The following is a 57,671-nucleotide window of genomic DNA, read 5'->3' on the forward strand; positions in this document are numbered from 1 at the left end:
AAAGAATTGCTGGTTTACTTTAACTATATTCTGTTCAATTTTCAAAGACCATTTCTCTGTCGCACCGAAGCGACTTCCTTATCTTATCATTCCTCTCGATTACTGTCAACATATTTTTTAAAAATTTGTTTTATTTAATCGAAATTTGAATTTAAGAATCTCTGTCAGTGACTTTTTAATATTTATTGTCTTGCTGACAACGAAACTTATCTTACCATTTATTTTTTATCTTAATCCTCGTTTTTATTGATTTATTTCAATTTATATTTATATTTCTTTAATTATTTATGTTTTTCTCTATTATTCCACTATTGATACACCTGGATAAGTTTTATTATAAAAGCAAAAGCTACCACATATTATTTTAAAACTGTGGTAGCTTATCTATATTTTAATTTTTATCTTTCTTAATATTAAAAATCAATAAAGCTTTATTTAATAAGTTCTTTTCTTAAAAATGAATTTTTTTCAAGCTTAAATGGAACTTTAACTTTACACATCATTCCTGGGTGTGGACATCCTTCTATAGCTTCACCCTCTTCACTATAAAGCTCTTCTACAATAAAGCTTTCACAAAACTCACCAGGAGTTAATATTTCAACCCTATCTCCTTTTACAAATTTATTTCTTTGTTTGCATAATGCAATTTGACTTTTCTCATCATATTCATGAACAATAGCAACTACATCATATTCTCTAACATGGTCATTTGTATGATAAATTATTGCATCACTCTTAGGTTCATTAAAGAAAAAACCGGTATTGTATTCTCTATGGCTTACCTTATACATTTCATCTCTTAAAACCTTAGGTAACTTATACCCTTCCGGATTTTCATAATACAAATCTATTGCTTTTCTATAAGCATTAACAACTATAGCAACATAATATTCACTTTTATTTCTACCTTCAATTTTTAAAGATGAAATTCCAGACTCTAAAAGCTCTGGTAAGTATTCTATCATACATAAATCTTTTGAATTCATTATATATGTGCCATGTTGATCTTCTTCTATTGGGAAATACTGATTTGGTCTTTTTTCTTCCACTAAAGAATACTTCCATCTACAACTTTGCGCACAAGCGCCTCTATTTGAATCTCTTCCTGTCATATAGCTTGAAAGTAAACATCTTCCTGAATATGACATACACATTGCTCCATGAACAAAGACTTCTAGCTCTAACTCCTCTGGTATATGTTTTCTAATTTCTCTTATTTCCTTTAGTGAACACTCTCTAGCTAAAACTACACGTTCTGCACCTAAATCATGCCACATATTACAGCCTTCATAATTTACAGTATTAGCTTGTGTACTAATATGTATTGGTAAATTTGTATGTTTTTGAACTGTTCTAAATACTCCAAGATCTGATACTAAAACTGCATCTACTTTAGCCTCTTCAAGACCTTTTAGAAATTCTGGCAATTTTTCTATTCCTTCATTTCTTGGCATTACGTTTACTGTACAATATATCTTTTTTCCTAAACTATGAGCAAGTTCTGCTCCTTCTTTTATTTCTTCAAAGGAAAAGTTTTGGGCTGCTGCTCTTAAAGAAAATGCTTCCCCTCCAAAATAAACTGCATCTGCTCCATATTGAAAAGCAATTTTCAATTTTTCTAAACTCCCAGCTGGAGCTAATAATTCTGGCTTTTTGTATTTTATTGTCATAAGATTCATCCTTTTTGATTAAGTTTATAATTTATGTTTTTATTATATACTACTATTTATTTAATTCAATCTAAAAACTAATACAATACTACCAAATTAAATACGTAAAAATATCATAGTACCACTACTGTTAAAATTTATATTAATAGTGGTACTTATCATTTTTAAATATTTTTATTACAATAATAGTAAGAGATAAAAATTGAGGTGTAATTATGGAGAAGATAATGAGACCCGTATGGGCTGAAATAGACTTAGATATACTTGCAAATAATATGAGAAATATAAAAAACTTAACTGACGATAAAGAAGTTATAGCTGTGGTAAAAGCTGATTCATATGGTCATGGTGCTTTAGATGTAGCTCCTTGCCTTTTAGAAAATGGAGCTTCAAGATTAGCTGTTGCAATGCTTACTGAAGCTATAGAACTTAGAAAAAACGATATTACAGCTCCTATAATGATACTTGGATATACACCCTTATATTTAGGTGAAGATTTAATTAATTATGATATAGAACAAACAATTTATGACTTAGACTATGCAAAAGAATTATCTAATATAGCAAAAAATCTTAATAAAAAGGCAAAGGTTCATATAGCCCTAGATACTGGAATGGGTAGAATAGGATTTTTGCCTACTGATGAAAGCTTTGAAGCTATTTGTGAAATTTGTAATTTAGATGGCTTAGATGTTATTGGAATATTTACTCATTTTTCTAGTTCTGATGAAGAAAATAAAGAATATACTCAATATCAATTTAATCAAATTTATGATTTTATCAAGAAGCTTGAAACTAAAGGAATTAATATTCCTTTAAAGCATGCATCTAATAGTGCTGCAATTATTGATTTGCCAAATACCTACTTAGATGCTGTACGAGCTGGTATTATTCTTTATGGTTATTATCCCTCAAATGAAGTTAAAAAGGAAAACTTATCAATTAAACCTGCTTTAACATTAAAAGCTAGAATTGCTCATGTTAAAGAATTAGAAAGTGGTATGTATATTAGTTACAATAGAACATTTAAAACATCTAGAAAAAGTAAAATTGCCACTATTCCTATCGGATATGCTGATGGATATATTAGAACCTTAAAACATGAAGCTAAAGTTATTGTAAATAATCAGCTTGCACCTATAGTGGGTAATATCTGCATGGATCAATTTATGATTGATGTTACTGACATAGATGATGTTAAAGCTGGAGATGAAGTAATATTACTTGGAGAAAGTGATGATTTTAAGTTTAATGCTGATGATCTTGCTAAATGTATGAATAGTATAAATTATGAAGTTCTTTGTTTATTAAAAAATAGAGTTCCTAGAGCTTATATTAAAAATGGACAAATAATTCATGTTAAAAATAACATTTAAAAATAAACTGATCTCTACTTTTTTATGCAGGGATCAGTTTATTTTTATATTGCTAATTAAAATAGCTTTTTATAAATTTAATCATACTTTCTTTATTATTTTCAAATTGAGTTATTCTATTAACATTTGCACCAGAGGGGTGTGGAAATCCCATAAGAATTTGCTCTTCTTTTATGATACCCTTTTCCTCTAGCTTTAATAAAACCTCTTCAACCGCTCTTCCTAACGGAATTAATAATATTTTTTCTGATTCATCTAAACTTTTTAATTCATTTATAAAATTATCATATACATACTCCATTAAAAAATCATTTTTGACTAACTTTGGAGTGTGTCCTGTATAGTTTTCTCCATTAATAAAAACAGGATATGGTATTAATGATATAGTATGTAATAAATAATCATCTTCATCAAATAATTGACTACAACTTTTTAAATTTAGTGCATTATTAAGCTCTATTTTATCTAACATAGAAATAATATTTTTTCTTAAACTTCCACTAAATCTAGCTTCAACTTTACACCTATACTGTATTTCTTCAATATCATTACTTTTTTCTAATTCTTTTTTTGCAGTTTTTATAGCAACACTCATTTGTTGAAACCCAGGTGTTATTCCAATAATAAATACCTTAGCTTTAGGATTTAAATATTCATTATGAGGAGCATAGTATATTTCTATTTTATTTTCTTTATCTATTAAAAATTTATCTATTAATAAATCTTCTTTTGTATATTTACTTTTTAATGGTAACTCTTTAATTGCTTCTTTATAATCATATAATGTTTTTTTCATAACTTCCTCTCTTTTTTATAATGATTTAAACTTCCATAATTATTATATACAAAAATTTAATTTAAATTGTTTTTTTTATTCTTTATATTTTTTATTATTTTTACTCATACTAATTTTAAATAAATTTTATAAGGAAGTGTTTGAAATGGGTAAAATGAAAAAAATATCTGATTTATCAAATGTACAAATGGAATCTTGTACTAATTGTGCAAAAAAATCAAAAGAACCTAATGATGGTTATTTTATAGAAAAAGATCCTAATGATAGTTTTAGTTCAGAAGGTACTGTTAGATATGGCGAATAGCAAGATGTAGATGATTTATAAATTTTTTGCCCTTAAAAATATAAAATAAAAAAGGAAATATACTCATATTGAAATTTTTTAATTAAGTATGAGTATATTTCCCTTCTATAGTATAAAATTTTCATTGATAATATATAAAGAACTCTTAATATAACTTCCTTTATATATTTTTAAGACTAATTAACTCATTTTTTACATCATTTAAGTTATTAAAACTTTTATAAGCCATTTCTAAAATATCGCTATCAGCATCTTTTAAATCTATAACATGAATAGGAATCATTCCTGCATTAAATGCTGCTTTTATTCCTGCACTTGAATCTTCAATTACAATACACTCACTTTTATTTACATTCAATTTATCTGCTGCTTTTAAAAATATATCTGGATTTGGCTTTGTTTTTTCAACCTCATCTCTACATACTACTGCATCAAAAAACCTATAAATATTTGATTGCTTTAATTGCTTAAATGCTCTTTTTGAAATAGCAGAAGTTGCTAAGGCGATTTTAAAGTCATTTTCTTTTAAATACTTTAAAATTTCATATGCTCCTGCTTTTAAAGCAACTCCCTTTTCTATTTCTTTTGCTAAATTTTCATCCTTTTCTTTATACATATCATCTATAGGCAAATTACTTCCATAATTATTAACAAATACTTTTTTTACATTTTCACGCCCAGTACCTAATACTGATGTATATATTTCTTTGGTCATTTTATATCCATACTTTTCAAAAACTTTTGACCATACTTTTAAGTACACCATTTCAGTATCAAATATTACACCGTCCATATCAAATATTATAGCTTTTATTTTATTAATGTTTAAATTCATATAATCATTATCATCCTTTAACTTCTACATGTATATATCTGATAATTCAGCCCTTGTTTTATGCTCTGTATTTATTACTTTATCAATGACATTTATATCATAATAATTTTCTTTTTTGTAATCTATTAAATCACTATTTTTATCTATATTTATTTCTTTAGGTAACTTAACTATAAATTTTGTTCCTTTATTAATTTCAGATTGAACTGTAATTTCACCATTATGCAGTTTTACTAGTGCATTAGCAAGTGATAAACCTGTACCACTACCTTCATTTTTTCTATTTAAACTAGTATCAACTTGCGTAAATTTTTCAAATATAGTTCTTTTATTTTCTTCCGATATTCCTATTCCATTATCTTCAACAATTATTTCTAATTCTTCATTTTGAGAATTTATTGTTACATAAATATCTCCATTTTCTTTTGAAAACTTAATTGCATTTGATAATAAATTTAAAATAACTCTTTCAATTTTGCTAATATCAAGATTCATCATTATCTCTTCTTCATCTGTATCAAAAACTAAGTTTAAATTTTTCTTTTCTGCATATGGTATTACAGACATCACTAATTCTTCTACTAAATTAACTACATTAGTATTTTCTAAACTTAATTTTAAGTCATTTAATTCAGCCTTTTCTATGTCTATCATATTATTCATTAGTCTAATTAATCTATAACAATTATCTTTTATTATATTCATAGTATTTCTATTTTTAGAATTTCCACAACAATTGCTTTCCACTAATTGTATAGCGCATAATATTACATTTATAGGTGTTTTAAGTTCATGACTAATATTTGATATAAAATTTGCCTTAATTTTATTATCCTCTTCAACTTTTTTCATTGCAGTTAATATTTCTTTTTCATATATTCTTTTATAATGTATATATTTAATCAAAGATAATATTAAAAGTATTAACGTCATAAAAATAATACCTAAACCTATAAATGCATTTTTATATTGCTTAATTATATCAATTGGATTATTAATCACCTTAGAATTTTCAGGTAAATTTTTCATTCCTATTTTAAATTTTTTTACTGTATTATAATCAAATACATATTCATTGGCTTCATCAGTTCCTATATATAAATCTTTAGGATCTTTTCCTTCTAATAAACCTAAAGCTATCTGCCCTGCTCTTTTTCCCTGATTAAAATGATTAATTACCTTCCCTCCAACACTGCCGTTTCCTATAGCATACTTTAATACATTATATATCGGAATTTTAGGATTTATTTCTGCAATTAATTTATTTATATCTAAATACTTTAACCATTCTCCATTTTTAAAATTGCTAGGATAAAGTGAAATTATAGCAGTATCATCTTTTAAATTATTTAATACTCTTTTAAACTCGTATATACTTAAATCTTCTGTAATTATTGATTTAAAATTTAAAGTTGTATTGTCACTTATAATATCATCATAAAAATGCTCACCTTTATCATTTAAAAAAACAATATTTTTTATTTGTGGATGAAACTTCTTTATAAGATCTAAATTTGCTTCTACCGATTCAACTTCCCGTACTCCTGAAACATCTTCATAATTAAATGCATTCTTTAGCACACTTTCTTTTTGAACTCCCAAAAACGATATTGGAACATTATCAAATATATCATTCCTATATTTTAAACAAAATTCTAACGCTTCATCATCTCCAGCTATTACAGCATCATAATCTTGATAATTTTCAAAGCTAGATTTTAATAAGTTATAAAACTTTTTTTCACTCTCTTTATTAAAATATCCATTCACGTCCATATATTCAACTCTTAATTCAATATTATCTTCAAATCCAGATTTTATTCCATCTACTTGCTCATTAAAAGACATGAAGTTTGAATTATATGTACTAATAAATAGAACTTTCCACTTTTGCTTTTTATATTCTTCTGCAAAAACACTTCTTCCACTCAATGTGATATAGGCAATTATTAGAATACCTATCAAAACACATATCCTCTTCTGTACCCTTTTCATTATTTATCTCCTATTTTATAAATATTCCCCTAAGTATTATACTATCTTTCATTTAATATTTGTACCTTTTTTGACATATTTTCCTCCTAATATTTTGTATTAAATGTTATCTTTTTCTTTTTTATCTAACTTTTTATTATTTTCTGTGATTTTTTACATTTTTCCCCACAAATTTTTAAAAATATTGTAATAATATTTGTTATTAAAAGTTTTTACATTATTTTCTTATAGATGTAGAATATGTATTATACAATACTTTTTATATTTCTTCTATTTTTTTATATATAAAGAGTTATTACATAAAATTTTGATGAATAGGAGGGTATTTTAACCTTATGAGTTGCTGGGCAGTTTTAAGAATAACACCAACTAGAAATATTGATAAAATTAAGAAAGCTTATATTGAATTAAGTAATTCTTTATCCGAAAATAATAAATATGCTGAAGAATTAAAGCTTGCATATAATAAAGCTATATCTTTAGCTACTGCATCTATTGGAGATTTAAATATAGGTTTATTAAATAATCCTAGTTTTGATATTTTATCTGCATTAATAAATTCCTCTATAAATGATTCAGAAATAGACTCAATAGATAAATTTATTAATGAAACAAATGATATATATAATAATCCTACTGCAAGATTTTCAAAGGATTCCTGGGTTAACTTATTAGCATTGCCTATTTTAAATAATCCTTCTATTAATCAAAAGCTTGAAGTAGAATTTATAAATTATATTTATACTCATAAATATCTTCCTTCAACTATTTATAACTTAATAAATTCTAGATTTAATTGGACAAATAGAAAAGATGAGTTAAAAGCTATTATTTCATCTGAAATAATAGAGTTTATAATAAATGAAATAAATAATCCCTTGCCTTTAAGCTATAATTATTTATCTGAAATTAAAGAAGAACATTTAGATGAATATCTTTCACTTAGAGAAAAAGCATATTTATCTTTAACATCTACCAATAAAGAAACTGATAAAAGTTATTTATTTGATGCCTATTCTATATATACAAAGGATTTAGATTTATTAAAACTATTGGGAACTTATTACCTTAATAAAAATGATAATCTTATGGCATTAAACTATTTTAGAGAAGCAATTAATATTGAACCTAATGATATGTTTTGTCTTTCATATTTTGGGCATTTACTAGCAAAAAATAATCAATATTCAACTGCCATTTATTATCTTGAAAAATATTTAAAAAAATTAAAAAATACATTAGATTTAGAACGTATAATTGATTTAGCTCATTGCTATCATCACTCATACGATTTACAAAAAGCTAAAGATTTATATACACTAATAATTAAGTTAAGACCTTGGGATATTTCAATTAAAGCAGAATTAAATATTATTAATAATAAACTTTCTAATAATTCATTATCGCTTCCGTTAACTATTCCAATCTACAAAAAGTATCTTAATCCATATATAGAACCATTTATGGATAAATTAAAAGAAATATATGATAACTTTTCACTTAGAATAGAAGACAAAAGCTGGGAAGAATTATTTACTTTACCTATAGCTTCAAACGAAACATTATTTTATTTACTAGAACAAAATGTAATCGAATTTGTAACTAATAATAAAAATATTCCTAAAAATATTTTTATTTTTCTAAATAATAAGTTTGATTGGATTTCTAGATATGAAGAATTAATATCAATTTACCCTAACTTAAAAATTGATTATTTAATTGATAAATTATCATTTAATGAAACCTTAAGCTATAATTCTTTAAAAAATATCAGCATATCTGTATTAGAAGAATATATAGACCTTCGTTCAATTGCATATGATTTAGTTTATTCTGGATCTAATGATTCAATATACTACTTAAATAAAGCATTAAATTTATATAAAGAAGATTTTGAGTTATATAAATTATTCGGTCAATATTATTCAAATAATAACAATTATGAAATGGCAATTAAAAACTTTAAACTTGCTCTTTCCTTTAAAACTGATGATTACTACTCTATATGTAGCTTAGCATTATTGTTAACTAAAACAGAAAACTATAAAGAAGCTCTTTATTATTTAAATAAAAGTGTTAATACTACTGCAGGTAGCATGTTGCTTGATAATGAGGATTTTTTAACTAAGTATGCAATTAGCTTTTATTATACAGATGATTTAATTAATGCAAAAAAATATTTTAAAAAGTTATCTAAACTTAATCCGAGCCTTACATTTATAGAAATTTATTTAAAAAATATAAATGATAGATTAGCTGGTAAAAGAAAATCCCCTATATCTATTGATGTTATTACAAACCCTAACTACTATAAGTCTAAGCCAAGAACTAAGTTAACAAATGTTATTTCAAAACTTAAGCAAACTATTAAAAATTAATGTTTTGTTTAACAAAATATAAAATAATAATTAAAATAGTAAAATGCCCTCATATTATAATCAATATGAGGGTTAAACATTTGCTTTAATTATTTATTATTTTTTAACCACATGATAGCACAATATGTATGAATTGCTGCTCCTGTAACTAATATATCTTCATTAAATACTACCTTTTCATTATGCATTGGTTCACCATATAATGAATTTTCCTGTTTTGTACCAGCTCCTAACATCAGATAAATACTTGGTACCTCATAGGAATAACTAGCAAAATCCTCTGAACCCATTCCACCTCCTTCAAATAAGTTAACAGCTTTTTTCCCTACTATATCCTCTACGTAAGATGTTATTTCTTTAGCTAAATCATTGTCATTACTTAATGGTGGTACTGATGATAACTCTACTAATTTAGATTCTCCTCTAAACATCTTAGCAGTATGTTCAACTATATCCTTTATTCTGTTAAATATAAATTCTCCAACTTCTTTATCTAAACTTCTTATTGTACCTTCCATAATAACTTCTCCTGGTATTATATTTGCTGCTTCTCCTCCAACAAATTTTCCTATAGTTACTACAGCTGGTTTTGTAGCTGATATTTCTCTTGATATTATTTCTTGTAATGATATATATATGTGAGCTGCTATATTGATTGGATCTACTCCAAGGTCTGGCATTGCCCCATGACATCCAACTCCATTTACAATTATTCTAAATCTATTACATCCTGCTATAGTTGTACCTAAACCACATAATACAGAATTTGATGGCGCCCCAGAAAATACATGCATTGCCATTGCAGCATCAACTTTAGGATCTTTAAGAACTCCTGCTTTTAACATTTTTTTTGCTCCAGTAAATCCTTCTTCATCTGGTTGAAATACTAATTTAACAGTTCCTTCTATCTTATCTTGATTCTCCTTAAGTAATCTTGCAGCACCTAAAAGCATTGCTGTATGCATATCATGCCCACATGCATGCATACAACCATTATTAGATTTAAAACTACATTCAGTAGATTCTTCAATTGGAAGTGCATCCATATCGGCTCTAAGTAAAAATGTTTTTCCTGGTTTGCTTCCCTTAATTATAGCAACTATACCACTTTCACATATTTCTTTTGGTTCATATCCAAACTCTCTTAATTTATTCATTACATATGCTTTTGTTTTAGGTAATTCTGCTCCAACTTCGGGATTTTCATGAATATCTCTTCTATAACCTACAATATCCTCTTTTATTAATTTCGCTTTTTCCATAAAATCATTCATATCTACACCTCATTTGTATTCAAATTATAAATATAATTATATGCTATTTTATTAAATTCTACATAATTGAATAAAATTTTATTTAAAATATTTAATTATTTTTTAAATGATTATAAAATATCATACTTTTAATTATATACTTAAATAATACTAACTACTTCTTGTAAAAATAAAGTAAATTTAAAACTTCTCTAATTTAAATATTGTATCGTTACAAATATTACAAAATTGATTTTCCCAAATTCTTCTTTTATAATTAATATTTATAAGGATGTGAAAATAATAATGGAATTTAATCAAAAAAAAATAGCTCTTATAAATGATGTAACAGGTTTTGGTAGATGTTCCATAGCAGTTTCATTACCTATTATTTCAGCACTTAAAGTTCAATGTTGTTTTATACCAACAGCCATACTTTCAAATCATACTGGATTTAATAATTTCTTTTTTGAAGATTATACAACTAAAATGAAAGAATATATAAACAATTGGGAAATTCTTAATTTAAGCTTTGATGGAATATCTACAGGCTTTTTAGGTTCTAAAGAGCAAATTAAGATAGTAATAGAGTTTTTAGAAAAATTCAAAACATCTAACAATTTAGTTTTAATAGATCCTGTTATGGGTGACTATGGAAAGCTTTATTCTACTTATACAGATGAAATGTGCAAAGAAATGCAAAACTTAATTAAGTATGCTGATGTACTAACACCTAACCTTACTGAGTTTTGTAGATTACTAGACATTTCCTACCCTAATGATACTCCATCACATGAAGAATTATATTTATTATGTGAAAAATTATCTCTTAAGGGGCCAAGCAAAATAGTAATTACTGGACTTCAAAGACAAGGTGCAATAGAAAACTTTGTTTTTGAAAGTAATAAAACATTTAAAATTATAAAGGTTGAAAAAATAGGGGAAGACCGTGCTGGAACTGGAGATGTTTTTTCTTCTATTGTATCTGCTAGTCTTGTTAAAGGTGAAGATTTTTCAGATTCAATAAAAAAAGCATCAGACTTTATTAGTAAAGCATTAAAGTTTACTAATGATTTAAACTTACCTAGTAGCTATGGTGTTTGTTTTGAAGAATTTTTAACTGAATTAAAATAATATAAAAGGATGGGGTAATATGGTTATTTTATACACTATTAATAATGGTAATTTTATAAGCTTAAAAAATATAACAATTGAAGAAATGGAATATAAAGGACTAAAGAAAAATATCTATGTAAATTTAACTAATCGTTGTCCATGTTCATGTACTTTCTGTTTAAGACAAACTAAAAAAATGCTAGAATCAAATAGTCTATGGTTAGAAAAAGAACCAACTGTACAAGAAGTAATAAATGAATTTGAATCTATAAATATAAATCTTTATGATGAAATTATTTTCTGTGGTTTTGGAGAACCAACAGAAAGATTAGATGCAATAATTGAAATAGCTAAATATCTAAAAAGTATAAATTCTAATACAAAAATAAGAATAAACACTAATGGGCTTGGAGATTTAATTAATAAAAAAAATGTTGCCCCTTTATTAAATGGGCTAATTGATACTGTTTCAATAAGCCTTAATGCAGCAAATGCTGAAGAATTTTATGAAATAACTAAAAGTAAATTTGGAATCTCGTCTTATGATGCAATGAAAAAATTTGCTATATCCTGCAAAGTTTATATTCCTAATGTTGTATTTACAGTAGTTGATTGTATTGGTGAAGAAAATATTAAAGCAAGCCAAAAAATCTGTGATGATTTAGGAATAACCTTAAGAGTTAGACCCTTCGAATAAAATATAAATTACATTTAATTTTAAATAATAAACTCTAATATTTTATTATTTATATTTATCAATTGTACTTTTAATAATATAAGCTATACTTTAATTAATACTATAACAAAATTTATATAATAAAAGGATTTGTATTATATTAAATACTTTTAATATAATACAAATCCTTAAATTTTTATATTTTAATCAACTATATACTTAACAAATTTTCTATTTCATCCATATTATTGGAGGTTACAACTAATATATCTTCTGGAAGAATAACAGTGTTACCATTAGGAACTATTACTTCTCCTTCTCTTTTTATCATAACTATTAAAACATCATCTGGAATATTAGCATCTTTTATAGGTTTATTAATTAAACTACTTTTTGTTTCAATAGAAAATTCAGTTAATGTAGTGCTTTTTTCCTCCTTATATTCATTAAAATGTTTAAGTTTATTTCCTGATAAAACTAATATATCCTTAGGTAAAATTTCTGTAGAACCATTTGGAACAAATACATCTCCATCTCTTTTTATCATTACCACAAGAATATCCTCAGGTATATTTGCATCCATTATTGTTTTATTAGCAATAGCATTATGTTCATCAATTGTAAATTCTATAAGCCTTGTACTCTTATCTTCCTTATAATCATTAAAAGTCCTTAAAACAGACTCCTCATTATCTATCAAATCTAACCTTTTAGCCATTCTTGGAATAATTGTTCCTTGTACAGCTACTGAAAATAATGCAATAAAAAATATTATATGAAAAATATCATTATTTATTGTAACTCCATATGTTCCCGCAAATATTGCAAAAACTATTGATGCAGCTCCCCTTATTCCTACCCATGATATAAAAACTTTTTCTTTTAAAGGTACCTTAAACCAATATAAAATACTAAATATCGCAACTGGTCTTGCAACAAAAATCATAAATATCGAAATTGATATTCCCTTAATCATTACTGATGGTATCTTAGATGGAAAGGCTATCAATCCAAGTAAGAAGAATAACATAATTTGCATAATCCATGATATTCCATCAAAAAACTGAAATATACTCTTTTTATGTGGTATTTTAGAATTTCCTATTATAATACCTGTAATATAAACACTTAAATATCCATTTCCTGAAAAATATTCACTTAATGAATAGGACAATACTGCTATAGCTGTTATAAAAATTGGATAAAAGCCTTCTATTTCAAATTTAGCATGTCTTAATAAAAAAACTGATAATTTGGCTAATACTACCGAAATAACTACTCCAACTATAACTTGCTTTAACACCATTGGAAGTATATTACTATATCCATTACCAGACATTAACCCTAATATTATTACTGTAAGCATATATGCACATGGATCATTACTACCACTTTCTAGCTCTAACATAGAGGCAATTGATCCCCTTAAGTTCAACTTTTGTGATCTTAATATTGCAAATACTGATGCTGCATCAGTAGATCCAACAATCGAACCTATAAGTAATCCTTCTAATAATGTTGTTTTAAAAACAAAAAAACAAAATAAGCCTGTTAATCCAGCAGTAAAAATAACTCCTAATGTTGATAAAAAAACTGATTGTATTGCTACTGGTCTTGCCATCTCCCAATTTGTTCCGAACCCTCCATAAAACATTATAAATATCAATGCAACAGTACTTATTTTACTAGCTAACTGATAATCATTAAATTCTATTCCAACAAGTCCATCTGGTCCAAATAACATTCCAAATACTATAAATACTAAAAGAATTGGCACACCAAACCTGTATAATATTTTAGTAGAAGTTACACACATAAGTAACACTAAGCCACAAATAATCATTACATTTACCATACATTACCCCCCTTCAAACTTTCTATTTTAATCCTCTTATTTTTATACTATTCATCTTCATATCCATCTGGTTATAAAAAATTCCAAAACTAAAAATTTTACTTATTAAATCATATTGAATATAATATTTTTATAACTATTTAATAGGAGGTGGTTTCTTTGAATATATATCCTAAATTCATGTTTAAACTTGCTTGCTCCATGCAAAGACTACACTCATCAGCTATGCTTTGTTTGGAGCCTAAGCAGTTATTAAATTAGCTGATTTTTTAGGTTCTGTAACACATAGCTTTTTAAGTATTCTTTGCTTTAAATTTTAATTTTTTAAAGTTAAGGGGTAAGAAAATGAAATATACTAGAGCAATAGATGTGTTACCAAATGAAATAATTGAAATTATTCAAGAATATATAGACGGAGAATATATTTATATTCCAAGAAAATTTGAAAATCATAAATCTTGGGGTGAAAAAAGCGGAATAAAAAATAGTCTTAAAATAAGAAATAATGAAATATATAAAAAATATATTCAAGGAACTTCTATATATGAATTAACTAAAGAATACTTTTTATCAGAAAAAAGTATAAGAAGAATTATAAATATAGAAAAACAAATTTGCTCATAATCAATACAGAAACATTTATTAGATTGAATACTTGCTTTTAAGCATGTTATTCTTTTACTGTTGTAAATTAATTAGATCTGATATAAATGAGGTGTTATTATGAATGCTTTTATAAAAAAGCAAGAGTTTAATTATATAAAAAAGTGTTTATTTGATTTAAATAATGCTTTTAGAAATTGTGTAGATAGTAATATTGTTGAAACTACAAAGCTTATTACACAAGATAAAATTTTAAATTTCTTTAATAATTTATCGGACGAAGAAAAAGAAATATTAGATATAAGCAAAATAAATGAACCATTGCAAATTGATTCATACTTAAAAGATTTAGATAAATATGTTTATGGAATGTCTAATGTAACAAAAAATGAACTTACTAAAGTATTTAAAAAAGAAAAGAAGCTTAAACTTCCTAATTTAGATATTGAAGATTCAAAGCTTGTATACTTAGGATGGATTGATGAAGCCACAAATAAACTTCTTATTGTCTATAATGTAGATGATAAACTTTTAGGAATGGCTTGTAGACTAACATTAAATAGTCCTAAAGGGGCCAATGTATGTACTCTTTGTAATCATATTGGCTCTGAAAATGAAGTTGCCTTTGTTTCACCTATTTGCAAGCCAAGAAGCGAAGATGATTATAAATCATTAGGATTTCACATATGTTTAAATAGTGAAGAATGTAATGAAAGAATTACATATACAGAAAAGCTTGAAAATATATTAAAAACTGTTAATAGAATTAAATAACTAAAATAGAGCTACTATAATAGTAGCTCTATTTTTAATTAACCTTTTCAATATAGTTACAATTTATATCAATATGATTTAAGAAAATTAGCAATCTCTCATACAGAGGATTTACCTTTTCTCCAAATCTCTCTTCTAAATTTTCACCTATTTCTTTAACAGTTTTAATTCCATCAATTTGCATAAATACAGCACTACTGATTTCATCAAAAGCTATTTCTTTATATAAAGGAATTTTAAATTTTAATTTTCTAAAAAATTTCTGAATTTTATGATCTTGCTTTTCTAAAATTGTAACTATTCCGTTGTCATTAATCTTATATTCAAGATTATCACAAATTTTAAATTTCAAATTTAAAATTTCTTCGTTATTTGTCATGCTTCTTCACCTTTGACATCATAATTGGAAGAGTTGTAGCTATAACTAAAACTACTAATAATAAAATTCCCATCATGTTGCTAGCAGCAAATCCACTTGGAACTCTTGGTTTTATTAGCCCTGTTACTTGAAGTATAATTCCTATTAATCCTATAATAGAACCACCTGCAACAAGCCCTGAAGAAAGACTTATTCCATTGGCAACTTTAACTTCTTTATCTTCTTCATCCTTGCTCATTTTTTCAATAAATACACGTATTAATGCTCCAACTAAAATAATTGTAGTTGTAGCTATAGGTAAATAGAAACCTATTGCAATTGTCATTATTGGTAAATCTAATAAGAATAAAAATAACGCCATAACAACACCAACTATAATCATTGGCCATGGTAAATTACCTGACATTATACCAGAAGTTAATGTAGACATTAAGTTTGCTTGTGGAAGTGCAAATGGTGCATCTGCTCCAGTAATTTTTAATTGGCTAGAAAGTACTAATATTGTTCCTACAGTAACAACAACACCTACAATACTTGCTATTGCAAAATAATTTTGCATTTCTTTTTTGCTTCCACCTATAATATAAGTTACTTTTTGAGATTGGCTATATCCACCAGCTACTGATATTGCTACAACCATAAATGCTGCAAATAAAAGCAATGATTTATTATCAGCTTGACCTGTCCAACCCATTATTACAAATACTAAAGTTAATATTACTAATGAAGCAATTGTCATTCCTGAAACAGGAAGATTAGATGTTCCTATTGTACCAGTTAAACGTCCAGCAACTATTACAAATAATAATGATAATATTAATGAAACAACTGCAGATACTATTGCCATTAAAATACTTTGTGAAATAAAGAATCCTGCCACAAATGCTATTATAACACCAGCTAAAACAAATATCATTTCACCTGAAGATTTTTCTCCATTTCCATCTTTAGATGATTTTGCTTTTAATGTTTCTTTTATAGAAACAACTATAGTTGGTATAAGCTTAAGTGCTCCTATTATACCACCACAAAGCATCATACCAGCACCTATATACTTAACATAGCTTCCTGTTATAGCATTTACATCCATTTGACTTATAAGAACTGTTGTATCATTCCATGCACTAGCATTACCTTGTGCCATATCTGTAAAATAACCTATTAATGGTGCAATACCAAAGTTAGATAATATTGAACCTGCAAGCATAGTTACAGAAACTTCTAATCCAACTATAAATCCTATACCTAATAAAAGTGGATTTACTTCTATAGAGAATTTCCATTTATAAAACTTACTTCCCACATATGTAACCGTATTATTAATTACATTTAAAAATGAACCTGTTAAAACATTAATAATACCACTTATACCAAAACCTATACCCATAAATTTAATAGCATCTCCGCCACCTTCTGATGCTACTAATGTTTCAGATATTGCCATTGATTCTGGATACATTAGTTTTCCATGTTCTTCAATTATTAAGTAGTTATATACTAATGATAAAGCTCCTATTCCAAATAGTGCTCCACCTATTCCTACGCTCATACCCTCTAAGAAAGTAAAGTCACTTCCTATTAATATAATAGCAGGTAAAACATATATTAAACCACTTGCTATTGATTCTCCACCACTAGACATTCCTTGTGTTATATTTTTTCCAAGTATGCCTTTGTTCTTTGCAAATATTCCTATAAACATTGATCCAATTATTGCACCTGGTATTCCTGCTGCTACTGTAAGTCCTGATTTCATACCAGAATAAGCTGTTGATGCTGCAAAGATGATAGCTAATACTATTCCAATTAACATTACAGCAACATTAGCACCTTTTTTAGACTTATCTGTTATATATGGAACATAATCTTTTCCATGTACGCCACCATATGCTTCTTTAGATAATTTGTTCTTCATAATATAATCTCCTCCTTCGTTTTTTATTTATTGTAGCATAAAATTAGTATATTAATTTTTTACCATTACTGCAACATATTTAAACATATTTATTATATGCATTTTACTTTTTAATTACTTAAAAATACTATTTCTATTATAAAATAATTTATATAATTCTAAAAAGGTGTTTACAAAAAAGTAATATATGTTTGTAAACACCCCTTTTAAAAATATTTATTTAATTATCTTTTTTACCTCTTCAATTATTTTTGTTGAAGTTAATTCGTACTTTTTCATAAGTTCATCAGGAGATCCTGACTCACCAAATGTATCTTGAATTCCTACCATCTTAACCTTAGTTGGGCATTCACTACATACTACCTGTGAAACCATTGCACCAAGCCCTCCTATAACTGAATGTTCTTCTGCTGTTACTATTCCTTTAGTTTCTTTTGCTGCCTTTACTATTATACCTTTATCTATAGGTTTAATTGTAGACATATTAATAACCCTTACGCTAATACCTTCTAAATCTAATTTCTTTGATGCTTCTATAGCCTTTTGAACCATCATACCTGTTGCTATTATAGTGGCATCATTTCCTGACTTAATTTCAGTTCCTTTTCCAATTTCAAATTTGTAATCGTCATCAAATATATCTTCAGTATTACATCTACCAAACCTTAAATAAACTGGCCCATTAATTTCTACAGCTGCCTTTGTAGCTTGCATAGCTTCTCTATGATCTGCTGGCACTATGACGGTCATATTTGGAAGTGAATTCATTAAAGCTATATCTTCAACTGATTGGTGAGATCCACCATCCTCTCCTACAGTTATACCAGCATGAGTTGCTGCTATTTTTACATTAACTTTTGGATAACATATTGAATTTCTAATTATTTCAAAAGCTCTTCCTGTTGCAAAAACTGCAAATGTACTAGCAAATGGAATACATCCTACATTAGCCATTCCTGCTGCAACTCCCATTAAATTTTGTTCTGCTATTCCAACATTAAAAAACCTTTCAGAAAACTCTTTTTTAAAGTCTATAGTTTTTGTTGATTTAGAAAGATCCGCATCTAATACAACAACATTTTTATTTTCTCTTCCTAGCTCAACTAACGCCATTCCATATGATTCTCTCGTTGCTTTTCCCATTTTTCCTTCCCCCTATTTATTTATATCCATTAATGCTTTTTCTTTTTGTTCTTTATTAGGTGCTTGTCCATGCCATTCTACTTTATTTTCCATAAAGCTTACACCTTTACCCTTCACAGTCTTTGCAATTATTACACTTGGCTTACCTTTAACTTCATCTATTATATTCATAGCTTCATGTATTTCATCAAAATCATGACCATTACAAGTAACTACGTTAAATCCAAAGCTTTTAAACTTTTCATCTAATGGATTTATTCCCATTACATCTCCATTAGCTCCATCAATTTGAAGACCATTATTATCTATGATAACTACTAGATTATCTAATTTATAATGAGAGGCTAACATAGCTGCTTCCCATACTAATCCCTCTTGAAGTTCACCATCACCTAAAATAGTATATACTTTTGCTTTATTTCCCTTATATTTAAGACCTAAAGCTATTCCAACAGCATTTGATACACCTTGTCCTAACGAACCTGTTGAAACATCAATACCTGGTATTTTTTTAGCATCAGGATGACCTTGAAGCATTGATCCAATTTTTCTTAAGTTCTTTAATTTATCCTTAGGAAAATATTCCTTTTCTGCAAGAACAGCATAAAGAGCTGGTGCTGCATGACCCTTACTTAGCACAAATCTATCTCTTTTTTCATCCTTAGGATTATTTTCATCTACATTCATCTTCTCATAATAAAGGTACGTAATTATATCTGCACAGGATAATGAACCACCAGGATGACCTGATTTTGATTCATAAACCATTTCTATAATATTTCTTCTCACATTCCTTGATTTAGAAATTAAAATTTCCTTATTCATTTTACCCACCAACCAATCTATTTTATTGTTTTTCTCTCTAATAAATACGGACTTAAATTTATTATCTTTTTAGATTTATTTTTATTATTTATTTCACTCATTAATAATTTACAAGCTTCTTCTCCCATAATATATATAGGTTGAGCTATTGTAGTTAATTCTGGCTCAATAAAAGAACAAATTCCTATATTGTCATATCCTAATATTCCTATATCATCAGGTATAGAATATCCTTTTCTAAGCAAATATTTCATACCACCTATAGCCATAACATCACTACTATAAAATATTGAATCAATTAATTTATTTTCTTTTATTAATTTTTCTGTTGCTCTTATTCCTCCCTCTAAAGAAAACTGCTCCTCTAATATAAGCCTTTCATTGAATATATTATTTTCTCTTGCTATTTCGCAAAAATATTTTAATCTAGAATTTTCTAATATCCCTTTATTGTTTCCACCAACAAACGCTATATGTTTATATCCTTTTTTAATTAGATACTTTATACCAAGCTCTATTCCACTTCTATTATCACAAAATACTCCATTAATATTATCTTGTTTATCAACCTGCCTATCTAAAATTACAAATGGAATTTCATTACTTTTTAATAACTCTGTTGATTTATTTTTCTCTCCACTTGATGCAATTATTACCCCATCTATAAGTTTACTTATAAGCAGTTTTACATATTCTTCTTCCTTACTTCCACTATTAAAAGTATTACAAAGTATCATGCTATAACCATATTTCTCAGCTTCTGTTTCAATAGCTTTTGCTATCTCCGAAAAAAATGGATTTTCTATATCTGGAATTATAAAACCAATAGTGTAACTTTTCTTAGTGCTAAGGCTTCTAGCTAGTGAATTAGGTATATAATTTAACCTCTTTGCTGCCTCAAATATTTTATTTCTTGTTTCCTCTGATACATTTATATCTTTTTTATTTAATACCATAGATACTGTTGTTTTAGATAATCCTACATCATTTGCAATATCTAATAAGGTTGTTTTACCCATAATTTGCACCTCATTAACTAATTTTCTAACCAAAGTTTAATTTTATTTGAAAATCTAGTTGTTCACTATATTTCTTATATGCTATATATTACACTATTTAAATAACTTCCGCATACTATGAAATAAAAAATGAAGTATTATATCTGTTTAAAATTCTAGTATCTTATCTTTTCTATATTAATAAATGTATCACTTTAATTTAACTAATATATTTATTTACTTACAATTTTTAAATCAGCTGCAATTTCTTTATCAACACTTTCTCCATTGTATATCTTTTCAGCAAGCTGTACTCCAAGTGCTCCAATTAAATCCGGTTGTTGCGCTACAGTCGCCTTCATTTCACCTCTTTCAATAGCATCTAATGCATCATCTCCACCATCAAAACCTATAACTATTGCATTTATATTACTAGATTTTATAGCCTTAGCTGCACCTAATGCCATTTCATCATTATGGGCAAATACTACTTGTATATCTTTATTCCCCTGTATTATATTTTCCATAACTGAAAGACCCTTTTGTCTATCAAAATCAGCTGCTTGACTTGATATAAACTTTACATTTGATTTTTCATCTAAAATATTATGAAATCCTGCTCCTCTATCTCTTGTAGCTGAAGCACCTGGAATACCTTGAAGTTCTACTACATTGAAATTTTCTGTACTACCTAGTTCTTCTAAAGCAAATTCAGCAGCCATAGCACCACCTTTAATATTATCTGAAGCTATATGACTTGTTACCTCTCCCCCATTAGATTGTCTATCTAAAGTTATTACAGGAACATTACTTTCATTTGCAATTTCCACAGCCTTAATAACAGCATCACTATCTGTTGGATTTATTAATAATGCCACAACTCCTAATTGTATTAAATCTTCAACATTAGATCTCTCCTTAACAGGATCATCTTGTGAGTCTAAAACTATTAACTCATACCCTAATTTTTCTGCTTCTTTTTCAGCTCCATTTTTCATACTTACAAAGAAAGGATTATTTAAAGTTGATAATACTATACCTATTTTCTTATCATTTTCAGCCTTTGAACATCCAATAAATGAACCCATTGACATAATAGTTACTAGACCTAAAGCTAATACCCTTTTTATACTTTTCATGGAATCTCCTCCTTAATCTATAAGCCTATGCTTTTTTTCTACTTTTTTTATCTAATAATACTGCTATTAAAATAACTAATCCTTTTACGATTGATTGATAAAAAGGTGATACATTCATTAAATTTAAACCATTATTTAATACTCCTATAATAAGAGCACCTATTAAAGTTCCTGTTATTCTTCCTTCACCACCAGCTAATGATGTTCCTCCAATAACAACAGCTGCAATTGCATCTAATTCAAAGCCTGTTCCTGCATTTGGTGAAGCAGATCCTATTCTACTAGCTATAATAACCCCAGCAATTGAAGATGCAAATCCTGAAATAACATATACTAATGTTTTTATTTTATTTGTATTTATACCTGATAATCTTGCTGAATCCTCATTTCCACCTAAAGCATATAAATATCTTCCAAATCTTGTTTGTGTTAAAACATACACAGCTATTATAAAAACGATTACAGTAATAACAACAGGAATTGGAATGAAACCTAATTTTCCATTACCTATGTTTACAAAGCTTTCTGATAACTTAGATATAGGTGTACCATTTGTAAATACTAATGTTACTCCTCTAAATATTGTCATTGTTGCAAGTGTTGCGATAAATGCCTGTAATTTTCCCTTTGATATTAAAAGACCATTAATTAAACCTATTACTATACCAACTATTCCTGCTACTATAATAGCTAAAAACACATTGTTAGTTGATTTTATTATAGATGCTGCAAATGCACCACTTATAGCAACTGTTGATCCTACAGATAAATCTATACCACCAGTTAAAATAACAAAAGTCATACCAACAGCAATTATTGCATTAGTTGAAACTTGAGTAAACACATTAGTTATATTTGACAAAGTCATAAATGCTGGTGATACAAAAGTTATTATTACACATAATAAAGCTAGTCCTATAAGAGATTTATATTTATCTAAATTTTCCTTAAATTTATTATTCATTTCAAAATCCTCCTATTTATTAATTCATTCCTACTGCTAATTTCATAATAGCTTCTTGTGAAGCTTCTTTTCTACTTAACTCACCTGATATTTTCCCTTCACTCATAACAATAATTCTGTCACTAATACCTAAAACTTCAGGTAAATCTGATGATATCATTATTATTGCCTTACCTGCTGCTTTAAGTTCATTTAATAATTCATATATTTCCTTTTTAGCACCTACATCTATCCCTCTTGTTGGTTCATCTATTATAAGAACCTCTGGTGATAACATAAGCCATTTAGCTAGTATTACTTTTTGTTGATTTCCTCCACTAAGATTTTTTATTAATTGATTTCTATTTGGAGTTTTTATATTTATCTTTTTAATATAATAATCCACCTCTTCATTAGCTTTTTCCTTATTAATAAATTTAAATGAATTTTCATATTTTTTAAGATTTGATAATACCATATTATCAGCTACTGATAATCCAAGAACACAGCCTTCCTTTTTTCTATCTTCTGATAAATAACAAATACCATTATTTATAGCTTCTTGAATATTTTTAATATCTATTTCTTTTCCCTTTAATTTAACTATTCCTTTCTCCTTTTTATATTCACCAAATATTACTTTTGCAAGCTCTGTTCTCCCTGATCCCATGAGCCCTGCAACTCCTAATACTTCTCCTTCTCTTACGTTAAAGCTTGCATCATTAATACCAACTTTTGAAGTTATATTTGAAACTTCAAGTATTTTATTTCCTTTTTTAGTTTCTCTATAAGGAAATTGATCTTCTATAGTTCTTCCAACCATCATCGAAATTAATTTATCATTATCAATATCTTTTATTACTGCATCTCCAACATATTTACCATCTCTTAAAACTTCAACTCTATCACAAATTTCAAATATTTCTTCCATTCTATGAGATATATAAATTATAGCAATACCCTTTTTTTTCAAGTTTTCTATAACTTTAAATAAGCTTTTTGTTTCTACTTCAGTTAACGCAGTAGTTGGCTCGTCCATTATTATTACTCTTGCATTTTTAGTCAATGCTTTTGCAATTTCAACCATTTGCTTTTCACCAACATTAATACTACTTACCAACCTATTAGGATCTATATTACATCCTATTTGCTCTAAGAAAAGCTTACTTCTCTCTACTAATAATTTTTTGTTAATTCTTCCTGTAAATTTATTAAACTTCTCATTTCCTAAGAATATATTTTCTGCAACTGTTAAATTATTAATAACGCTCATTTCTTGATGAATTATTGTAACACCGTATTCTTCTGCCGACTTTATTCCTTTTATTTTAGCTTCTTGACCATCTATGAATATTTTTCCTTCATCTTTTTTATAAACTCCACTTAAAATTTTCATTAGAGTCGATTTACCAGCTCCATTTTCACCCATTAAAGCTGTAACTTCTCCTCCATAAGCTGTTATGTGTACATTATCTAACGCCTTAACTCCAGGAAATATTTTTGATACTCCCTCCATCTTAAGCATTGGTATTTTTTTACCCATATTAAATACCTCCATTTAATTAAAATACAACTCCTGATTTTAAAATTATATTTGCATAAGGTGTTTGTTCACCTGTTCTAACTACTGCCTTACATTCTTTTAATTTAAGCTTTAATTCCTCGTGTAATATAAATGTTATTTTTGTATTTCCAATAATTTTTTCTATTTCACTAAGTGTATTAGGACTAACCTCCTTAATTTCTTGTGCTATAATTACCTCTTCAACCTCTAATTCCATAAGCGTTGCCTTTAACGTTTCTAAAAATGTTGGGACACCTGCAACTAATGCTAAATCTATCCTTTTTGTTTCACTTGGGATAGGTAACCCACAATCTCCTATGGCTATCATATCTGTATGTCCCATTAGTGAAATCACTGAACTTAAGTTGCTATTTAATAATGATGTTTTTCTCATAATTAATCCTCCATATAAATTTCTTCTACTTCTCTTAAATATGGAATTGATGGTTGTGCCCCTTTTCTTTGAACGGATATTGAGGAAACCTTATTTCCAAATTTAACTGCATTTATTAGATTTAATTTATTAATCTCTTCAAACTTTAACTTAGAACTTAATGCTCCAATAAAACTATCTCCTGCTGCTGTTGTATCTATTGCATTTACTTTATATGCTGGTACTAGTTCACAAAAATCAGGTCCTATTACAGCTGCACCCTTAGAGCCTAGAGTAATTACTGCAAATTTAACTCCCTTTTCTAAAAATATTTGACCTGCTTTATTTGCATCCTCTAAAGTATTAACTTTTATTCCTGTTAATACTTCAGCTTCTGTTTCATTAGGAACTATAATATCAGTTACCTTTAGAAGTTCTTCATTTATTTTTTTGGCTGGAGCTGGATTTAATATTGTTATTTTTTCAAGTTCTTTAGCCTTTTTAAATACCTTTAAAATAATTTTTTCTGAAACTTCAAATTGAGATATTAATATATCTGATTCTTTAATTTTTTCTATAGAAGCTTCAACTTCTTCATCATCAATAGTCATATTTGAACCAGATACAACTATTATTGAATTATTTCCATTTTCATTTACCATAATAATAGCGATTCCAGTTGCTTCTTTGTTATCTTTAAAAACATATTTTACATCTATATTATCTTCTTCTAATTTTTGCTTTAGAATTTGTCCATTATCATCATTACCGATTTTTGCTATCATAGAGACTTTAGCCCCACATCTTTTAGCTGCAATAGCCTGATTTGCACCTTTTCCCCCGGCTATTTTTTCAAAGGATTTTGATAAAATAGTTTCTCCTACTCTTGGTACATCATTTACTTTTACAACTAAATCCATATTCATACTTCCAAGTACACAAACTTTATTCATAAATTCATCTCCTTAATTTTTAATATAAAATTAATACTGAATCGGTTTACTAAATCGATTAACTATATAATACACCCTATGTAAACGTTTTTCAAGTGCTTTTAATTACTTTTTCTCAATTTTTAACCATCAAATTATATTTTACTTAATAAATCCTTATTGAATAAAAAATTCCTCATAAGAAATTATTTTCTTTCTTATGAGGAAAATTTATTTTATTGCTTTTTCTTTTCTCTTACTAAATACATACCACTTCCAGCAATTAAAAGTGCTATAAATATAGTTATTCCATAGAAAATTCCTTGTCCTGTTTGTGGTAAATCATTTTTATTATCATTGTTATTACCTGATTCATCTGGATTTTCCGGATTGCTTGGAACACTTGGTTTTACTGGCTCATCCGGATTTTCTGGATTACTTGGTACATCTGGATTTCCTGGCTCAGATGTATTATCTTTTATAATTATATCTTGTATTGTTATAATATTCCCTTTATTTTCTTCTGTTAATTCAAATCTTGTTTCAAGCTCTGCTATTTCGTTTCCTGTTAATGAATCAATTTGTTTTAATATATATTTACCTGGCTTTTCTACTTCATAAGATATTTCTCCATTTTTATCACTTTCTAAAGTAGAAATATATATAAGTTCCTCAGAATCCGATCTAAATAATCTATTTTTAACTTCAACTTTGTATAAGTTAAACTTCTTACCAACTACTATATTTCCTTTGCTATTTGTTACAGTTGCCTTAAATTTATATCCCTTATTTTCTACATCAGGATTATCTGGAATAGATGCATCTTCAACAATTAAAGTAATTTCCTTTTCACTTATTTTTCTAAATCTATCTGTTGCTACAGCAGTTATAATATAACTTCCAGGATTAGTTAAATCATAATCTCCATTTATTTCAACATAAATAGATCTTCCTAAATAATCAACTGCTGTTATATAATCATTTAAATTAATATTGTCTCCAGCTGAAATAGTTAATTTATTACTATCACTATTGTTAACACTTATTATTGGGCTATTTTCATCATCACCTAATATATCTTCAACAATTACTATTGCTGTTAAAGAACTACTATTTTCTTCTGAATCAGCTACGCTATAAGTTATTGAATAACTACCTACTATTTTGGTATTTACTTTACCTTCAACAGAAACCTTATCGTTAGAAATTACCCCATCTTCTTCATCCGTAACTTCAATATAGCTTTTTGGATCAAAACTATCATACTTAGATATTATTATTTTTCCATCAGCTATAGCGTTTGATTTTTTTAAACTAATTATTGGTGATGAGCTTATAGTTAACTTATCTTCACTTAAATTAGCCATATCAATTCCACTAATCTCTTTATTAGTATCATTAACTACATAACTATAAGCAATTCCATCACTATTTAGCTTAGCATCAATAGAATATGCAGAACTTCCACCTGAAACCTTAGAAACATTTATTTCACATATATCTAAAATTCCTCCTACTTTATTTAAAGCCTCTTTAGAAACAATAAAAAGTTCCATATTTTTTTTATCGTTGCTCATTTTTACATGCGTTTTTACATCATTTGAATCAGAAGTTACAGTCCAATTAATGCTATCTTCTTCAAATTTAGCATTTCCATTTATACCAATGCTTAATTGTAATGATTTCACTACGGGTGTAAAATTATTTAATGAAATTTTTACCTTATCTTTATTTAATTTTTCTACATTTAATTCTACTGAAGGATTATTAACCTTGCTATTTTCCGCAGAACTATTTTTAGAATATGCAACCAAGCTAATAAAAATTGTAAATATCATTATTAAAGGTATAATTCTTTTACTAAATTTTTCTTTAGAGTTTATTTTATTAGATTTATTTTGGTACTTTTCTTTTTTCATGATACTCCTCCTTACAGTATATTTATTATCTATTTTCTGTAATATTGTTAATTATAGATTCCTTAATTTCAATTGCTTTAATATTATTAGATGTTATATTTCTAGTTTTTCCAGATGTTAAGCTTATTTCTGGTAATATATCTGGCACTGCAATTTTAAATGTATCACTTACAAGTCTTTGTCCACCTTCTAATGCATCAGCACTATCAGTTCTATATAATTCAGCAAATATTTCCGTATTGTTTTCCATAAAGCTAGCTGAATTTTCTGGCTCAACCCAATAAATCCAATTTCCCTCTGCTATTTCTTCTAAATTACCATTATCCGGCACCTCAGCTAAAAGTATTCCATCATATTTATCTGCAATATGCTCTTCTTTTTGATTAAGTACTAAAGGTACGTTAAATGCAGGATTTCCTCTATATTCTCCAGTTATAATTATAGAACCTGCTGGAATTGACTTTTGCTCATTTTCCTCTGTTTCAGGATTATCAACCTGATATACATAAGATTCCTTTAGTATTCCTATACCATTTTTATAATTAATATTATCATCAGCAACACCAATTTCAATATTATCCCCTGGTGGTGTTATTAGCTCAAGCTCTGCTGCTGATATATTTTTTGTTTCTAAGGCAGTTATCTTAACATATCTTGCATTATATGCATTTAATTGATTTCCACCAGTAACTCCTTCTTTATCAAAATAAATAGTTGATGTAGGATTTTCAGCTGTTAAACTTAAAGTTCCTTCTTTAGTAGTTATCCAGTTTACTCCATCCTTACTAACTTCTATTTTATATTTTTTAAGAGCACTATTAACTATAGATTCCTTTTTAAATATAAATCCAGTAGTTTGAACTGGAGCTGTGTATTTAATACCAACTAAAGTTTTCATTTCTGTAGTATCTAATATTAAATATGGATTATTATTTGGATTCATTTCAATACCATGAACTGAACTATTATATTCTGACTTATTTAACATTCTACCTTCATAAGCAGTATTATTATTATTATCATCTAAAGCAAGTTTTAAGTCTTCATTACCTTCAAAAGAATGAATATCATTTTTATCTTCATTTATACTTATAGTATTAGTAGTTAACAATGTGCTAGACTTTGCTAATCCACCTTCATGACGTATTTTAACAGTTCCTATTTCAACTTCATTAGTTGGATTTAAATTATAATCATATGCAATTGCTGAATATTTAACAACTCTATTATTTATATTATCAGCTATATCAGTATAAACAGTTTCTTTTTCATTCTTGTTTCTTACAATAAATCCACAAGGTTCACCATTTCTATAAATTTCATATCCTAAAATATTATCATCACTTTTATCTACTGATAGATTAATTGAAACCTTTTTATCATTAACATAAGAACCATTTATAATTTTATTTCCCTTAGAATCTACCCCAAATTCAGCTGATAGAGTAGTGCCTTCTTCCATATCTGCAGTTCCTGCCATCCTCATTCTTCTTGCTTCATCATTTATATATTGAATTTTTTTAGTTTCTTTAGGGAATTGAGCTACATATTCTAATGTTGTATCATTTGCTACTATCCCATGAGATTGATAGAAATTTGTTAAATCCTTTCCTGCAACCTTAGAAGTCATCCTAATTAACAATTGATCCCTATCAGCATTTAATTTTTCCTCTTCAGTCATCTCTCTATATGCTCTATTTAATTTAGCAAAATAAGAATCATTATTTAAATTATCATCAAAACCATTAATTAACATCTTGTAAGTGCTATTGTTTTCATATGCTAAGTAAGGTTGCCATAACATATTTAATACTACACCTCTATTAGTAGATAACCCTAACGTATTTGAAGTAACTTTTTCATATAAGGCATTCATTGCTGATGCATATGGAGTATCTTGATCAAGCATACTCGAAGTAATAGCTACCATTAAGTTATTACTTGTTTCTGGATAAATTCTAGATCCAATATCCATAACATGTCCCATTTCATGTCCTATTAGAGCACCATAAAGATGAGCCTCATTTGGATTTGTTACATTTCCTTCTGAATCGAATTTAAAAGGTACACCTTGCATATATCCAGCAGATCCAAAACCAACACCTATATGATGCCCTGATGCATAAGCTGCAGCCCCCATCATCATTCTTTGGTATTTAATATTTAATCTAGTTAATGGAGCCTTGTGCTTATTAAAATACTCATTATCTTCCGCATCTATTTCTCCATTATTATTAAAATCCTGAACTGATTCAAATACTCCTTTTTTAGCAAACCCAACCTTAACTTCTTGTTCCCAAGCTAAAAGTGCATTGTAAACTCTTTCTACTTGAGCATCTTCGTTTCCAACTAATCCATTTTCAATTCCCTTTAATATTTCTGATGCTGGTAAAGTTAAAGTAAATCTATCTCCTTCAATATCAGTGCTATTTAAAGGTGATGTTTTTTCATCATAAGGATATATATTATTTATCTTATCAGTGTCACTAATATTTGTTGGATAAATATTTTTAATGTTTGCCATATAATTTCTTAACTCTGATATATATGCTCTTATTTTTTCTTTAGATTCATTTTCTTTAGATTCATCATTTATTAAATTATTAACATCTAAATGAGGAATATCTGTAACTCCACTTAAACGAATTTGTATATTTGCACTAGTGCTACCTGATGTAACTCTTGCCATTACTTGACCACCTTTTTCTACATCTGCAGATATAATTGATGGTATAGTAATTTCAGTTCTACCTGGTCTTATAGTAACAGTTCCCCCTTGATATTGTCCTGGAAGACCATAATTTTGAAGAAATGTTATTTGAACCTTAGTATTTGGATCACTTGATCCCATGTATACAACTATTTGCTTAGATGTATCATTTTCATCAACACCTGGTCTTGCAACACTTCCTAATGATTGCCAATCATTTTGCATACCTAAAGATGGTCCACCACCTCCAGATCTAATACTTGCATCTAGTGTAGTGATCTTTTCTGATACTTGCTTATCATTAAATAACTTTTGTGCAACTTCTAATTCTAATTGTAAAACAGACTTATCTGGATGATATTCATTGCTTATAGGATCTGGTGTATTTAATCTATTAAATAATTCATCTAAAATCTCTTGAGTTACACTATCTTTAAGAACAACCCTTAGATCATCAGTATATAAAGCTTTTATATCATCTGCTAAACTATCATATTCGTAAAATCTAATTTCTGACATTGTTTGTACACTTCCACCATATCCAGATGTGTCAACCTTAATTTTATTTGCTGTTATTGGCTCTGATAATTTTACAATATAATATCTATGACCATTAGATACCTTTGATTGTAATGATGTTGGATAAACGACCTTTTGATTTCCTTCTTCATCCCAATAAGTAACTTTAACTTTATATAAAGACATATTATATCCTTGTTCTAATGTTTCAGCAAAAGCTATTGTTCCTATAGTATAATTATCATCAAATGTTATTTCAGAACCTCTGTTTGATCCGTAACTAGCTCCTGTATCCCAGTCTTTAACTTTCCATGAAGTTGTAAAATCACCATCTACTAACGCATATTCCGAATCATAACTTAAAGCTGCATCACCAGTTGCCCATCCGTCAGCATCTAACTTATTACGTACATCAATAATATGTGTAGTTCCTATTTCATTTTCATCGGTAGGTCTATTAATAAGTTTATACTCTGACATAACTGGTGGATTTACTGAAGTTGTGCTTCCTATATATGTGCTAGACATTTTACTAGTTCCTAGATGATTGGTTGCAGTTGCCCTAACCTCATAAGATGCATTATCCTCAAGATCATTTATTGTATAACTGTGGCTTCTTACTAACTTACTCTTATCTGGATTAGTTACTTCAATACTATCTTCAGTTACCTTTTTATTATCATCATTAGCCTTTATCCAACTTTTATCTGTATCTCCTACTTTTCTATAATAAATATCAAATTCTCTAGCTTGTATATGATTTTCCCAACTTACAGTAAATGATTTATATCCTTGAACTGTTGTTAAGTTTCTTGGTGGTTCTGGTGATGTTATTGGAATAACTTGTATTTCAGATACTGTTCCTTTATATCCATCATAATAACTTTGAATTATGTTGTAATTAGAGTCTACATTATCAGGCTTTCCATCAAAAGCTGATGGATTTTTAGTTGCATCCTCATATCCACTGCTCCACTCTCCATTTAATGATTGAATACTAACTCTATAGACATCGTAAGGCTTAATATCTTTATCTAATATATTTATATTTGGTTTATTTGTTTGAAGCTTTTTAGTCTTTGTAATATTTCCATTTTCATCAAGCTTTTGATACATAACTTCATATGCTGTTACATTTGGTTGTGCATCCCATGTCAATGTTATTCTCTCATCATGTAAATTAGTTGATGTTTCAACTGTTTTTATTTGAGGAATATTCATATCTGGCTTTGGAATTTCTTTATAAACATTATTTAAAAATTCTATTTTAGCAATTTCAGAAATTCTTTTATTTCCTCTATTTCCTGTTACATTAATAGAAATCTTTTTAACAGCTATTTGCTTTCCAAGTTCTATAATTAAATTTCCCGATTCATCACTTTTAAAAGTTGAAGCTTCAGTTGAGAAATTTATTGTTTCAATATTTCCATTTTCATCTTCATAAGTTATACTTCCTGAGCTTGGAAGAGATGAATCTTCACTACTTGAAACATCTGCTGATTTTAATAATATTCTTTCCATGTTTACAGCCTTATTGCCTTCAGAAGCCTTAGATAAATCCATATCTATAACTAATGGTAATTCTTTGCTTGGTGCTTCTCCATTATTTTTAGTTACTGAAACAGATTTATTATTGTCTAAAAATATATCTCTTATATCTGTACCTTCTTCAAACTTTAAGTTATCATCATTAACAACTATTTTATTTAAGTCTAATATTGCATCAGTATTAACTATTTCTACATCGCCAATAGTTGATCCTATATTTTCATTAACATAAGTTAAATCAGCAATATTAACCCTTCCATCTTTGTTAATGTCATATTTTGAATTAGATGATCCTATATTTTCAAATACTAAATTATAATCACCCATATCTATTTTTCCATCGCCATTAACATCTCCAGCTAAAAATACACCATTGTATTTTAAAGTTTCATTATAGTTATTTCCTAATATTACTCTTTTTGAAAAATCTTTTATTTCTATATTATCTACCTTAGTATCTATATAACTTTCAGACTTAATTTCAGCACTATATGTTCCAAGATCTAACTTCTCAATTGTAATGTGTAAGAAATATATATCCTTTTCTTCATCCTCTAACAATTGCTTCTTTGAATTTAATTTTTCAATCTTATATGTTGCTCCATTATCTAAAACTCCATAATCATTTACTAAGCTAGATATTTTCCCAATCTTTTCATTTCCTTTAAAAAGATTAATATTTATTGAATCAGTATTAATTATTGGCATATTAAAATTAATATCAAATTCTAACTTACCATAATTCTTTTTTCCCTCAGAAAAAGTAAATTTATTTTTATCTTCAACTTCACCTTTATCTTCTTCTGTATTTTCTGTTGTTGTGTCAACTTCATTTTCATTATCGTTTTTTTCATCTTCTACAGTTAAATTCTCTTTGTCTTCTTTTTCTTCTAATTTCTCATCAGAAGTTATACTGTCTCCTTCAGTTGAAGAAATATTATCTTTAATTAATGTTTCTTCAGAATCCGAATTGTCATCCTTTTCATCATAAGATCCATTTTCTAAATTATCATTTTGATTAAGATTACTATTATTAGAATCATTACTTTCTATATTAGTATTATTATTTTCAATTTTATCAGTATCTTCAACAATTACTTCAGTAGAATTATTAATCTGTTGATTAATGTTATTAGAATCATTTACTTTAGTACCCGATTTCATAGCTTCAACTGACATAGTAGTTAAATTAGTTGTTGCTAATGCAGTTGCAATAGTGCATGATACTATTTTTTTCATTTACGTTATCTCCCCTTTTTACCCTAAATTAGTAGAAATTAACACAACATTTATATTTTACCTCATAATTCATCACTTTAAAATCCCATTTTAAAACATTTTATCTAAATTTTCAAAGTATTTTTACTTGTAAGTAATTTTTTAATGAAATTCCACAAAATTTAGACTATTAAAAATAAGACATACATAAATAAGACATAAAAATTAAAAATAATGTTTTTATAAATAAAAGCCTAGTAAAAACTATTTTACTAGACTTTTATTTCAATATAATTTTATTCTCTAAAATTAACAATTCCTAATTCTTTATTGTTAGCTAAAGCTGAAATTACTTCTACTGATATTTTACCATCTTCATATGTACAAAGATTAATCTTAGAACTCTCTTCAAACCTTACTATTCCATTACTTTCATCATAGCCTATAAAACTAAGACTTCCTGCTGTAAAATATGGTTTACCTGCAAAATCTCCTTTAAAGGGGTGGTGAGTATGTCCTACAAAAATTCCAACTATAGAACTATCTTTTATTATAATTTCAAAGTCATCATGATAACTAACAGCTGGAGTAGTAAATTGACTTTTTATAAGATGATGATGAGATATTAAAATAGTATCTCCTTCATCTCTATTCTTTAATTGATTTTTTAACCAAGTATATTGGTTCTCCGAAATAAATCCATCATTATTTTTATATTGAGAATTATCAAAGCTAATTATTCTTAACCCATTTATTTTATTTACAGTATTATAAGGAAGATTGCACCTTTTATTAAACCATCCCTTATAAAAAGCTTCCTTATTATCATGATTTCCCAATGTAATTATATATGGTATATTATTTAATAATCCTTCTAGTTCATTCTTTAAAAGTTCATAATCTTCATATGTTCCTGATTCTACTAAATCTCCAGTTATAATAACAAAATCTATCTCGCTTAAATTAATTTTCTCTAAAGCTTTCTTCATTTGTATTAAAGGACTTGTCATGCTATTAAAGATTGCATTATAACCTTTTTCAGCTTTAGGATACTCTCTTAAAAAGTGAATATCTGATAAATGTAAAAACTTCATATTCTATACCTACTTAATCTTCTTTTTCTTACTTCTTTTAGTTTGTATACTAAATAATATAAGTGCAACAATTGTTGCTACATAAGGAATAGAAGCTGTAATTTGTGTTTTTAAAGATGTATTTTGAAGTACATTTCCAGCTGCTTGTGAGAATCCAAAGAATAAACTTGATAAAAGAACACCAATAGGGTGAGACTTTCCTAAGTTGTTTGCAGCCATAGCAATATATCCACGTCCTGAAGTCATGTTTTGCATAAATAATGTTACAGTTCCCATAGAAAGAAGAACTCCACCTAATCCACATAATAATCCTGATAAGCTTATTGTAAGAAATTGATATTTTTCTACTGGAGTACCAAGGCTTCTTGCTGCTTCTTTATTTATACCTATAGCACGCAGTCTATATCCTAATACTGTTTTATATAAAAATATATACATTCCTATAGCTAAAACAAATGCTAAGTAATCTATAAGTGTTAATCCTGAAAAAATTGTACCTAATACTGGAATATCTTTAATAATAGGTAAATCAATTTTAGGAAGACTTACTAAGCTTGGGTCATTAAATACTCCCTTTGTTCTAAAAATTATATAAAGTAAATATGTTGTAACACCGCCCATCATAGTGTTAGTTGCCATACCAACAACAACTGGTGATGCTTTTAATTTAATTATACAAAATCCAACAATAGCCGATACTATCATTCCACTAATTGCACCTGCAAGCACAGATAAAAATACATTATGAGTATAATAATTTGCAACAATACTGAAAAATGCACCTGTTAACATTGTTCCTTCCATTGCAATATTAAAAATACGTACCTTAGAACATATAGCTGCTGCTAAAGTAACTAATAAAATAGGTGTCATCATACGAAGAGTGGAATTAGCTACCACCGCAAAATAATCTATACTTAATTCCATTATTGTGCTCCTCCTTCACTTGTTACATTTTGCTTTTTCTTATACCACTTTACAGCAAACCTTGCAGTAATTAATAAAGTAATAATTCCTTGAATAATTGTTGTTACCTCTGATGGTACTCCCATGCTACGCTCAATAGTACTTCCTCCTGTAGTTAGACCAGCTAAGAAAATACCACTTACTAAAATACCAACAGGATGATTACTTGACATTAATGAAGCTATAATACCTGTCCATGCATAACCCGGAGACGTAATCATATTATCAACATAACGATATCTTGTTCCTAAAACTTCACATGCTCCTCCAAGCCCAGCTAATGCTCCACTTAATATTAATACATAGTACATCATCTTAGTACTATTAACTCCACCATAATTTGCAAAATTAGGATTTAAACCTCCCATTTTTGCCTTATATCCAAAACTTGTTCTCTTCATAATAAAAAGTACAATTAAAACACAAATAACTGCAATTACAAATCCCCAATGTAATGAATATCCTTTAAACATCTTAGGTAATATATTTTCTGTTAACTTTTGAGTTTGAATTGCTGAAGAATCTAACCCTAATGGATCTTTTACAACATATGTTGTAAAGTAAGAAGCTATATAATCAGCAATATAATTCATCATAAGTGTTATAATAAGTAAATCTAATTTAAATCTTTCACTTACATAAGCTGAGATAAGTGAATATAAAACCCCTACTAAAGCACCCGCTAAAAGAGACATTGCAACAACAAAAACTGTAGGTCCTGGACATATTACAGCTACAACTGCTGAAGTAAATGCCCCTAATACCATTTGCCCTGCTGCACCCAAACTTGAATAACCAGATCCCCAAGCTAAAGCACCAGAAAGTCCTGCAAATATAATAGGAATAGAACGAGTTAAAGTTGTAGTTAAATAATATGTAGAACCAAATCCACCCTTAAACATTCCTATAATTGCTTCAAAAGGATTAAATCCAGATAGAGAAATGATTATTCCTCCTATTAATAACCCAACAACAATAGCTTGTAAAGGATGCTTTAAGGGTTCAAATATATTTGAAAATTTACTTTTAGTAATACTTCTTGATAACAAACCTTTACTTTTCATTATTTTTTACCTCCTACCATTAAAAGACCTAATTCCTTTTCGTCAATGCTACCTCTCTTAAACTCACCAACAATTTCTCCATCATAAATTACATAAATTCTATCACTTAAATCCATAATTTCACTTAATTCAGAAGATACTAATAATACACTGTCTCCCTTATTTCTCTTATCAACAAGTTGATCATGAATAAACTCTATTGCACCTATGTCAATACCTCTTGTAGGTTCACAAGCAATTATAAGAGGAGTTTCCATAGACATCTCTCTTGCAACAATAAGCTTTTGAGCATTTCCTCCAGAAAGCTCTTTTATTTTTTGAGTGTGAGAATCTGCTTTAACTCTAAATTTTGAAATTAACTCTACAGCATGTTTTGTAACTTTATTTATATTTAAAATTCCTTTTTTAGAAAACTCTTTATTATCCTCGTATCCCATTAACGCATTTTCAGCAAGAGTTGCTTCTTTAGCACTTCCCCACATATATCTATCTTCTGGAATATGTGCAATACCAGCTTCTCTTATATTCATTACAGTTTTATTGGTAATATCATTTCCATTAATAATTACATTACCTGAATCAATCTTTTCTAATCCAGTTATGCATCTAATAAGCTCAGATTGACCATTACCAGATACCCCTGCAATTCCTACTATTTCACCTTTTTTAATATGTAAATTAACTTTATTTAAAATATTTTTATTATGCTCACCACTTAAAGATAAGTTTTTAACTTCTAAAAGTTGCTCCTTAGTTTTCTTTTCAGGAATTACTCTATTTGCAATTTGTCTCCCAACCATTAAATAAGATAACTCTTCTACACTCGTATCTTTTTTTAATTTTTCAGCAACAACTTGTCCAAGTCTCATAACAACTACTCTATCTGCAACTTCCATAACCTCATGAAGTTTATGTGTTATAATTATTAAACTTTTACCTAATTTAGCTAATTGCTTCATTGTTTTTAAAAGTTCATCTACTTCAATAGGAGTAAGAACTGCTGAAGGTTCATCAAAAATTATTATATCTGCATTTTGATAAAGAGTTTTTAATATTTCAACACGTTGTTGAAGCCCAACAGGACAATCTTCCACAATGGCATTTGGATTTACATCTAACATATATTTCTTTGAAAGCTCTTCAACCATTTGAATATTCTTTTTATAATCAAAAAATATTCCCTTTTTCATTTCATTTTTATATACAATGTTTTCTGCAACTGTCATTGATTCAAAAAGCATAAAGTGTTGTTGAACCATTCCTATTCCTTGTTTCATTGCATCTGATGGATTATGAAATTTCATCTTCTTTCCATTTATAAATATTTCTCCCGAATCTGGCTTTTCTAATCCATAAAGTATTTTCATTATAGTAGATTTTCCTGCACCATTTTCACCAACAACTGCTAATATCTCTCCTTTATTAAGATTAATATTAACTTTGTTATTAGCTACTACATTACCATAGGTTTTAACAATATTTTTCATTTCTAAAAGCATGTCAAAGTTACTCCTTTTCTAAGTTAATCTAAAATATAATAAGGGGCAAAGCTATTGCCTCTACCCCTTATATAAAGTACATTTCTAATTATTTTGCAGATTCTTCAGGAACTTCTATTACTAATTCTCCTGAAATAATCTTTTCAGCTGCTGCCTTACCAGCCGCTATAACTTCATCAGTTATAATTTCAGTATTTCTATAATTCATTTCTTCTGGTGAAACACCAACAACACCAAATGCACCTTCTTTTAATCCAAGAAGTTGTGAACCACCATTTAATTTGCCTGCTAAGAATTCATTAATAATAGTATTCATAACAGCTCCAGTATTTTTTAATAATCCACTAATAATGCTTGGATTTTCAGAAGTTGTTTGGTCAACACTTAATCCAGTTGTATATATTGGTGTACCCTTTTTAGTTAACTCTTGAGCAGCTTGATATATTCCAGAGTTTGCACTAGCAGATACTCCACCAAATATAAAGTTTGCTCCAGCAGCTTTTTGTTGTAATGTATATTCATAAGCTAAGTTAGTATCATTATATGAATTAGTATAGTTATACATAAATTTAGCATTTGGATTAACAGACTTTACACCTTCAGCAAATCCATATCTATATTTGTATGTAGCTTGTGTTTGGAATGATGCAACATATCCGTATAAGCTTTCATTAGGGAAAGCTGTACCAACCATTGCTCCTAAAACATAAGAACCTTGTGCTTCATCAAATCCAAAGCTTGTTACCTTTTCATTAGATGCAGTTGTATCAATTACAGCATATTTTGTATCTGGGAATCTATCAGCAGCATCACTAAATGGATCAGCTGCTTGCCATCCAATTCCTATTATTAAATCATATCCTTCATTAGATGCAGCAATAGTATTTTCTTCCCATGCAGCAGTATCTGTACATTCAATAGATGTCATTTTAAATCCATAAGTTTCACTTGCTTCTTTTAAAGCTTCATATGCTTGAAGAATAAATTGTTCTGTTCCAATTGTATCTGAAATTAAAGCTATATTTAACTTTGAATAATCTCCATTAGCTCCTTCATTTCCTGCTGATTCATTCCCACCTGAGTTAGAGCATCCAGCAAAAAGAAGTGATGTCATAATAAGTAATAAAGAAGTTATTATTTTTTTCATTCTTTCATCTCCTATTGTTAATTTGTTAATTTAATTATAATAATTATATAGACTTAAAAATATGACACAAGTCACATTTTGACGAATAAAGTGTATATTTTTTTAATTTTTCTTTTTAATATTCGCTTTTTTTCTGGAAGTATTACTTTATATAGGCATATTTTATAAATTATTTTTAATTTTATTTTAAATACTAATTTATCTATCCAAATAATTATATCTTTTTTTGTATCACTTTTCTTATAAGTATATGTTATTGTTATATATTTTTCCTTATGCTAAAATCATGAATATAAATATAAAGAACAAATTTTTAATAAACTCACTTTTTTAGGGAGGATTTATGATAAATGTTAAAAACAAAGGATTATTAAATAAATATATTAATAATACTGGTATTTCTAAATTATTTTCACAAGACATGAGTAATTTATTAGAACTATTTTCTTTAAATAAAGGTGATTTTTTAATTAATGAAGGTGAATGCTCTGATTATTTATATTTTTTAGTAAGTGGAAAATTAAAGGTTTTTTCTCACTCAACTTCTGGTAAAATAATGTCTCTAAATCTTTTTAATTCTTTTGAAATCATAGGTGAGACAGGTAGCTTGTGGAATAATCCCCCTACTGCTTCCGTTCAAGCTAGTTCTAAAGCTTATTGTATAGGAATATCAATGAAGCACAGGGATATTCTTTTAAACGATGTTATATTTTTAAGATACATTTGCAAAAATTTAGGGGAAAGACTTAGCTATATGAATAATACTACTTGTATTAATCTTTATGAACCATTAGAAAATAGGCTTGCTTCTTTCATATTGAAAACAGAAGAAAATGGAATATTTTCCTATAATTTAACTGAATGTGCTGAACTTTTATGTGCAAGTTATAGACATCTATTAAGGGTTATTAATTTATTTTGCAGTACAAATAAACTAATTAAAGAAGGAAAGTCCTATAAAATTTTAGATAGAGATTATTTAGAAAGCATTTCACATTATTCCTTAGATTAATAAAAAAACTGTTGCATAAATTTTAAAATGCAACAGTTTTTTTAATTTTATTTTATTATATAATTACTTTTTTCAATAGCTTTAATATTCTTATTCTTTAAAAAATAATTAATTATAAGCTCACTTATATCAACATTAATTTCTTTAATAAGCTCAGCTCCTTCATAGGATGGATAAATTGAAGTATTTGTTGCACGATAATTATTCATAACAACATTATAATAATTATCTAAATCAATATCTTTGCCATTCTTTTTCATATAAATTACTCTATCATTAAAATTTCTTGATAAATCAATTTTATAATCAAATCCTGCAAATGTATCATAATTGTAATTTTGAACTTTTGGAATTAAAAATCCATCACTAATTTTTACTTTTCCATTATCAACAACAAAATAGGTTGCAGCTTTTTCAACAGCTTCTTTTAACTTGCTTCCCTTTACCTTTAAAACCATTAATGTATTAGGATAAGGATAGTTTATTAATACATCTCTAATAGATACATTTTTCTTAAAACCAATTGCAGTATCAAATAAAGATAAAACTGAAAAATCTGCTCCAGAGGCTTCTAATTGTACTTGATGTAAAAAATTAATAAATGGATGTCCATTTAGCCTTGCTTGAAAAATATCATCCATAAGTATATCTTTATCAAATTCACCAATTTCTTTATCTAAATAGTCCTTTAAATTTACATCAACATTAGTAAATATCTTTTCTAATCCTTTATTAATTTCATCATTTAATAAAGAAACATCAACTAATTCATAAGTTGTTTCTTTTGTTTCTGTATCTAATATAATCTTACTAAACTTTTGACCATTATGAAGTGGCTGTGAGCAAATTACTCCATTTATTTTAGTAATAAATGCTCTATGCTGATGACCGCTTAAAACAATATCAATTGAATCATATTTTTCTAACAATTCACTTCCTTGATTTTCTTTAGTAAGTTTTTCTGTAGGAGTATTACTTCCATCTAAGCTCTTTTCAAACCCTCCATGATAACAAACTATAATATAATCTGCCTTTTCTTTTAACTCCTTTTCATATTTTCCATACATACAAACAGGGTCTAAAAACTCTAAATTAGTAATATTTTTCTCATGCTCCCAATTTGGTATAAAAGAAGTTGTAAGACCAATACACGCAATTTTAAATCCATCAAAATCAAATATCTTATAAGGTTTTGTTTTTAAATTTAATCCTTGAATATTAGCATTTATTATTTTATCTTCAACTAGCTTATAAGAATTATTTAAATAATCTAACCCATAATTAAATTCATGATTTCCTATAACATAAGCATCATATCCTATAAATTCTAATCCTTCTAATATAGGATTTGTATGTAATTTTTCTTTTGATAAATAATGTGCAAGTGCTGACCCTTGTATTAAATCACCACAATCCACTTTTAAAGATGCATCATATTTTTTTTCATCATTTAATATATAACTTCCTATTTTAAGTATTCCAAGCTTTTGATCTTTTACATAGTTAGTTGGATAAACATACCCATGCAAATCACTTGTTTGATATATAGCTAATTTCATATATTGCTTCCTTTCAATTATATTGTTTCACCTTTCTTAGGTAAAAAAACATCTCCATTTTCATTATAAAGCTTTTCTGGACGATAAGAATGTATTGGAACTAGTAACTTAGGTTTAATTAAATTAATTATTTTAATTAAATCATAAGGACGAGCATGACCACTACATGGTATATTCATAAATTCTATATTATTCTTAGCAAAATTTTCGATAAATGGCTTATATGCAGGATCAAACTCTCCTAATGGTTGAGCATCAGTATGAATATAAATTCCTCTATTCTTTAATTCATTTATATGATTTAAGGCTAAACTTCCAAGTTGCCAGAAATACTTACCTTCATCCTCTATTAATTCTTTAAAATCTATCCTTAATTTATCGTCTAATCCATACTCTTTATCGTCTAACTGATAATATTTAGTTTCAATTCCCGTTGCTTCTTTTACTACATATGAATAATATGCATCTAATACAACAGTTCTTGGATTACTCTTAATTATGTTTAAAATTCTTTCTATATTTGATATATAATAATTAAAGGTTATTTGTTTATTAGGATTGTCATTAATAACTTTATTTATTTTTTCTATAAGTTCTTTTTCGTTAACTGCTTCTGTTTCTCTTATAGGGTCTTCAAACTCTTGGAATGAAACACTTACACCCTCTATTAATAATACATCACAACTTTCACTTTCCTTACAGAAATTCAACGTATCATTTTCTCTATATCCATGCAACCTAATGTCTCCAGTATAAGCTATAGTTAAATCTGGTGTTTTTATTAATAATCCATTAGCTCCATAAGCATCATGGTCAACTGGCATAACCTTAACTTTTATTTTTCCAACATTAACAACTTCATTTTCCTTAACACCAATTACTTCCCTTGTATTAGAACTTTGTTTTTCATATAAAGGGAAAATAAAATCATTATTAATATTTAAAGTGTTCAATAATGATTTTGTACCTTCTAAAGTATATAAAGGAATTTTAGGATTTAAATAATTAACTATTTTAGAATGATCTAAATGAATATGTGATAAAAATACAGCTGTATTTTTAAAGTTGTCTTCTTTTGATTCATATCCTTCTAAAGGTATTTTAGGATCAAAAATATTATTTAAATAGGGTACTAATTTTTCATCTAATAATCCTTGTAAATCTTCTGGTTGAAATTCTGCTGATGGATTATATTCACTTCCAAAATCAAAGAAAATATGATCATCTTCATATGCAATTTCTATTATCGTTCCACCTATGGTTAATACGCCACTATGGAATGTTATTTTTGTCTTTTTGTCCTTAAGCATAAATTTTTAACAACTCCTCTTTTGATATTTTATCTAAATAAAAAAGTATAGAATAAACACTATTATAACTAATCCTAAAATATTATAAAGTGTAAATTTCTTTATATAATTACCACCATTACTTGGATACTCGTTAAGATATAACTTATAAGAAATTACACTAGCAAGTGAAGCTATAATAGTTCCTAATCCACCTATATTTACTCCTAACAATAACCCTTTATAATATGGAGTAAAGGCTGATATAAGCATAGTTGCAGGAACGTTACTTATAAATTGACTAGATATTATTGAAGATATAAAAGTACTTTTTTCTGATGATAATATATTTATCATAAACTCCTTAATTTCACTCATAGAAGATATATTTCCTATAAATATAAAAAAGGCTACAAAGGTAATAAGTAATGAATAATCTACTTTTTTAAATAAGTTTTTATTAAAACTAATTATAGAAATTATTGTTATTACAAAAGAAATTCTATAATCAATTAAATGAAACACTGAAAGCAATGTAATAAAAAACAAAACTGAATATATTATAATACCTCTTTTATTTTCTATTTTAATCTTTTCAACTTTAAAAGATATACTTTCTCTCTTTTCCCTAAATATTATAAATATTAAAAATATTACTGATAATAAAACTAATGGAAGTGTTATCTTTAAAAACTCTAAGATGTTAATATTAAAATAAGAATAAATAAAAAGATTTTGTGGATTTCCCATTGGCGTTAAAGCACTTCCTAAATTAGCTGCTAAGGTTTGAAATATAACTGCTTTCAATATATTTATATTGGCCTTTTTACCTATAATTAATGTTAATGGAACAAAAGTAATTAAAGCAACATCATTAGTTACTATCATAGCTGAAAAGAACGTTAAAAATACTATCATATATGTAAGCGATTTTAAACTTGTACATCTTTTTAATAAAGAAGTAGCTATGCTATCTAAAACTTTTAAATCATTAAACCCAGCTACTAATATCATTAAATTAAATAATAAAATTATTACTTTAAAATCTATATATTCTATCTTAGGCAATGATATAAATGATGTACCTATTGCTAATATCATTGCAATTATTAATACTATTTCCTTTTTTATAAATTCTATAAATACCCTTTTATCTTTTATTAAATTTAATTCTAAATTCATGCTAAACCCCTACTAAATTTTTTAATTTAAAATATCATTTCATAATATCTTTTTATATTTCTTTCAAGTTCAAGTAAATCTACGTTTCTTCCAATTCTTAATGTTTCCTTACCTTCAATAAACAATAAAAATATAGGTAATGAAAAAACATCATATTTTGCAGCTAAACTTAAATTTTCTTCTCCATTTATTTCTCCACTCTTAATTTCAGGCAAATTTTTTAATATACTTTCAATTTTAAATTTTATTGCTTCACAGGCACCACAATCCATTCCAGTAAAATATACTACAGCCATTTTGTTATATTTAATTAAATTACTAATATCACTTTCACTAAACAATTTATTCAAAATACTATTCATCTCTCTTTATTATAAAAATTTATATCTTTAACCTTATCTTTGTCATTAAATTATATACTTATACTTCAAAAAAAAATAGTCATTACTTAAATTTATAAGCAATGACTATTTATCCTTTAAATTTTACTTCATTAAATATTTATCTACTGATAAGGCAACATTTCTTCCCTCTGTTATTCCCCACACAACTAAAGACGGACCCCTCCTTGCATCACCAGCTACAAATATCTTATCATTAGATGTTTTATAATCTATATCATTTGCATTAATGCTTCCTCTATTATTAATCTCAACACCTAAATCTTTTACTATATAATCTTCAACACCTGTAAATCCCATAGCAATTAAAACTAAATCTGCATTCCAAATTTTTTCTGAACCTTCAATCTCTTTAAGAACCATTTTTCCATCTTTATTTTTAATCCATTCTACATCTACTGTCTTAAGAGATTTTACGTTTCCATTTTCATCTCCATAAAACTCTTTAACACTAGTTAAATATCTTCTTGGATCATGCCCAAACTTTGCAATACACTCTTCTTGCCCATAATCAATTTTCAATATCTTTGCATATTCCGGCCAAGGATTATTTTCTCCCCTAACCTTTAATGGTTCTCCCATTATTTCAAATTGATTTACAGATTTACATCCTTGCCTAATTGCTGTTCCAACACAATCCGTTCCTGTATCTCCACCACCAATTATTATCACATCTTTATTAGTAGCTAAAATATCTAATCCTTTATTAAAATTTGATCCTATTATTCTTTTTGTATTATTAGTTAAATATTTTACTGCAAAATAAATTCCATTAAGCTCTCTTCCTGAAACTTTTAAATCTCTTGGCTTAGATGCACCTACTGTAATAACTATTGCATCATATTCTTTATTTAATTCTTCCACACTAATATCAATACCAACATTTACACAAGTTTTAAAAATAATTCCCTCTTCCTTAAGAATATCCACTCTTCTTTTTATAATATTCTTTTCAAGCTTCATATTTGGTATACCATACATCATAAGCCCACCAACATGGTCTTCTCTTTCATATACAGTAACATTATGACCAAGCCTATTCAAAAAATCTGCACAAGCAAGACCTGAAGGCCCTGAGCCTATAATTGCAACTTTTTTTCCTGTTCTTATTTTGGGAGGATTAGCCTTAATTATTCCTTCACTAAATCCCTTTTCTATTAAATATTTTTCATTAGCCTTAACACTAACAGAATTTCCATGCAATCCACAAGTACAAGCATTTTCACATAATGCAGGGCATACCCTTGATGTAAACTCTGGAAAATTACTAGTTTTTAAAAGCCTTTCTAGTCCAAGTTTCCATTTACCTAAATATATAAAATTATTCCATTCTGGAATAAGATTATTAAGTGGACATCCTGTTGCCATATTATTTAAAATTATTCCTGATTGACAAAATGGAACTCCACAGTCCATGCATCTTGCACCTTGCTCTTTTCTCTCCTCCTCTGTAAGAGGTGTATCAAATTCATTCCAATGATTTATTCTTTTTAATTCATTCTCTCTAATGCAATTTTTTCTACTAAATTCTATAAAACCTGTTGATTTTCCCATGATACTCCCCCTTTTTATATTCCTTTTCTTGTTTTTTCATAAAAGGCATTAATTAAAGCTTCATCTTTAGTAAATCCCTTTTCTTCATTTATTTTAACAAGCTCTAATACTTCCTTATAATCTTTAGGAATTATCTTTTTAAATTTAGATAAATATAAATCAAAATTATTTAAAATATTTTTAGCTTTTTCTGAATTAGTAAGATTATAATGTTCTGTAATTATTCCCTTTAAAAATCCTATATCATCAACATTTAAGTTTTCAATAAGAACCATTTCCTTATTAACCTTAGAAACAAATTTATTATTTTCATCTAAAACATAAGCAATTCCACCGCTCATACCAGCTGCAAAATTATTTCCTGTTTCCCCCAATATAACAACTCTTCCTCCTGTCATATATTCACAACCATGAGCTCCACAACCTTCAATTACAGCAATTGCTCCTGAATTTCTTACACAAAATCTTTCGCCAACTATACCACTAAAAAAAGCTTTACCAGATGTAGCTCCATATAATGCAACATTACCAACTATAATATTTTCATCGGCTAATATCTTACTATCCTTAGGTTTATATACAACTATTTTTCCACCTGATAGCCCCTTACCAATATAATCATTACCATCACCTTCAACCTCTAAAGTTAATCCATTTGGTATAAATGCTCCAAAGCTTTGTCCTGCTGTTCCTGTACACTTAATACATATAGTATCTTCTTGTAATCCACTTGATTTATATCTTCTAGTAATTTCAGAACCTAATATTGTACCAAATGCTCTATCTGTATTTAAAATATCAATTTCTATTTTAACTTTTTCCTTATTATCTAAAGCAGGTTTTGCAAGTTCTAAAAGCACTTTTGAATCCTTAACATTATTAAGTTTGTGGTCATATTTATTATTTAAATTAAATTTAATACCATTTTTAGAGTTAACTTGTGATTTATCTAAAACCAAAGATAAATCTACTTTATTAGCCTTCCAATTATTAATATTATCTTTTTTCTTTAACTTATCTACTCTACCAACCATTTCATCAATAGTCCTAAATCCAAGCTTAGCCATGTATTCTCTTAACTCTTCTGCAATAAATTCCATAAAATTAACTACATATTCTGGCTTACCCGTAAAGTTTTTTCTTAGCTTTTCATTTTGAGTTGCAATTCCAACTGGACAAGTATCTAAATTACATACCCTCATAATTACACAACCTAAACTTACAAGTGGTGCAGTTGCAAATCCAAACTCTTCTGCTCCAAGTAATGCTGCTATTGCAACATCTCTTCCTGTCATAAGTTTACCATCAGTTTCAATCCTAACCCTATCCCTTAAATTATTCATAACAAGAGTTTGTTGTACTTCTGCAAGACCTAGTTCCCATGGAATACCTGCATGTTGAATAGAAGTTTTAGGAGATGCCCCTGTTCCCCCATCATAACCTGATACTAATATTACATCAGCACCAGCCTTAGAAACACCAGCTGCAACTGTTCCAACTCCTGCTTCTGAAACTAATTTTACAGAAACATCAGCATATATATTAGAATTTTTTAAATCATATATAAGTTGTGCTAAATCTTCTATTGAATAAATATCATGATGTGGTGGTGGTGAAATAAGACCAACTGCTGGAGTTGAATGTCTAGTTTTTGCAATCCAAGGATATACTTTTGATGCTGGAAGCTGTCCACCTTCTCCTGGCTTTGCACCTTGAGCCATCTTTATTTGTAATTCATCTGCATTAACCAAATATTCTGATGTAACACCAAATCTACCTGAAGCAATTTGCTTAATTTTAGATCTCTTTGAATCACCATTTGCAAGTGGAATCCACCTTTCTTTGTCCTCCCCACCTTCTCCTGTATTAGATTTTCCTCCTAATCTATTCATTGCTATAGCAAGTGTTTCATGAGCTTCTTTTGAAATTGAACCATATGACATTGCCCCTGTTTTAAATCTTTTAACAATGGAAGATACAGGCTCTACCTCATCTAATGAAATAGGATTTAATTCAAACTCAAAATCTAACAATCCCCTTAAAGTTAAACCTTCTTCTTTATTTATTAAGTTAGAATATTCTTTAAACTTTTTATAGTCCCCTGTTTTAGTTGCTTGTTGTAACATATAAATAGTTTTTGGATTATATAAATGCTTTTCTCCTGCACTTCTTAATTTATCTCTTCCAAAATTATCTAAATCAAAATTAAGCTGTTTATACCTCTTATTAAAAGCCATTTCATGCTTAGATAATGCTTCTTTTTCTATATCACTTAAAGTTAATCCACCAATTCTACTAACAGTATTTGTAAAATACTTATCTATCACACCTTTATCTATTCCCAAAGCTTCAAATATTTGAGCTCCTTGATATGATCTAATAGATGAAATACCCATCTTAGAAAGTATCTTGGTTATTCCTTTAACAACAGCTTTATCATAATTATTTATTGCTTCTTCATATGGAATACTAATAATTTCATCTTCAACTAATTCATGTATACATTGATAAGCTAAATAAGGATTAACAGCCGTAGCACCATATCCTAAAAGTGTTGCAAAATGATGGACTTCTCTAGCTTCTCCTGTTTCTATAATAATATCTGCCAAACTTCTAACACCTTTTTTAATTAAATAATTATTCATTGTAGAAACAGCTAATAATGAAGGAATTGGTACATTTGATTCATCAATAAATCTATCACTTAATACTATTACATTTGCTCCTTCATTAATAAGTTGAAGTGCTTCCCTACACAAATACTTTAATGATATTTCTAAACTATTCTTTTTAGTTTTATCAAATGTAATATCTAATGTTTTAATATTATAACCATTTCCATCTAATGATTTTATTTTAACTAAATCTTTATCGCTAATAATTGGATTTAAAATTTCTATTTGTCTTAAACCTTCAGGTGAATCTTCTAATATATTTCCCTTAGACCCTAAATAAACATTAGTTGATGTTACAATCTCTTCTCTTATTGCATCTATTGGCGGATTTGTTACTTGTGCAAATAATTGCTTAAAGTAATTAAATAATGGTTGCTCCTTTAAGGATAATACTGCAAGTGGAGTATCAATACCCATAGCGGCTATTGGTTCACTCTTATTTTGAGCCATTTCATATATATTAGTTTTTAAATCCTCATATCCATATCCAAAAACTTTTTGGAAAGTTTTTATCTCTTCTTTACCCATAAAATCTTGTTCATAATTATTTATGTTTATATTTTTAAGTAATGTTAACTTATTATCTAGCCATTCTTTATAGGGCTTTTCTAAAATATATTTTTTCTTAATTTCTTCATCTTGAATAAGCTCTCCCTTAACAGTATCAACTAATAAAACTTTTCCTGGTTTTAATCTATCCTTTTTTATAACCTTTTTTTCATCTATATATACTGCTCCTGTTTCTGATGAAAGATACAAATATCCATCATCTGTTATATAATATCTAGATGGCCTTAATCCATTTCTATCTAATACAGCCCCTACCTTTTCTCCATCTGTAAATACTATAGATGCAGGACCATCCCATGGCTCCATTAATGTTGAATTATATTTATAAAAAGCCTTCTTATCTTCATCTATATTTTTAGCCTTTTCCCATGGTTCTGGTATCAGCATTAATACTGACCTAGCTAAATCTCTTCCACCCATATATAAAAATTCTAATACGTTATCAAGTGTTGCAGAATCTGAACCTTCTTTATTTATTATAGGTAATATCTCTGAAAGCTTATCTCCAAATACTTCTGATGTAATAGAAGCTTCTCTTGAATAAATCTTATTAACATTTCCCCTTAAAGTATTTATTTCACCATTGTGAACTATCATTCTATTAGGATGTGCTCTTTCCCAGCTTGGAAAAGTATTTGTTGAATATCTTGAATGAACTAATGCTATAGCTGACTCAATATCCTTATCTAATAAATCATTATAAAATTTTCTTACTTGAGTTGATAAAAGCATTCCCTTATAAACTATTGTTCTTGAAGAAAGAGATACTACGTAATTGCTACAACTACTTAATTTCCTTTCCTCATTAAAAGCTTTTTCAATATTTCTTCTTAATATATATAAATCTCTTTCAAAATTCATTGAGTCTTTTATGTTATTTGGTTTTTCTAATATAATTTGAATAATATTAGGCATAGAGTCTAATACACTCTTTCCAAGAGAACTGCAATCAACTGGTACCTCTCTTGATAAAATTACTTTATAATTTTTATCACTTAAAACCTTATTTATTATATTTAATGCAATTTCTCTCTTTTTCTCTTCCCTTGGAAGAAAAAATGATCCTACTGCATATTCTCCACTTTCAGGCAAATTAACATTATATTCTTTACATACCTTACTAAAAAATTTATGTGGTATTTGAATTAAAATACCAGCTCCATCACCAGTATTTTCATCTGCTCCAGTTCCACCTCTGTGCTTTAAATTTTCTAAAATATCTAAAGCATCACTTATTACTTTATTAGATTTTTTCCCCTTAATATTTACTACAGCACCTATTCCACATGCATCATGTTCAAAGCTACTGTCATACAAGCCCCAATTTTTCTTCATATCAAGCGCCCCTTTTAATTCTATATTTTCATGCTAAAAATCAACTATTAAATTATTATATTAAAATCTAATTTTTAATTTTAAACAATCCGTACTATAAAAAATACTATGCATTAATTTTTTCTCATATACTAACATAAATAACTTTTTAGGAGTGACAATTTTTATGAAAGATATATTTAATAAATTCAACCATTTAGAAAAATTAATTGGTAATACTCCTTTAATTGAAATTTCATTAAAATATAAAGATAAAAAAATGAAAATTTATTCTAAACTTGAGTATTACAATTTAACCGGAAGTGTTAAAGATAGAATAGCTGTATATATGCTAAAACAAGCTTACATGAACAAAGAAATTAATGAAGATGATTTAATTTTAGAAGCTACTAGCGGAAATACTGGAATATCCTTTGCAGCAGTAGCTTCATATTTAGGACATGATGTTCATATATACATGCCAGATTGGATGAGCTCTGAAAGAAAAAAATTATTAGAAAGCTATAATGCTAAACTGCACTTAGTTTCAAAAGAAGATGGAGGATTTTTAAAATGCATATCTTTAACTGAACAATGCAAGGCTAATTGTTCTAACATATTTTTACCTAGACAATTTTCAAATGAAGATAACATAAATGCACATTATAATTCTACTGCACCAGAAATATACTCTACATTAAGAAAACATCATTTATCACCGTCTATTTTTGTTGCTGGAGTTGGTACTGGTGGAACAGTAATGGGTATATTTAAATATTTTAAAGAAAAAAATCGTCATTTTAAAGCATATCCTATAGAGCCTGCATCTTCTCCAACACTTTCAACAGGAAGTCATACTGGATGTCATAGAATTCAAGGAATTTCTGATGAGTTTGTTCCAGAAATAGTTGATTTAACTCAATTAGATGAAGTTCTATCCGTTGATGATGGTGATGCTATAATTATGGCACAAATGCTATCTAAAGAATTTGGCCTTGGAGTTGGAATTTCTTCTGGTGCTAATTTTATAGGAGCTATTAAAGCATTAGAAATTAATAAGTCAGTTTCTGGAGCAATAACAATATTTGCTGATGATAATAAAAAATATCTTTCTACAGATTTGATGAATAAAGAACCTGTAAAAGATGGTTTTATTTCTTCTGATGTTAAACTCATAGACTTTAGAGTTTTATAAATAATTTAAAAGGCTAAATATTCATTTTGAACATTTAGCCTTAATCAAAATAAAAATACAGCAATATACCCTTATAATTTTACTATATTCTTTTAAGTTAACCAATAGATTAATTTATATATTAGTTGTCAAATACTTTCAATAATCTATTTAATTATTTATATTATAATTTATTAACTCTTTTACTTCTTTATTAATAATAAATTTATTAATATCTATATTTTTATCTGAATAAATTGGTATCATAGCAAATTTACTTTTATGTTGCTTTAAAAGTAACATAACTCTTCTACTAACTGTTATCTCTGGCCTAACAAAAAATTTATCTGAATCCTTAAATGCCATATAAGATAAATTAAAATCTTTAAAATTATTTAATATATATTCATCACTATAAATACAAACATCACTATCTTTTTTAAAGTAATTACAAAGTGGTGATTTTTCACTTGGATAAAATACACCTTCATTCGAAAATAATGATGAAATTTCAGTTTTTATTTTAGGTTGTTCAATTATATTTGTTACCTTTAATTGATAAAATATTATTTCATCAGTATTAATCTTCTTTACAGGAAGCAATTTAAAACCAGTAAAATTATTATCTTCAAAAAACTCTCCTAAAGATTTATTAATAAAATATAAATTGGCATATCCAGTATTGTATTCTTGAAACTGTACCTTATTTACAATATTTTTATTACAAACTAAATTTTCTTTATTATCGAAAATAATAAAGTTTTCTGTTAAATTTATAGGGTTAATTTTTTTATTATTTTCATTTATACATTTTTCCGAAATACTACTTTGATAAAAATTAAGAATTAGTTTAAAATACTCACAATTAATATAATCATTTTTACTGTATTCAATAATTTCATAATCACCTTTTATAATATTATAATTTAAAATTAATCCCTTCTCATTAAAAAATTTTAATATTTTTTTATGTTCAATAGAATTATAATCAAAAAATTCAGTTGAGGGATTAGAGCTATACCTTATATATTCTTTAGTTTCTTCATCATAAAAATCATAATCATATTTAATCTTAACTAAATTATAATAATCAGGCAAAATTTTTAATTTTATCATATAATCTTGCAGCTCTTTCAAAATAGAATCCTCTATAGTATCTAATATTATTTCATAATATATTTTACATTTCAATTTTATTCACTAGCTCCCGTAAGTATTTTAAATTAATATGGTCTAGCTACTGATACGAACTCTTTTAAAAATAAGTATAATTTATCCCCAGTTTGATCATATAATTCCTGGTAGGTTTTTCTCATACCATTTCTTACTTGTTGTTCATTATAAACGTGACCATAAGGTAAATATTTTCTAGACATAGCAGTTATTTTTCTATGATCTTCAGTTTTTATTAAAATAGAAAACATATTGCTATCACTTGCCCTTTAAAAGCACCTTTTAATCTTTTTTCTATAATATGGTATCTTCCATATCCAGTTCGTGCAGGCATTGATGAATATCTTGTTATTCCTGCTTTTTTTGCAGTTCTATTACCCCAAGTAAGGGCATCTTGTAATTTAGAACTTCCTTTAATTGCTGATAACGCACCATTAACTGCTGGAACACCTGGTAATACAACAGCACCAGCATCAAAAACAACCCCTATTGCATTCCATAAACTAGAGTTAGCATTAAATTCAGATATTGATATAACTAAAGATCCTATATCAAATAAAGCTCCAACAATTTTAGATTCAACATAAGTTTCAACACTTTTTACATTAAAACTTTCGATAGTATAATCACTACTACTAAACGATTCTATTATTTCATGGTAATTAGAATTATTAGTAAATGGAATAGTTATTATATCTCTATGTCCATCTTTTTCATTCTTTAAATTTACTTCTAATTCATTACTAATTATTAAACTTTCATAATCTCTATCATTTATTTCTAAATAGGTTTCTGTTAAGCTTTTATTAAATATATTTAAAACTTCAGCTTGTACCACATTAGTTAATAAAACATTCAAAAATAGAAATAAATAAAGATAAAATTTTATTTATTTTTTATAATAATTCTTACCCCTTTTTCAATTATAATTCTTATTTTACTATAAAAAAACAACATAATAAAATATATGATTGATTATCAAACAAAAAAATAAATATAATAGCTTATACTGAAATCAATATATTAATATTAGATATTATTTTAATTTATGGAAAAAATTTTATTTATTAACTTCTTTATTTAATAAAATCTAAGGAATACAAATATTTATCCTAAGCAAACTATAAATATAAAATGCTTAAGGAGATGCTTAAAATGAAAAAAAGATTTAAATTAATATCTTTGTTGCTACTATCTTTATTACTATTTGGATTAGTTGGATGTGGTGATAATAAATCTAATGATTCTACTACTAAAAATCCACTTACTAATCAAGAATATTTTGATTACTTAACAGAAAGATACAATCATTATTTTAGTAACTCTTCTCTTGATACAACATATGATATTTATGTAGATGATTTTACATATGATGATGAATATTATGAATTTGTAACTGGATATACTGATTCTTATAGTCAATTAAAAACAAACTTAGAAGCATTTAAAAGCGATCTAGAAAATAATGTTGTAAAGGGAAATGCTGAAGTTGATAAATATAATCAAGATGTAATAACAGCTACTGATAAGGCTATTATTGCAGTTGATGATTATAATGGAAGTTTTGCTGAAAAAACTAAAGACTATGCAACTTTATCAAAAGATGAAGTGGTTAATGGTCTAAGAAACTTAACATTAAAAGCTCATGATGCTAGAATAGACTTAAAAAATTTAGTTAATGATGCAAAAAATAAATTAGGTATAAAATAAAAAAATAGCTCTGGATTTTTAAAGCCAGAGCTATTTTTTTATTTTATATATTACAATTACTCAATAAGGTAGGATATACTTAATTAAAATACTTTTATCTACTGCCTAAATCACAGTAGTTTTATTACATTAATTAACTTATTACTTTTTATACACAAGATAAAATAACTATTACATATATAATTATATTATGTAAATACCCTTATATATGTTACTTATTTTTTATCTGCTATTTGAATTGCTTTAGCTGATACTTGTGGTGGAATTGACTTTGTCATAGCTTCACTTAAAACAAGAAAGATAACATCACCCTTTTCTGCTTCAAATGTCTTAGGATCAACTTTTTTAATTTCTATTTCTTCCCCTTCCTTTGGACATTCATTTGGAAGTATTAATGTTTCATGATTCACAATTGCTATTAATTCCTGACTACTTATATTAAAACCCTTAACATATCCCTTAACCTTTATATTTAAAGTATTATCCTCTTCATTTTTTTGAACCTCTTCAACTTCTCCCATAAAAATCATATTATGTTCTGGTCTCCTACTTGCAAAAACATTTAAACTACATACTAACAAAAATACTAATGTTAATACCAATATTCTTTTGTTTTTCATTTTTCTTCTCCTTAGTTAAATTTAATTAATATTGATATTATTCTCTTTAAAAATAAAAGTATACATAAATAATACCTTATACGCTTTATCTAAGAAAGAAAACCTTATGAAAAAATAACAAGTTTATTTATAGTCTCTATTTATTAACTTTACTATAATCACTTATAAATTTTTCAATTCCAGCAGTAGTTAATTGATGCTTGGACATTTCTTCAATTTGTGAATACGGTATTGTTGCAATATCTACACCAGCTAATATGCATTTAAGAATATGCTCTTGTGTTCTAATACTTGCGGCTATTATTTCTGTTCTAAAACCATAGTTTTTCTTCGCTATAATTAAATTTCTTATTAAGTCCATTCCCTCTAATCCAATATCATCTAATCTTCCAACAAATGGACTAATATAAGTTGCTCCTGCCTTAGCTGCTAAAACTCCTTGTTGAACACTAAATATTAAAGTAACATTAGTTTTTATTCCTTCCTTAGATAAAACTCTAACTGCACCTAATCCTTCTAATGTCATTGGTATTTTAATAACTATATTAGGACTTATTTTTGCTAACTCTCTTCCTTCTTTGATCATACCTTCAGTATCTAAGCTCATTACTTCTGCACTTACTGGTCCATCTATTATATTACAAATTTCCGGAATTATTTCTGCCATTGTTTTATTTTCTCTTGAAACTAATGATGGATTTGTTGTAACTCCATCAATTAACCCCATATCATTTGCCTTTTTAATTTGTTCAATATTCGCTGTGTCTATAAATATCTTCATAAAATTTTCCCTCCCATAAATTTACCATTAAATTAAATAATTAATTCTCAAAACTTTTTCCTTCATTAGGATAATATAATTTTATCACTTTATCACGTTTTTGTAAACGTTTTATACACTCTTTAAAACTATTTAAAAAATTTATTTTTTTAATAATAATTAATTAAATTTAAAATATAACATATTTTTTAAATTTAATTATATAAAAAATATAAATAGCTGCAATACTAATATTTAGTATTGCAGCCTTATATTTATTTTAATAACACTTTTCTAAAATTTTTAAAATATCCTCAGCATTAAGTTTCTTATATCCTCCCCCTAATACTGTAGAATTTGCAATAAGAGGCAACATTTCTTTAGTAGCTCCAAGTTCTTTAATAGATGTAACCATTCCACATTCTTTAATAAAATCTTCTAAACAACAAATACCTTCTTTTGCAACTTCCTCTTTTGTTTTTCCTTCTTCAGATACATCCCAAATATTCTTTGCAAATTTTACAAACTTATCTAATCCATAAGAGTAAATATAATTATAATACGGAATAGAAATTGCAGCTAATCCCATACCATGAGCACAATCAGTATACGCACCTAATTGATGTTCAATCATATGAACCTCCCAATCTTGTTCTTTTGATAAACCTGATATTGTGTTTAATGCAAGTGTAGCACTCCACATCAAGTTACTTCTTGCTTCATAGTCCATTGGATTTTTAATTGCAACTCTTGCATTATCAATTACAGAGCGTAAAAGTCCCTCAATAACGTAATCTGTTGTATTATTATCTTCACCTGAAAAATATTGTTCCATTAAGTGAGACATTATATCAAAAATTCCACTAACCATTTGATATTTCGGAACTGAAAAAGTATATTCTGGATTCAATATAGAAAACTTTGGATATACTTCTGCTGAATAAACTCTTCCTGTTTTAATTTTTAACTCTTCATTTGTTATAACAGAACCACCATTCATCTCTGATCCTGTGCCAACCATTGTTAAAACAGCTCCAACAGGAATAATTTTATTATTAATTGGTTCAAAATTTAACCAATATCTTTTAAATGCATCACCTTCACAATAAGCAGAAACCGAAATAGCTTTAGCACAATCTATTACAGAACCTC

Annotated in this window: 45 protein-coding genes (1 of these 45 running past the window's edge); 10 read left to right on the forward strand and 35 right to left on the reverse strand. The window is 27.2% G+C overall.

Annotation, left to right across the window (positions count from 1 at the left end; genetic code table 11):
- Positions 1-431 precede the first annotated feature (431 nt).
- Positions 432-1,670, reverse strand: coding sequence for a U32 family peptidase (locus QZ321_RS09715; protein WP_291749112.1), 1,239 nt, complete (start codon positions 1,668-1,670; stop codon positions 432-434).
- Between the two features lie 215 nt (positions 1,671-1,885).
- Between QZ321_RS09715 and alr the strand changes: the two genes are divergently transcribed.
- Positions 1,886-3,046 carry an alanine racemase gene (gene alr / locus QZ321_RS09720; protein ID WP_291749110.1) on the forward strand — a complete coding sequence of 387 codons (1,161 nt, stop codon included), beginning with the start codon at positions 1,886-1,888 and terminating at the stop codon, positions 3,044-3,046.
- 52 nt (positions 3,047-3,098) lie between these two features.
- On the opposite strand, the gene QZ321_RS09725 is transcribed toward alr, so the two are convergent.
- Positions 3,099-3,842 (reverse strand): hypothetical protein, encoded by a 744-nt coding sequence (locus tag QZ321_RS09725; RefSeq protein WP_291749107.1) that lies wholly within the window; start codon positions 3,840-3,842, stop codon positions 3,099-3,101.
- Between the two features lie 145 nt (positions 3,843-3,987).
- Between QZ321_RS09725 and QZ321_RS09730 the strand changes: the two genes are divergently transcribed.
- Positions 3,988-4,146 (forward strand): hypothetical protein, encoded by a 159-nt coding sequence (locus QZ321_RS09730; RefSeq protein WP_291749105.1) that lies wholly within the window; start codon positions 3,988-3,990, stop codon positions 4,144-4,146.
- A gap of 160 nt (positions 4,147-4,306) precedes the next feature.
- Here QZ321_RS09730 and QZ321_RS09735 read toward each other — a convergent pair whose 3' ends face one another.
- Together QZ321_RS09735 and QZ321_RS09740 are read right to left on the reverse strand one after the other, a co-directional pair.
- On the reverse strand, positions 4,307-4,981 hold the full coding sequence (locus QZ321_RS09735; RefSeq protein WP_291749103.1) for an HAD family phosphatase: 675 nt from the start codon (positions 4,979-4,981) through the stop codon (positions 4,307-4,309).
- Positions 4,982-5,005: 24 nt separating this feature from the next.
- Positions 5,006-6,976, reverse strand: a complete 1,971-nt coding sequence (locus tag QZ321_RS09740; protein WP_291749101.1) for an ABC transporter substrate binding protein — start codon at positions 6,974-6,976, stop codon at positions 5,006-5,008.
- A 335-nt stretch (positions 6,977-7,311) separates the two neighbouring features.
- Here QZ321_RS09740 and QZ321_RS09745 point away from each other — a divergent pair, with 335 nt between their 5' ends.
- Positions 7,312-9,354: a hypothetical protein gene (locus QZ321_RS09745; protein ID WP_291749099.1), complete on the forward strand. Its 2,043-nt coding sequence runs from the start codon at positions 7,312-7,314 to the stop codon at positions 9,352-9,354.
- An 89-nt stretch (positions 9,355-9,443) separates the two neighbouring features.
- Here the strand turns inward: QZ321_RS09745 and QZ321_RS09750 are convergent, their stop codons facing one another.
- On the reverse strand, positions 9,444-10,628 hold the full coding sequence (locus QZ321_RS09750; protein WP_291749097.1) for a M20 family metallopeptidase: 1,185 nt from the start codon (positions 10,626-10,628) through the stop codon (positions 9,444-9,446).
- Positions 10,629-10,913: 285 nt separating this feature from the next.
- Between QZ321_RS09750 and QZ321_RS09755 the strand changes: the two genes are divergently transcribed.
- Together QZ321_RS09755 and QZ321_RS09760 are read left to right on the forward strand one after the other, a co-directional pair.
- Positions 10,914-11,741, forward strand: a complete 828-nt coding sequence (locus QZ321_RS09755) for a pyridoxamine kinase (RefSeq protein WP_366512950.1) — start codon at positions 10,914-10,916, stop codon at positions 11,739-11,741.
- A gap of 19 nt (positions 11,742-11,760) precedes the next feature.
- Entirely contained in the window at positions 11,761-12,420 is a 660-nt protein-coding gene (locus tag QZ321_RS09760; RefSeq protein WP_294196712.1) for a TIGR04100 family radical SAM protein, read from the forward strand.
- Between the two features lie 190 nt (positions 12,421-12,610).
- Here QZ321_RS09760 and QZ321_RS09765 read toward each other — a convergent pair whose 3' ends face one another.
- Entirely contained in the window at positions 12,611-14,254 is a 1,644-nt protein-coding gene (locus tag QZ321_RS09765; protein ID WP_291749092.1) for a potassium/proton antiporter, read from the reverse strand.
- A gap of 345 nt (positions 14,255-14,599) precedes the next feature.
- On the opposite strand from QZ321_RS09765, the gene QZ321_RS09770 reads away from it, so the two are divergent.
- Both QZ321_RS09770 and QZ321_RS09775 read left to right on the forward strand, forming a co-directional pair.
- Positions 14,600-14,878 carry a CD3324 family protein gene (locus QZ321_RS09770; RefSeq protein WP_291739648.1) on the forward strand — a complete coding sequence of 93 codons (279 nt, stop codon included), beginning with the start codon at positions 14,600-14,602 and terminating at the stop codon, positions 14,876-14,878.
- 99 nt (positions 14,879-14,977) lie between these two features.
- The gene (locus QZ321_RS09775; protein WP_291749089.1) at positions 14,978-15,631 is read left to right on the forward strand and encodes a FusB/FusC family EF-G-binding protein; all 654 of its coding nucleotides are present in this window, start codon (positions 14,978-14,980) and stop codon (positions 15,629-15,631) included.
- Between the two features lie 34 nt (positions 15,632-15,665).
- On the opposite strand, the gene QZ321_RS09780 is transcribed toward QZ321_RS09775, so the two are convergent.
- The 17 genes from QZ321_RS09780 to QZ321_RS09860 form a co-directional block, all read right to left on the reverse strand.
- Positions 15,666-16,010 (reverse strand): PqqD family peptide modification chaperone, encoded by a 345-nt coding sequence (locus QZ321_RS09780; RefSeq protein WP_291749085.1) that lies wholly within the window; start codon positions 16,008-16,010, stop codon positions 15,666-15,668.
- The gene (locus QZ321_RS09785; protein WP_291749083.1) at positions 16,000-17,925 is read right to left on the reverse strand and encodes an oligopeptide transporter, OPT family; all 1,926 of its coding nucleotides are present in this window, start codon (positions 17,923-17,925) and stop codon (positions 16,000-16,002) included. The genes QZ321_RS09780 and QZ321_RS09785 overlap by 11 nt, the downstream gene beginning before the upstream one ends.
- Positions 17,926-18,141: 216 nt before the next feature.
- Positions 18,142-19,068 (reverse strand): transketolase family protein, encoded by a 927-nt coding sequence (locus tag QZ321_RS09790; RefSeq protein ID WP_291739641.1) that lies wholly within the window; start codon positions 19,066-19,068, stop codon positions 18,142-18,144.
- 12 nt (positions 19,069-19,080) lie between these two features.
- Complete coding sequence (locus QZ321_RS09795; protein WP_291749080.1) at positions 19,081-19,893, reverse strand: transketolase; 813 nt, start codon at positions 19,891-19,893, stop codon at positions 19,081-19,083.
- 17 nt (positions 19,894-19,910) lie between these two features.
- Positions 19,911-20,912 carry a LacI family DNA-binding transcriptional regulator gene (locus tag QZ321_RS09800; RefSeq protein WP_291749077.1) on the reverse strand — a complete coding sequence of 334 codons (1,002 nt, stop codon included), beginning with the start codon at positions 20,910-20,912 and terminating at the stop codon, positions 19,911-19,913.
- Positions 20,913-21,124: 212 nt separating this feature from the next.
- Positions 21,125-22,030: a ribose ABC transporter substrate-binding protein RbsB gene (gene rbsB / locus QZ321_RS09805; protein ID WP_291749075.1), complete on the reverse strand. Its 906-nt coding sequence runs from the start codon at positions 22,028-22,030 to the stop codon at positions 21,125-21,127.
- A 25-nt stretch (positions 22,031-22,055) separates the two neighbouring features.
- On the reverse strand, positions 22,056-22,994 hold the full coding sequence (locus QZ321_RS09810) for a ribose ABC transporter permease (RefSeq protein WP_291749073.1): 939 nt from the start codon (positions 22,992-22,994) through the stop codon (positions 22,056-22,058).
- Between the two features lie 19 nt (positions 22,995-23,013).
- Positions 23,014-24,516 carry a sugar ABC transporter ATP-binding protein gene (locus tag QZ321_RS09815; protein WP_291749070.1) on the reverse strand — a complete coding sequence of 501 codons (1,503 nt, stop codon included), beginning with the start codon at positions 24,514-24,516 and terminating at the stop codon, positions 23,014-23,016.
- Between the two features lie 19 nt (positions 24,517-24,535).
- Complete coding sequence (rbsD, locus tag QZ321_RS09820; protein WP_291749067.1) at positions 24,536-24,931, reverse strand: D-ribose pyranase; 396 nt, start codon at positions 24,929-24,931, stop codon at positions 24,536-24,538.
- Positions 24,932-24,933: 2 nt separating this feature from the next.
- Positions 24,934-25,863, reverse strand: a complete 930-nt coding sequence (rbsK, locus tag QZ321_RS09825; protein WP_291749064.1) for a ribokinase — start codon at positions 25,861-25,863, stop codon at positions 24,934-24,936.
- 215 nt (positions 25,864-26,078) lie between these two features.
- On the reverse strand, positions 26,079-27,761 hold the full coding sequence (locus tag QZ321_RS09830; protein WP_291749061.1) for an immunoglobulin-like domain-containing protein: 1,683 nt from the start codon (positions 27,759-27,761) through the stop codon (positions 26,079-26,081).
- Between the two features lie 25 nt (positions 27,762-27,786).
- Positions 27,787-33,777, reverse strand: coding sequence for a M60 family metallopeptidase (locus tag QZ321_RS09835; RefSeq protein WP_291749059.1), 5,991 nt, complete (start codon positions 33,775-33,777; stop codon positions 27,787-27,789).
- 275 nt (positions 33,778-34,052) lie between these two features.
- On the reverse strand, positions 34,053-34,850 hold the full coding sequence (locus tag QZ321_RS09840; RefSeq protein WP_291749056.1) for a metallophosphoesterase: 798 nt from the start codon (positions 34,848-34,850) through the stop codon (positions 34,053-34,055).
- Between the two features lie 9 nt (positions 34,851-34,859).
- Positions 34,860-35,777 (reverse strand): ABC transporter permease, encoded by a 918-nt coding sequence (locus QZ321_RS09845; protein WP_291749017.1) that lies wholly within the window; start codon positions 35,775-35,777, stop codon positions 34,860-34,862.
- Positions 35,777-36,880, reverse strand: a complete 1,104-nt coding sequence (locus QZ321_RS09850) for an ABC transporter permease (RefSeq protein ID WP_291749015.1) — start codon at positions 36,878-36,880, stop codon at positions 35,777-35,779. Before QZ321_RS09850 ends, QZ321_RS09845 begins: the two co-directional genes overlap by 1 nt.
- Positions 36,880-38,379: an ABC transporter ATP-binding protein gene (locus QZ321_RS09855; RefSeq protein ID WP_291749013.1), complete on the reverse strand. Its 1,500-nt coding sequence runs from the start codon at positions 38,377-38,379 to the stop codon at positions 36,880-36,882. Before QZ321_RS09855 ends, QZ321_RS09850 begins: the two co-directional genes overlap by 1 nt.
- Before the next feature lie 88 nt (positions 38,380-38,467).
- Entirely contained in the window at positions 38,468-39,526 is a 1,059-nt protein-coding gene (locus tag QZ321_RS09860) for a BMP family ABC transporter substrate-binding protein (RefSeq protein WP_291739607.1), read from the reverse strand.
- 343 nt (positions 39,527-39,869) lie between these two features.
- Between QZ321_RS09860 and QZ321_RS09865 the strand changes: the two genes are divergently transcribed.
- Positions 39,870-40,538: a cyclic nucleotide-binding domain-containing protein gene (locus tag QZ321_RS09865; protein ID WP_291739605.1), complete on the forward strand. Its 669-nt coding sequence runs from the start codon at positions 39,870-39,872 to the stop codon at positions 40,536-40,538.
- Positions 40,539-40,585: 47 nt separating this feature from the next.
- Here QZ321_RS09865 and QZ321_RS09870 read toward each other — a convergent pair whose 3' ends face one another.
- The 6 genes from QZ321_RS09870 to gltB all read right to left on the reverse strand — a co-directional run bounded on the left by QZ321_RS09870 (position 40,586) and on the right by gltB (position 51,103).
- Positions 40,586-42,097, reverse strand: a complete 1,512-nt coding sequence (locus tag QZ321_RS09870) for a bifunctional UDP-sugar hydrolase/5'-nucleotidase (RefSeq protein WP_291749010.1) — start codon at positions 42,095-42,097, stop codon at positions 40,586-40,588.
- 17 nt (positions 42,098-42,114) lie between these two features.
- Positions 42,115-43,407 (reverse strand): MBL fold metallo-hydrolase, encoded by a 1,293-nt coding sequence (locus QZ321_RS09875; RefSeq protein WP_294196718.1) that lies wholly within the window; start codon positions 43,405-43,407, stop codon positions 42,115-42,117.
- Positions 43,408-43,440: 33 nt separating this feature from the next.
- Entirely contained in the window at positions 43,441-44,568 is a 1,128-nt protein-coding gene (locus QZ321_RS09880; RefSeq protein WP_291749813.1) for an SLC13 family permease, read from the reverse strand.
- A gap of 26 nt (positions 44,569-44,594) precedes the next feature.
- Positions 44,595-44,930 carry a thioredoxin family protein gene (locus QZ321_RS09885; RefSeq protein ID WP_363323282.1) on the reverse strand — a complete coding sequence of 112 codons (336 nt, stop codon included), beginning with the start codon at positions 44,928-44,930 and terminating at the stop codon, positions 44,595-44,597.
- Positions 44,931-45,053: 123 nt separating this feature from the next.
- Positions 45,054-46,523, reverse strand: a complete 1,470-nt coding sequence (locus QZ321_RS09890) for a glutamate synthase subunit beta (protein ID WP_291742662.1) — start codon at positions 46,521-46,523, stop codon at positions 45,054-45,056.
- Positions 46,524-46,537: 14 nt separating this feature from the next.
- Positions 46,538-51,103: a glutamate synthase large subunit gene (gltB, locus tag QZ321_RS09895; protein ID WP_291749805.1), complete on the reverse strand. Its 4,566-nt coding sequence runs from the start codon at positions 51,101-51,103 to the stop codon at positions 46,538-46,540.
- A gap of 166 nt (positions 51,104-51,269) precedes the next feature.
- Between gltB and QZ321_RS09900 the strand changes: the two genes are divergently transcribed.
- Positions 51,270-52,277, forward strand: coding sequence for a cysteine synthase family protein (locus tag QZ321_RS09900; RefSeq protein WP_291749802.1), 1,008 nt, complete (start codon positions 51,270-51,272; stop codon positions 52,275-52,277).
- 150 nt (positions 52,278-52,427) lie between these two features.
- Here QZ321_RS09900 and QZ321_RS09905 read toward each other — a convergent pair whose 3' ends face one another.
- The 3 genes from QZ321_RS09905 to QZ321_RS09915 are packed head-to-tail and all read right to left on the reverse strand — an operon-like array spanning position 52,428 to position 54,267.
- A complete protein-coding gene (locus tag QZ321_RS09905; RefSeq protein ID WP_291749799.1) occupies positions 52,428-53,447 on the reverse strand; it encodes a hypothetical protein in 1,020 nt (339 codons plus the stop codon).
- Positions 53,448-53,479: 32 nt separating this feature from the next.
- Positions 53,480-53,680 (reverse strand): hypothetical protein, encoded by a 201-nt coding sequence (locus QZ321_RS09910; RefSeq protein WP_291749796.1) that lies wholly within the window; start codon positions 53,678-53,680, stop codon positions 53,480-53,482.
- On the reverse strand, positions 53,665-54,267 hold the full coding sequence (locus tag QZ321_RS09915) for a hypothetical protein (RefSeq protein WP_291749793.1): 603 nt from the start codon (positions 54,265-54,267) through the stop codon (positions 53,665-53,667). The genes QZ321_RS09910 and QZ321_RS09915 overlap by 16 nt, the downstream gene beginning before the upstream one ends.
- Before the next feature lie 317 nt (positions 54,268-54,584).
- Here QZ321_RS09915 and QZ321_RS09920 point away from each other — a divergent pair, with 317 nt between their 5' ends.
- Complete coding sequence (locus QZ321_RS09920) at positions 54,585-55,139, forward strand: hypothetical protein (RefSeq protein ID WP_291749790.1); 555 nt, start codon at positions 54,585-54,587, stop codon at positions 55,137-55,139.
- 215 nt (positions 55,140-55,354) lie between these two features.
- Here the strand turns inward: QZ321_RS09920 and QZ321_RS09925 are convergent, their stop codons facing one another.
- The 3 genes from QZ321_RS09925 to QZ321_RS09935 all read right to left on the reverse strand — a co-directional run.
- On the reverse strand, positions 55,355-55,759 hold the full coding sequence (locus QZ321_RS09925) for a hypothetical protein (RefSeq protein WP_291749787.1): 405 nt from the start codon (positions 55,757-55,759) through the stop codon (positions 55,355-55,357).
- A 136-nt stretch (positions 55,760-55,895) separates the two neighbouring features.
- Positions 55,896-56,540 carry a fructose-6-phosphate aldolase gene (fsa, locus tag QZ321_RS09930; RefSeq protein ID WP_291749784.1) on the reverse strand — a complete coding sequence of 215 codons (645 nt, stop codon included), beginning with the start codon at positions 56,538-56,540 and terminating at the stop codon, positions 55,896-55,898.
- Between the two features lie 259 nt (positions 56,541-56,799).
- A protein-coding gene (locus tag QZ321_RS09935) for an iron-containing alcohol dehydrogenase (protein WP_291749781.1) crosses the window boundary here: on the reverse strand, positions 56,800-57,671 show its 3' portion. The gene runs 292 nt beyond the window's last position; the window shows 872 of its 1,164 coding nt (coding positions 293-1,164); the start codon falls outside the window, past its right edge; the stop codon is at positions 56,800-56,802.

Source organism: uncultured Clostridium sp., from assembly GCF_910588715.1.
Classification (GTDB): domain Bacteria; phylum Bacillota; class Clostridia; order Clostridiales; family Clostridiaceae; genus Clostridium.

What these genes read in the sequence shown, in the direction of transcription:
- QZ321_RS09715 (WP_291749112.1), bottom strand. Translation starts at nt 1,670, where the DNA reads ATGACAATAAAATACAAAAAGCCAGAATTATTAGCTCCAGCTGGGAGT.
- alr (WP_291749110.1), top strand. Translation starts at nt 1,886, where the DNA reads ATGGAGAAGATAATGAGACCCGTATGGGCTGAAATAGACTTAGATATA.
- QZ321_RS09725 (WP_291749107.1), bottom strand. Translation starts at nt 3,842, where the DNA reads ATGAAAAAAACATTATATGATTATAAAGAAGCAATTAAAGAGTTACCA.
- QZ321_RS09730 (WP_291749105.1), top strand. Translation starts at nt 3,988, where the DNA reads ATGGGTAAAATGAAAAAAATATCTGATTTATCAAATGTACAAATGGAA.
- QZ321_RS09735 (WP_291749103.1), bottom strand. Translation starts at nt 4,981, where the DNA reads ATGAATTTAAACATTAATAAAATAAAAGCTATAATATTTGATATGGAC.
- QZ321_RS09740 (WP_291749101.1), bottom strand. Translation starts at nt 6,976, where the DNA reads ATGAAAAGGGTACAGAAGAGGATATGTGTTTTGATAGGTATTCTAATA.
- QZ321_RS09745 (WP_291749099.1), top strand. Translation starts at nt 7,312, where the DNA reads ATGAGTTGCTGGGCAGTTTTAAGAATAACACCAACTAGAAATATTGAT.
- QZ321_RS09750 (WP_291749097.1), bottom strand. Translation starts at nt 10,628, where the DNA reads ATGAATGATTTTATGGAAAAAGCGAAATTAATAAAAGAGGATATTGTA.
- QZ321_RS09755 (WP_366512950.1), top strand. Translation starts at nt 10,914, where the DNA reads ATGGAATTTAATCAAAAAAAAATAGCTCTTATAAATGATGTAACAGGT.
- QZ321_RS09760 (WP_294196712.1), top strand. Translation starts at nt 11,761, where the DNA reads ATGGTTATTTTATACACTATTAATAATGGTAATTTTATAAGCTTAAAA.
- QZ321_RS09765 (WP_291749092.1), bottom strand. Translation starts at nt 14,254, where the DNA reads ATGGTAAATGTAATGATTATTTGTGGCTTAGTGTTACTTATGTGTGTA.
- QZ321_RS09770 (WP_291739648.1), top strand. Translation starts at nt 14,600, where the DNA reads ATGAAATATACTAGAGCAATAGATGTGTTACCAAATGAAATAATTGAA.
- QZ321_RS09775 (WP_291749089.1), top strand. Translation starts at nt 14,978, where the DNA reads ATGAATGCTTTTATAAAAAAGCAAGAGTTTAATTATATAAAAAAGTGT.
- QZ321_RS09780 (WP_291749085.1), bottom strand. Translation starts at nt 16,010, where the DNA reads ATGACAAATAACGAAGAAATTTTAAATTTGAAATTTAAAATTTGTGAT.
- QZ321_RS09785 (WP_291749083.1), bottom strand. Translation starts at nt 17,925, where the DNA reads ATGAAGAACAAATTATCTAAAGAAGCATATGGTGGCGTACATGGAAAA.
- QZ321_RS09790 (WP_291739641.1), bottom strand. Translation starts at nt 19,068, where the DNA reads ATGGGAAAAGCAACGAGAGAATCATATGGAATGGCGTTAGTTGAGCTA.
- QZ321_RS09795 (WP_291749080.1), bottom strand. Translation starts at nt 19,893, where the DNA reads ATGAATAAGGAAATTTTAATTTCTAAATCAAGGAATGTGAGAAGAAAT.
- QZ321_RS09800 (WP_291749077.1), bottom strand. Translation starts at nt 20,912, where the DNA reads ATGGGTAAAACAACCTTATTAGATATTGCAAATGATGTAGGATTATCT.
- rbsB (WP_291749075.1), bottom strand. Translation starts at nt 22,030, where the DNA reads ATGAAAAGTATAAAAAGGGTATTAGCTTTAGGTCTAGTAACTATTATG.
- QZ321_RS09810 (WP_291749073.1), bottom strand. Translation starts at nt 22,994, where the DNA reads ATGAATAATAAATTTAAGGAAAATTTAGATAAATATAAATCTCTTATA.
- QZ321_RS09815 (WP_291749070.1), bottom strand. Translation starts at nt 24,516, where the DNA reads ATGGGTAAAAAAATACCAATGCTTAAGATGGAGGGAGTATCAAAAATA.
- rbsD (WP_291749067.1), bottom strand. Translation starts at nt 24,931, where the DNA reads ATGAGAAAAACATCATTATTAAATAGCAACTTAAGTTCAGTGATTTCA.
- rbsK (WP_291749064.1), bottom strand. Translation starts at nt 25,863, where the DNA reads ATGAATAAAGTTTGTGTACTTGGAAGTATGAATATGGATTTAGTTGTA.
- QZ321_RS09830 (WP_291749061.1), bottom strand. Translation starts at nt 27,761, where the DNA reads ATGAAAAAAGAAAAGTACCAAAATAAATCTAATAAAATAAACTCTAAA.
- QZ321_RS09835 (WP_291749059.1), bottom strand. Translation starts at nt 33,777, where the DNA reads ATGAAAAAAATAGTATCATGCACTATTGCAACTGCATTAGCAACAACT.
- QZ321_RS09840 (WP_291749056.1), bottom strand. Translation starts at nt 34,850, where the DNA reads ATGAAGTTTTTACATTTATCAGATATTCACTTTTTAAGAGAGTATCCT.
- QZ321_RS09845 (WP_291749017.1), bottom strand. Translation starts at nt 35,777, where the DNA reads ATGGAATTAAGTATAGATTATTTTGCGGTGGTAGCTAATTCCACTCTT.
- QZ321_RS09850 (WP_291749015.1), bottom strand. Translation starts at nt 36,880, where the DNA reads ATGAAAAGTAAAGGTTTGTTATCAAGAAGTATTACTAAAAGTAAATTT.
- QZ321_RS09855 (WP_291749013.1), bottom strand. Translation starts at nt 38,379, where the DNA reads ATGCTTTTAGAAATGAAAAATATTGTTAAAACCTATGGTAATGTAGTA.
- QZ321_RS09860 (WP_291739607.1), bottom strand. Translation starts at nt 39,526, where the DNA reads ATGAAAAAAATAATAACTTCTTTATTACTTATTATGACATCACTTCTT.
- QZ321_RS09865 (WP_291739605.1), top strand. Translation starts at nt 39,870, where the DNA reads ATGATAAATGTTAAAAACAAAGGATTATTAAATAAATATATTAATAAT.
- QZ321_RS09870 (WP_291749010.1), bottom strand. Translation starts at nt 42,097, where the DNA reads ATGAAATTAGCTATATATCAAACAAGTGATTTGCATGGGTATGTTTAT.
- QZ321_RS09875 (WP_294196718.1), bottom strand. Translation starts at nt 43,407, where the DNA reads ATGCTTAAGGACAAAAAGACAAAAATAACATTCCATAGTGGCGTATTA.
- QZ321_RS09880 (WP_291749813.1), bottom strand. Translation starts at nt 44,568, where the DNA reads ATGAATTTAGAATTAAATTTAATAAAAGATAAAAGGGTATTTATAGAA.
- QZ321_RS09885 (WP_363323282.1), bottom strand. Translation starts at nt 44,930, where the DNA reads ATGAATAGTATTTTGAATAAATTGTTTAGTGAAAGTGATATTAGTAAT.
- QZ321_RS09890 (WP_291742662.1), bottom strand. Translation starts at nt 46,523, where the DNA reads ATGGGAAAATCAACAGGTTTTATAGAATTTAGTAGAAAAAATTGCATT.
- gltB (WP_291749805.1), bottom strand. Translation starts at nt 51,103, where the DNA reads ATGAAGAAAAATTGGGGCTTGTATGACAGTAGCTTTGAACATGATGCA.
- QZ321_RS09900 (WP_291749802.1), top strand. Translation starts at nt 51,270, where the DNA reads ATGAAAGATATATTTAATAAATTCAACCATTTAGAAAAATTAATTGGT.
- QZ321_RS09910 (WP_291749796.1), bottom strand. Translation starts at nt 53,680, where the DNA reads ATGTTTTCTATTTTAATAAAAACTGAAGATCATAGAAAAATAACTGCT.
- QZ321_RS09920 (WP_291749790.1), top strand. Translation starts at nt 54,585, where the DNA reads ATGAAAAAAAGATTTAAATTAATATCTTTGTTGCTACTATCTTTATTA.
- QZ321_RS09925 (WP_291749787.1), bottom strand. Translation starts at nt 55,759, where the DNA reads ATGAAAAACAAAAGAATATTGGTATTAACATTAGTATTTTTGTTAGTA.
- fsa (WP_291749784.1), bottom strand. Translation starts at nt 56,540, where the DNA reads ATGAAGATATTTATAGACACAGCGAATATTGAACAAATTAAAAAGGCA.